This window comes from Cardinium endosymbiont cEper1 of Encarsia pergandiella (assembly GCF_000304455.1).
GTDB lineage: Bacteria > Bacteroidota > Bacteroidia > Cytophagales > Amoebophilaceae > Cardinium.
In genome coordinates, this window is the sequence record NC_018605.1 from 115,343 (window position 1) to 173,013 (window position 57,671).

General features: G+C 36.9%; 58 protein-coding genes, 1 tRNA gene and 1 other RNA gene (1 of these 60 cut by a window edge). 10 read left to right on the forward strand and 50 right to left on the reverse strand.

All coding sequences use genetic code 11. The features are described 5' to 3' along the window. Positions 1-24: 24 nt before the first annotated feature. The 5 genes from pnp to dapF form a co-directional block, all read right to left on the reverse strand. On the reverse strand, positions 25-2,178 hold the full coding sequence (pnp, locus tag AL022_RS00520; protein ID WP_014934268.1) for a polyribonucleotide nucleotidyltransferase: 2,154 nt from the start codon (positions 2,176-2,178) through the stop codon (positions 25-27). Between the two features lie 171 nt (positions 2,179-2,349). Beyond that, positions 2,350-2,676 (reverse strand): 30S ribosomal protein S15, encoded by a 327-nt coding sequence (gene rpsO / locus AL022_RS00525; RefSeq protein ID WP_014934269.1) that lies wholly within the window; start codon positions 2,674-2,676, stop codon positions 2,350-2,352. A 138-nt stretch (positions 2,677-2,814) separates the two neighbouring features. Further along, on the reverse strand, positions 2,815-4,155 hold the full coding sequence (gene ffh, locus AL022_RS00530) for a signal recognition particle protein (protein WP_014934270.1): 1,341 nt from the start codon (positions 4,153-4,155) through the stop codon (positions 2,815-2,817). A 6-nt stretch (positions 4,156-4,161) separates the two neighbouring features. Beyond that, complete coding sequence (locus AL022_RS00535) at positions 4,162-5,400, reverse strand: M16 family metallopeptidase (RefSeq protein ID WP_014934271.1); 1,239 nt, start codon at positions 5,398-5,400, stop codon at positions 4,162-4,164. Positions 5,401-5,432: 32 nt separating this feature from the next. Beyond that, positions 5,433-6,251 carry a diaminopimelate epimerase gene (gene dapF / locus AL022_RS00540; RefSeq protein WP_014934272.1) on the reverse strand — a complete coding sequence of 273 codons (819 nt, stop codon included), beginning with the start codon at positions 6,249-6,251 and terminating at the stop codon, positions 5,433-5,435. A 753-nt stretch (positions 6,252-7,004) separates the two neighbouring features. On the opposite strand from dapF, the gene AL022_RS00545 reads away from it, so the two are divergent. The 4 genes from AL022_RS00545 (at position 7,005) to AL022_RS04205 (ending at position 16,449) form a co-directional block, all read left to right on the forward strand. Further along, positions 7,005-8,963 (forward strand): HD domain-containing protein, encoded by a 1,959-nt coding sequence (locus AL022_RS00545; RefSeq protein ID WP_158309901.1) that lies wholly within the window; start codon positions 7,005-7,007, stop codon positions 8,961-8,963. Positions 8,964-9,048: 85 nt separating this feature from the next. Next, positions 9,049-14,157 (forward strand): contractile injection system tape measure protein, encoded by a 5,109-nt coding sequence (locus AL022_RS00550; RefSeq protein ID WP_014934274.1) that lies wholly within the window; start codon positions 9,049-9,051, stop codon positions 14,155-14,157. A gap of 124 nt (positions 14,158-14,281) precedes the next feature. After that, complete coding sequence (locus tag AL022_RS00555) at positions 14,282-16,216, forward strand: hypothetical protein (RefSeq protein ID WP_014934275.1); 1,935 nt, start codon at positions 14,282-14,284, stop codon at positions 16,214-16,216. Positions 16,217-16,320: 104 nt separating this feature from the next. After that, positions 16,321-16,449, forward strand: coding sequence for a CTP synthase (locus AL022_RS04205; RefSeq protein WP_014934276.1), 129 nt, complete (start codon positions 16,321-16,323; stop codon positions 16,447-16,449). 119 nt (positions 16,450-16,568) lie between these two features. Here AL022_RS04205 and rplQ read toward each other — a convergent pair whose 3' ends face one another. The 28 genes from rplQ to rplC form a co-directional block, all read right to left on the reverse strand. Further along, positions 16,569-17,039 (reverse strand): 50S ribosomal protein L17, encoded by a 471-nt coding sequence (gene rplQ, locus AL022_RS00560; RefSeq protein WP_014934277.1) that lies wholly within the window; start codon positions 17,037-17,039, stop codon positions 16,569-16,571. A 60-nt stretch (positions 17,040-17,099) separates the two neighbouring features. After that, positions 17,100-18,083 carry a DNA-directed RNA polymerase subunit alpha gene (locus tag AL022_RS00565; RefSeq protein WP_014934278.1) on the reverse strand — a complete coding sequence of 328 codons (984 nt, stop codon included), beginning with the start codon at positions 18,081-18,083 and terminating at the stop codon, positions 17,100-17,102. Between the two features lie 41 nt (positions 18,084-18,124). Beyond that, complete coding sequence (rpsD, locus tag AL022_RS00570) at positions 18,125-18,733, reverse strand: 30S ribosomal protein S4 (RefSeq protein ID WP_014934279.1); 609 nt, start codon at positions 18,731-18,733, stop codon at positions 18,125-18,127. Between the two features lie 40 nt (positions 18,734-18,773). After that, entirely contained in the window at positions 18,774-19,166 is a 393-nt protein-coding gene (rpsK, locus tag AL022_RS00575) for a 30S ribosomal protein S11 (protein ID WP_014934280.1), read from the reverse strand. A gap of 64 nt (positions 19,167-19,230) precedes the next feature. Then, positions 19,231-19,608: a 30S ribosomal protein S13 gene (rpsM, locus tag AL022_RS00580; protein ID WP_014934281.1), complete on the reverse strand. Its 378-nt coding sequence runs from the start codon at positions 19,606-19,608 to the stop codon at positions 19,231-19,233. 3 nt (positions 19,609-19,611) lie between these two features. Continuing rightward, positions 19,612-19,728, reverse strand: coding sequence for a 50S ribosomal protein L36 (gene rpmJ / locus AL022_RS04210; protein ID WP_014934282.1), 117 nt, complete (start codon positions 19,726-19,728; stop codon positions 19,612-19,614). A 2-nt stretch (positions 19,729-19,730) separates the two neighbouring features. Further along, positions 19,731-19,967: a translation initiation factor IF-1 gene (infA, locus tag AL022_RS00585; RefSeq protein WP_014934283.1), complete on the reverse strand. Its 237-nt coding sequence runs from the start codon at positions 19,965-19,967 to the stop codon at positions 19,731-19,733. A gap of 158 nt (positions 19,968-20,125) precedes the next feature. Next, on the reverse strand, positions 20,126-21,418 hold the full coding sequence (gene secY / locus AL022_RS00590; RefSeq protein ID WP_014934284.1) for a preprotein translocase subunit SecY: 1,293 nt from the start codon (positions 21,416-21,418) through the stop codon (positions 20,126-20,128). Further along, a complete protein-coding gene (gene rplO, locus AL022_RS00595; RefSeq protein WP_014934285.1) occupies positions 21,411-21,869 on the reverse strand; it encodes a 50S ribosomal protein L15 in 459 nt (152 codons plus the stop codon). The genes secY and rplO overlap by 8 nt, the downstream gene beginning before the upstream one ends. 6 nt (positions 21,870-21,875) lie before the next feature. Further along, positions 21,876-22,055: a 50S ribosomal protein L30 gene (rpmD, locus tag AL022_RS00600; protein WP_014934286.1), complete on the reverse strand. Its 180-nt coding sequence runs from the start codon at positions 22,053-22,055 to the stop codon at positions 21,876-21,878. A 6-nt stretch (positions 22,056-22,061) separates the two neighbouring features. Next, positions 22,062-22,577, reverse strand: coding sequence for a 30S ribosomal protein S5 (rpsE, locus tag AL022_RS00605; RefSeq protein ID WP_014934287.1), 516 nt, complete (start codon positions 22,575-22,577; stop codon positions 22,062-22,064). Positions 22,578-22,583: 6 nt separating this feature from the next. Next, entirely contained in the window at positions 22,584-22,931 is a 348-nt protein-coding gene (rplR, locus tag AL022_RS00610) for a 50S ribosomal protein L18 (protein ID WP_101677508.1), read from the reverse strand. Positions 22,932-22,988: 57 nt separating this feature from the next. Next, complete coding sequence (gene rplF, locus AL022_RS00615) at positions 22,989-23,540, reverse strand: 50S ribosomal protein L6 (RefSeq protein ID WP_014934289.1); 552 nt, start codon at positions 23,538-23,540, stop codon at positions 22,989-22,991. An 11-nt stretch (positions 23,541-23,551) separates the two neighbouring features. Next, a complete protein-coding gene (rpsH, locus tag AL022_RS00620) occupies positions 23,552-23,956 on the reverse strand; it encodes a 30S ribosomal protein S8 (RefSeq protein ID WP_014934290.1) in 405 nt (134 codons plus the stop codon). A 57-nt stretch (positions 23,957-24,013) separates the two neighbouring features. Further along, on the reverse strand, positions 24,014-24,283 hold the full coding sequence (gene rpsN, locus AL022_RS00625) for a 30S ribosomal protein S14 (protein ID WP_014934291.1): 270 nt from the start codon (positions 24,281-24,283) through the stop codon (positions 24,014-24,016). A gap of 11 nt (positions 24,284-24,294) precedes the next feature. Further along, positions 24,295-24,849 carry a 50S ribosomal protein L5 gene (gene rplE, locus AL022_RS00630; protein WP_014934292.1) on the reverse strand — a complete coding sequence of 185 codons (555 nt, stop codon included), beginning with the start codon at positions 24,847-24,849 and terminating at the stop codon, positions 24,295-24,297. Then, positions 24,842-25,189, reverse strand: a complete 348-nt coding sequence (gene rplX, locus AL022_RS00635) for a 50S ribosomal protein L24 (RefSeq protein ID WP_014934293.1) — start codon at positions 25,187-25,189, stop codon at positions 24,842-24,844. The genes rplE and rplX overlap by 8 nt, the downstream gene beginning before the upstream one ends. Before the next feature lie 3 nt (positions 25,190-25,192). Continuing rightward, positions 25,193-25,558, reverse strand: a complete 366-nt coding sequence (gene rplN / locus AL022_RS00640; protein WP_014934294.1) for a 50S ribosomal protein L14 — start codon at positions 25,556-25,558, stop codon at positions 25,193-25,195. A gap of 2 nt (positions 25,559-25,560) precedes the next feature. Continuing rightward, on the reverse strand, positions 25,561-25,815 hold the full coding sequence (gene rpsQ / locus AL022_RS00645; RefSeq protein WP_014934295.1) for a 30S ribosomal protein S17: 255 nt from the start codon (positions 25,813-25,815) through the stop codon (positions 25,561-25,563). Beyond that, the gene (gene rpmC, locus AL022_RS00650) at positions 25,802-26,023 is read right to left on the reverse strand and encodes a 50S ribosomal protein L29 (RefSeq protein WP_014934296.1); all 222 of its coding nucleotides are present in this window, start codon (positions 26,021-26,023) and stop codon (positions 25,802-25,804) included. The genes rpsQ and rpmC overlap by 14 nt, the downstream gene beginning before the upstream one ends. Before the next feature lie 84 nt (positions 26,024-26,107). Continuing rightward, positions 26,108-26,536 carry a 50S ribosomal protein L16 gene (rplP, locus tag AL022_RS00655; RefSeq protein ID WP_014934297.1) on the reverse strand — a complete coding sequence of 143 codons (429 nt, stop codon included), beginning with the start codon at positions 26,534-26,536 and terminating at the stop codon, positions 26,108-26,110. A 48-nt stretch (positions 26,537-26,584) separates the two neighbouring features. Beyond that, positions 26,585-27,289 (reverse strand): 30S ribosomal protein S3, encoded by a 705-nt coding sequence (gene rpsC / locus AL022_RS00660; RefSeq protein WP_083851384.1) that lies wholly within the window; start codon positions 27,287-27,289, stop codon positions 26,585-26,587. A gap of 19 nt (positions 27,290-27,308) precedes the next feature. Further along, positions 27,309-27,695 (reverse strand): 50S ribosomal protein L22, encoded by a 387-nt coding sequence (gene rplV, locus AL022_RS00665; RefSeq protein ID WP_014934299.1) that lies wholly within the window; start codon positions 27,693-27,695, stop codon positions 27,309-27,311. A gap of 8 nt (positions 27,696-27,703) precedes the next feature. Further along, positions 27,704-27,970, reverse strand: coding sequence for a 30S ribosomal protein S19 (gene rpsS / locus AL022_RS00670; RefSeq protein WP_014934300.1), 267 nt, complete (start codon positions 27,968-27,970; stop codon positions 27,704-27,706). Beyond that, a complete protein-coding gene (gene rplB, locus AL022_RS00675) occupies positions 27,970-28,797 on the reverse strand; it encodes a 50S ribosomal protein L2 (RefSeq protein ID WP_014934301.1) in 828 nt (275 codons plus the stop codon). The genes rpsS and rplB overlap by 1 nt, the downstream gene beginning before the upstream one ends. Before the next feature lie 39 nt (positions 28,798-28,836). Continuing rightward, a complete protein-coding gene (gene rplW / locus AL022_RS00680; protein ID WP_014934302.1) occupies positions 28,837-29,124 on the reverse strand; it encodes a 50S ribosomal protein L23 in 288 nt (95 codons plus the stop codon). A 3-nt stretch (positions 29,125-29,127) separates the two neighbouring features. Continuing rightward, complete coding sequence (rplD, locus tag AL022_RS00685; RefSeq protein WP_014934303.1) at positions 29,128-29,757, reverse strand: 50S ribosomal protein L4; 630 nt, start codon at positions 29,755-29,757, stop codon at positions 29,128-29,130. A 1-nt stretch (position 29,758) separates the two neighbouring features. Next, the gene (gene rplC / locus AL022_RS00690; protein ID WP_014934304.1) at positions 29,759-30,391 is read right to left on the reverse strand and encodes a 50S ribosomal protein L3; all 633 of its coding nucleotides are present in this window, start codon (positions 30,389-30,391) and stop codon (positions 29,759-29,761) included. Positions 30,392-30,894: 503 nt separating this feature from the next. Between rplC and AL022_RS00695 the strand changes: the two genes are divergently transcribed. Next, positions 30,895-32,334 carry a hypothetical protein gene (locus AL022_RS00695; RefSeq protein WP_014934305.1) on the forward strand — a complete coding sequence of 480 codons (1,440 nt, stop codon included), beginning with the start codon at positions 30,895-30,897 and terminating at the stop codon, positions 32,332-32,334. Positions 32,335-32,567: 233 nt separating this feature from the next. Here the strand turns inward: AL022_RS00695 and AL022_RS00700 are convergent, their stop codons facing one another. From AL022_RS00700 to AL022_RS00765, 14 genes are all read right to left on the reverse strand, one after another. Then, on the reverse strand, positions 32,568-33,122 hold the full coding sequence (locus AL022_RS00700; protein ID WP_014934306.1) for a ribosome maturation factor RimM: 555 nt from the start codon (positions 33,120-33,122) through the stop codon (positions 32,568-32,570). A 380-nt stretch (positions 33,123-33,502) separates the two neighbouring features. Next, positions 33,503-33,937: a transfer-messenger RNA gene (gene ssrA, locus AL022_RS04185) on the reverse strand. Between the two features lie 178 nt (positions 33,938-34,115). Then, entirely contained in the window at positions 34,116-35,549 is a 1,434-nt protein-coding gene (ftsZ, locus tag AL022_RS00710; RefSeq protein WP_050999953.1) for a cell division protein FtsZ, read from the reverse strand. Positions 35,550-35,615: 66 nt separating this feature from the next. Continuing rightward, positions 35,616-36,920 carry a cell division protein FtsA gene (ftsA, locus tag AL022_RS00715; protein WP_014934310.1) on the reverse strand — a complete coding sequence of 435 codons (1,305 nt, stop codon included), beginning with the start codon at positions 36,918-36,920 and terminating at the stop codon, positions 35,616-35,618. A gap of 687 nt (positions 36,921-37,607) precedes the next feature. Beyond that, complete coding sequence (locus AL022_RS00720; RefSeq protein WP_014934314.1) at positions 37,608-39,107, reverse strand: Npt1/Npt2 family nucleotide transporter; 1,500 nt, start codon at positions 39,105-39,107, stop codon at positions 37,608-37,610. Positions 39,108-39,263: 156 nt separating this feature from the next. Next, positions 39,264-39,635 carry a hypothetical protein gene (locus AL022_RS00725; RefSeq protein WP_041546041.1) on the reverse strand — a complete coding sequence of 124 codons (372 nt, stop codon included), beginning with the start codon at positions 39,633-39,635 and terminating at the stop codon, positions 39,264-39,266. 341 nt (positions 39,636-39,976) lie between these two features. After that, on the reverse strand, positions 39,977-41,476 hold the full coding sequence (locus AL022_RS00730; RefSeq protein ID WP_014934316.1) for an Npt1/Npt2 family nucleotide transporter: 1,500 nt from the start codon (positions 41,474-41,476) through the stop codon (positions 39,977-39,979). Positions 41,477-41,584: 108 nt separating this feature from the next. After that, entirely contained in the window at positions 41,585-42,223 is a 639-nt protein-coding gene (locus AL022_RS00735; protein WP_014934317.1) for a peroxiredoxin, read from the reverse strand. 398 nt (positions 42,224-42,621) lie between these two features. Continuing rightward, positions 42,622-42,966: a DUF3127 domain-containing protein gene (locus AL022_RS00740; protein WP_014934318.1), complete on the reverse strand. Its 345-nt coding sequence runs from the start codon at positions 42,964-42,966 to the stop codon at positions 42,622-42,624. Positions 42,967-43,040: 74 nt separating this feature from the next. Beyond that, complete coding sequence (locus tag AL022_RS00745) at positions 43,041-43,877, reverse strand: metal ABC transporter permease (protein WP_041546191.1); 837 nt, start codon at positions 43,875-43,877, stop codon at positions 43,041-43,043. A 2-nt stretch (positions 43,878-43,879) separates the two neighbouring features. Beyond that, entirely contained in the window at positions 43,880-45,253 is a 1,374-nt protein-coding gene (hisS, locus tag AL022_RS00750; protein WP_014934320.1) for a histidine--tRNA ligase, read from the reverse strand. 284 nt (positions 45,254-45,537) lie between these two features. Next, positions 45,538-46,644, reverse strand: coding sequence for an undecaprenyldiphospho-muramoylpentapeptide beta-N-acetylglucosaminyltransferase (murG, locus tag AL022_RS00755; RefSeq protein ID WP_014934321.1), 1,107 nt, complete (start codon positions 46,642-46,644; stop codon positions 45,538-45,540). Positions 46,645-46,659: 15 nt separating this feature from the next. Next, positions 46,660-47,259: an LPS export ABC transporter periplasmic protein LptC gene (lptC, locus tag AL022_RS00760; RefSeq protein WP_014934322.1), complete on the reverse strand. Its 600-nt coding sequence runs from the start codon at positions 47,257-47,259 to the stop codon at positions 46,660-46,662. 44 nt (positions 47,260-47,303) lie between these two features. Then, entirely contained in the window at positions 47,304-48,932 is a 1,629-nt protein-coding gene (locus tag AL022_RS00765) for a Do family serine endopeptidase (protein ID WP_014934323.1), read from the reverse strand. A gap of 40 nt (positions 48,933-48,972) precedes the next feature. Between AL022_RS00765 and cysS the strand changes: the two genes are divergently transcribed. After that, positions 48,973-50,460: a cysteine--tRNA ligase gene (gene cysS, locus AL022_RS00770; RefSeq protein ID WP_014934324.1), complete on the forward strand. Its 1,488-nt coding sequence runs from the start codon at positions 48,973-48,975 to the stop codon at positions 50,458-50,460. Positions 50,461-50,612: 152 nt separating this feature from the next. Here cysS and AL022_RS00775 read toward each other — a convergent pair whose 3' ends face one another. Both AL022_RS00775 and mgtE read right to left on the reverse strand, forming a co-directional pair. Further along, positions 50,613-51,881: a dihydrolipoamide acetyltransferase family protein gene (locus AL022_RS00775; RefSeq protein WP_014934325.1), complete on the reverse strand. Its 1,269-nt coding sequence runs from the start codon at positions 51,879-51,881 to the stop codon at positions 50,613-50,615. Between the two features lie 145 nt (positions 51,882-52,026). Beyond that, positions 52,027-53,418, reverse strand: a complete 1,392-nt coding sequence (gene mgtE, locus AL022_RS00780; RefSeq protein WP_041546195.1) for a magnesium transporter — start codon at positions 53,416-53,418, stop codon at positions 52,027-52,029. Between the two features lie 331 nt (positions 53,419-53,749). Between mgtE and yidD the strand changes: the two genes are divergently transcribed. Then, positions 53,750-54,001 (forward strand): membrane protein insertion efficiency factor YidD, encoded by a 252-nt coding sequence (yidD, locus tag AL022_RS00785; RefSeq protein ID WP_014934328.1) that lies wholly within the window; start codon positions 53,750-53,752, stop codon positions 53,999-54,001. Here the strand turns inward: yidD and era are convergent. Then, complete coding sequence (gene era, locus AL022_RS00790) at positions 53,998-54,894, reverse strand: GTPase Era (RefSeq protein ID WP_014934329.1); 897 nt, start codon at positions 54,892-54,894, stop codon at positions 53,998-54,000. The genes yidD and era overlap by 4 nt on opposite strands. A 109-nt stretch (positions 54,895-55,003) precedes the next feature. On the opposite strand from era, the gene AL022_RS00795 reads away from it, so the two are divergent. The 3 genes from AL022_RS00795 to dnaG all read left to right on the forward strand — a co-directional run. Then, positions 55,004-55,076, forward strand: a tRNA-Met gene (locus AL022_RS00795). A gap of 196 nt (positions 55,077-55,272) precedes the next feature. Further along, complete coding sequence (gene rlmB, locus AL022_RS00800) at positions 55,273-56,040, forward strand: 23S rRNA (guanosine(2251)-2'-O)-methyltransferase RlmB (protein WP_014934331.1); 768 nt, start codon at positions 55,273-55,275, stop codon at positions 56,038-56,040. A gap of 490 nt (positions 56,041-56,530) precedes the next feature. Then, positions 56,531-57,671, forward strand: partial view of a DNA primase gene (gene dnaG, locus AL022_RS00805; protein WP_014934332.1) — the 5' portion only. 791 nt of this gene lie beyond the right edge of the window; only the first 1,141 of its 1,932 coding nucleotides appear in the window; its start codon is at positions 56,531-56,533; its stop codon lies beyond the right edge, outside the window.

Consider the following 57,671-nt stretch of genomic DNA (forward strand, 5'->3'; position numbering starts at 1 on the left):
GTAAAATTATATTAATGCCATCTACTACCCACCAGCTGCTATCGCATCAGGAGAGAGCAATACCTTACGTGACAATCTATATTTGCCTGTTTTAGGATCTAGCCCAATAAGTTTTACCTGTAGCTCTTCTCCGATTTCTAATACTTTTTCTAAATTTTCAATGCGTTCTAATCGAACTTCTGAAACATGTAAAAATCCATCTTTCCCAGGCATAAATTCTACAAATGCACCGTAGTTTAGCACAGACTTAACCTTACCCACATATACTTCACCAATAGAGGGCTTAGCGGTAATTGTTTTTATTTTACCAACCGCGTTTTGCAACATTTCTTGATTTGTAGCAAATATAGTAACAATTCCTTTATAGCCTTTTTCAACAATATCTATATTGGTATAAGTCTCTTTTTGAATTTCTTGTATGACCTTTCCTCCTGGTCCAATGATGGCACCAATCATCTCTTTTTCAATTTCTATAGTAACAATTTTAGGAGCATGTGGCTTGCTGTTTGGACGCGCTATGGCTATGGTTTCTTCCATTTTTTGCAGGATATACAACCTACCTTCTTTAGCTTGATGGAGCGCTTTTTCTAGCATTTCATATGAAATACCAGCGACTTTTATATCCATTTGGCATGCTGTAATCCCTTGTTGGGTACCTGCTACCTTAAAATCCATATCACCAACGCTATCTTCATCTCCTAGAATATCAGATAAAACAGCAAAACGTCCTGTAGTGGGATCTGTAATCATTCCCATGGCAATCCCTGCAACAGCTGCTTTAGTAGGAATCCCTGCATCCATTAGGGCCAATGAACCGGCACAAACGGTAGCCATAGAAGAAGAGCCATTTGATTCAAGAATATCTGATACCACACGTATAGTATACAAGTTTTCTTTATCAGGAGGTAAAACGGCTTTTAATGCACGCATGGCTAAATTTCCATGGCCTATTTCTCGACGAGAAGGCCCTCTATTCGGCTTAACTTCTCCAGTAGAGAAGCCAGGGAAATTATAATGAAGCATAAAACGATTATAGCCATCTTCCATAGCTCTGTCAATGATTTGCTCATCAAACTTGCTGCCAAGCGTAACGGTAGTCAGGGATTGTGTTTCACCTCTTGTAAAGAGGGCAGAACCATGTGCAGATGGCAAGTAATCTATTTCAGATTCGATCGATCTAATTTGATCCAATCGGCGGCCATCTAAACGTATGCTTTCATTTAAAATAAGTGCTCGAATAGCGTGATTTTGGAGTTCAAGTAGAAAGTCTTTTTGCTGATCAACAGAGGTTTCCTGACCATTTTGGTCCTGCATCAGTGCGGAACTGTAACGATGTGTTACCGCCATAAAAGCCTCTTTACGCAAAGTTTTGGAAGGGATATGTTGTTTGGCAACAGCATACATATCAGCATAAATGGCTTCACGTAACGCAGGTTCACAAACTAGGGTAGTAGGTAGATCGCTGGCCGTATCGGTCTTTTTTTCGATACCAACAGCTGCCATAAGCTCCCGCTGCACTTGACAATGTAGCTTAATGGCATCATGGGCGAAACGCATGGCTGCTATCATATCTGCTTCTTGCACTTCATCCATTTCTCCCTCTACCATAAGTATACTATCATCAGTAGCAGCCACCATAAGGTTCATATCCGCTTTTTCAAGTAAACTAGGTGGTGGATTGATTAAAAAAATACCATCTACACGGGCCACACGTACCTCTGAAATAGGCCCATTGAATGGAATAGAAGAAACAGATAAAGCAGAAGAAGCTGCTAAAGCAGCAAGTGCATCTGGTAAAATAGTTTCATCCGCAGATATTAAGGATATATTTACTTGAATTTCACTGTTAATTTTTTTTGAAAAAAGAGGACGAATGGCACGATCGACCAACCTAGCAATTAAAATTTCATGATCTCCTAGCCTACCTTCCCGTTTTAGAAAGCCTCCAGGTATTTTACCAGAAGCAGCAAATTTTTCCTGGTAATCTACAGAAAGAGGTAAAAAATTATAAGCCTCTTCTTCTGCAGCTGCTTTAGCTACCACAGTAGCTAAAATCAACGCATTACCCATTCGGACCACAACAGAACCGTTGGACTGCATGGCTAATTTTCCCGTTTCTATAGTAATCACCCGATTATCTGGCAATTTGATTGTTTTTGAAATTAATTTTCTGAGCATATAGGTACAATGGAGTGATGATATACAACGGCATCAAATGGATTAGAACACAGGAAAAATATACCACAAAGCTTTTTCTTCAGAATTTTATGAGTAAAAATGTAAATAGAAGCAGCTTTAAAAAAAGCAAATACTATATCTAAACTATATCTGAAAATAGTAGAAAAACAACTACTTTCTTAAGCCAAGGCTGTTAATAATAGCTCTATAGCGGCTTAGGTCTTCTTTTTTAAGATAGGCTAATAATCTTTTTCGCTTACCTACTAACTTCAAAAGACCTAACTTTGCAGCATGATCTTTCTTTTTAACACTTAGATGATCTGTTAAGTGTTTGATTCTATATGTAAATAGTGCAATCTGTGATTCTGAAGAACCACTGTCTTGTTCAGATTTTTTAAATCCAAAGGTTCTAAAAAGATCGCCTTTGCCTGAGTTGTCGAAGGTAAAAGTTTTTAAAATATCTTCTTTGTTTTCTTTATTTTGGTTGGTTAATTTCATAATATTATTGCAATAAATTTAAAGTTAGCCTAACTAAAGTAAATTTAGTTATAAAGTCGTTCATTGGCAAATTTAAACTGGATGTATATCCATTACTGTATGGACTAGTTCTTTCAAAACAAGATAGAAAAATAAGCTTTATAATGAGCCTCTTTTTTTAAGCAAGGATGGCCAGCTACCCAATAAATTGGATCCTTTTGTATGTACTTTTTTCATCATTTTACAGATCATATCAAACTGTTTAAGTAATTGATTAACCTCTTGGATTGTTTTTCCGCTACCACGTGCAATACGTTCACGACGACTTTGATCAATAATATGGGGATTTCTTCTTTCTTTAACAGTCATAGAGGCTATGATTACCTTACAATTTTTAAATAGATCATCCTCTAAAGGTAGAGCTGGCACCGCTTTTCCTAGACCAGGTAACATGGCAACCATTTCTTTGATACTTCCTATTTTTTCAATTTTTTGAATTTGTTTATCTAAATCTTCTAAATTAAACTGATTGGTTTTTATCTTTTGTTGCAAACTACGCTGTTGTGTTTCATTATACACTGCTTCTGCACGTTCTACAAAGGAGATCACATCACCCATGCCCAGAATACGACTGGCCATACGATCTGGATGAAAAAGATCTAAGTCTTGCATTTTTTCACCTGTACTGATAAACTTAATAGGTTTATGTACTACACTACGAATAGATAGTGCAGCACCTCCACGGGCATCTCCATCTAATTTGGTGAGTACTACTCCATCAAAATTAAGTTTTTCATTAAAAACTTGTGCAGTGGTAACAGCGTCTTGACCGGCCATAGCGTCTACTACAAAAAGTGTCTCAGAAGGGGTCAAGCGTTCTTTAAGCATACAGATCTCTTGCATCATTTCTTCATCAGTAGTCAAGCGACCTGCGGTATCTACAATCACTAGATCAAGTGCTTTACTTTTGGCTTCTTTAATAGCATTTTGGGCAACCGTATAGGGGTTTCGTTCTAATGGCTCTGTATAAACGCTTATATTAAGTTGTACACCTAATGTTTTAAGTTGGTCAACTGCTGCCGGTCTATAGAGATCGCAAGCTACTAAGAGGGGGTTTTTATTTTTTTTTTGGTAGTAATATCCCAACTTACCTACCAAAGTTGTTTTGCCGGCTCCTTGCAGTCCGGCTACAAGTATAACAGCTGGATGGCCCGTGAGGCGAACTTCAGTATGTATACCTCCCATTAAATCTGTTAAAGCATCTTGGACCAGTTTTGTAAAGAGCTGACCTGGTGAAACAGATGTAATGACATTGGTTCCAATTGCTTTTTGCTTAATAGCATCTGTGACTTGCTTGGCTACTTTGTAATGCACATCTGCTTGAACCAAGCTTCTACGGATTTCTTTTATAGTAGCAGCAATGTTTATTTCTGTAATACGACCTTGTCCTTTTAAGGACTTAATCGCCTTTTCTAGATTTGCACTAAGACTCTGAAACATATTATTTTAGAATTGGGTCATGGTTTGGTAGTGGAGCGTAGTACAATTTTGCTCTTGTAAAATCGTTTCAGCAATTGCTTGAATGGTTTCTAAGTCAACCTGTTGAATATAATCAATATGGCTGTTTACTAGGTTGGTATCACCTTGTAAAGTAGCTATGGCTAATTCCTGTGCACGATCTACTAGATTTACTTGACCAAAAACGAGCTGTGCCTCTATCTGATTTTTTGCTTTTTCTAATGCAACAGGGGTAATAGCTTTGATTTGATTGAATAGGGATACTAAAGCACTTTCTGCTTCTTCGAATGCAACTTTTGGGACCAAGCTTCCGCTAATGACAAATAGACCAGGGTCTAATGACTCAGTCATATAGGCATTTATTCTGGTGTAAAGGGGTTGTTTTTCTACTAGATTATCATATAGTAAAGCAGACTTTCCTTCACTAAGTAGATTGCATAACACGGTTGCTGCATAGTAACCAGCCATACCTTTTGCTGGCATATGGTAGGCTTTATACAAAACAGGAAAGGGAACATCACCCTGCACTACCTTTCGTCTAGATTGTACTTGATCTGGTTCTTGGGGCAACAATCTATGATAAGAAGGGCCAGCAGGAATGGGTTCAAACCATTTTTTGCATAAAGCTGCTACTTGTTGTTGGGTCACTTTTCCTGCAACTACTAAAATAGCGTTATTGGGTCTATAAAATTTGTAAAAAAAGGTTTTAACGTCCTCCATAGTCGCATTTTCTATGTGGCTTAATGACTGGCCAATAGTAGGCCATTTATAGGGATGTGTTGTATAGGCCATGTTGGTCAAATGGTGCCATGCATCACCATAGGGTTGGTTTAGATAACGCTCTTTAAACTCTTCTACTACTACTTTTCGTTGTACCTCGAGTGACTTTTCATTAAATGCGAGTCCAAGCATTCGATCAGATTCAAGCCAAAAAGCTGTTTCTAAGTTAACAGCAGGTAGCGCGCAATAATAATTGGTTACATCTGTGGTTGTGTATGCATTGTTGTCACCGCCTACTTGCTGCAAGGGGGTATCATATGCAGGAATGTTAGAAGATCCACCGAACATTAGATGTTCAAATAAATGGGCAAAACCTGTTTTTAAAGGATATTCATCTCGAGACCCTACATCATACATAAGATTCATTACTGCAATATGCGTAGTTGCATCTTCATGCACAATAACCCGTAAGCCATTGGATAAAGTAAATTTTTGAAAATGAATCATTTTATTTATGGGATCAAATAAACATGAAATAACTATAGTGGATTATAGGCGATAATAGGTGGTAGGCTAGTTGGATGAACTGTTCCACAAAAAGATTGATAAACAGGCCCAACCAAATGAATATCGATAAAACGACCATCTGATAGGCGTGTAAAGGTTACTTGCAGTTTACCACCTTTAGTGCTTACCTTTACAGGGCTATTTAAGCCATAATAGGCACTGGCAACCAATGCACTAGCAACAGCTCCTGTACCACACGACAATGGTTCTGAGTCTAATCCACATTCACATGTTCGAATTTGTATCGCATCTGGTTCAATCAATTGCGCAAAATTGATATTAATGCCCTCTTTTTCAAACGGGTACATGTTCCGTTTTGGAAAACCAATTACTTCCATAAGGATTAGATCAATCGCATCCACCATTTCTACATAATGGCGCGTCCCATTGTTTAAAAAATAACCGCTAGCTAGTGGCTGAATCGACGTTACATCTTGTAAGGTTAAGTCAACCAGTTCATTACGTATACAACCTATGTGTGCACCATCTATAGCATTAAAATAGGCTTTTTGATCTATAATGCCTAACATTTGTGCATAGTGAAGCGCTGACCGACTGCCATTGCCACACAGCCCATCACCTTGACTGCCATCTGCATTGTAGTGTAGCAGCGCAAAATCATAACCTGCTTTTTTTTCAATGGAAATAATACCATCTGCACCAATACCAAATTGCCGATGACACAGTTGCTTGGTTAAAACAGGACTATATGTATAATGTTGATCTTGAAAATTATCAATGATGATAAAATCATTTCCGGCAGCTTGGTACTTAGCAAAGTTAAGTTGCATGAAACTATTAAAATAAATTAAAAATTAGCATATAAAACGTTTCCTACGGTATAAAAATATCCTTATACCCTTGTGCCTATTGTTATAGGCTGAATAGCTTGATATACAAATTAAGAAGTAAAAACATTACAATCTACAAATAATTTTTTAGAAGTTTTAGGGAATGATATTTGAAAAGATAGTAAAATGTATAACCATTTATTTTTTAAGTAAAAAAATAGAGTGGACATCGTAACCATGTTTGTTGGTCCTATAAAGTTTTATTGTATAGCAAGTGTAATAAATTTTTACTGACGACGTACGTTATGGACCAGATTATTTTTTGATTTAAAAATCAATTATAAAAAATTAATAAAATTTATTTTATATAGTTGTATAAAAAATATCTGTAGATAAATTATTCTGGTCATCAGATTCTGATGTCAAGAAATTACTTGATACAAACAAGTAATTTTTACTAAAAAAATACCAGTAAAATACAATATTAAAAAAGCTGAAAATCAAGTAGATAAATCCATAATTAACGTTGATAGTCAAATAATATATTATATTGCTGCATATTTGCCAGATGAGTAGATATAAATGTATTATTGGCTTTGATTGTATATATAATATATTTATAATGGTGGGTTTCTATAGATGTCTCATGTAACTTTTATTATTTTTTTAATGTTGCCATTCCAACTTTTGCTACTCATATTCATAATCGGCTCTTTTTGCTTACTCGATGCTTCTTATCTGAAAAAGAAGTTGATGAAACTAGAACCATGTAATACTGTTATAGGCTATACTGGCTGCTATGTTATAATCACTACTGCGATATTAAGTTACGTAGGGCAATGTCTTGTTTACTGGTATATACTGCAAATTGCAGCAGGTATTTGGCTGATAGGTTATTCGGTTGTTTCGCATAACCGAGTCCCATCTTGGCAAATCAGTCGATCTTGGCTGATTGGTGCAATGTTTTGTCTGCCCATAAATGTACTTTGGCATTGGTGGCATGTGACTGACTATTTATTTTTATTAAAGTTATCTCTAGCACATTTGTCTGTAGCTTTATTTGTATTTCCTTTGTCTTTAGGAATGATTGTTCTAGCGGTTACATTTTCAGCCATTGTTTATGTGTCGTGTTATGTTGAAAATTTGATCGAGTTAACGGATGATATAGTGGTTCTATTCGGGTTTAGCACACTGGTTTTTACTATGATCATTTATTGTAAAGTCCAAATAGCTGATTATACCGCACATAAACGCTACTTAAAAGATAAAAAAAAGATAGAAAGAGAGAAAAATTATACATTAAAACTAAAACAAACGATCCATAATTTGCACATCCGTGCTAAGAAACCTTATTCAAAAAGAGATAGCAATTTTTTAGATAAAATAGTAAAAATAGTGATGGAGTCTCCTTTATTTTTAGAAGATGACACCCTGTATAAGGAAGATTTTAACATTATTGTAAATAAATTTTTCACTTGGTCTATATTCTTAAAAGAGCATACTAAATCTAAGTTTCATCTACGATTATTACCGACTGAAATTAGGCTAAAGGAATTGATTCAGGAATTGGAAACTGGATTAAATGATTCTGTGGAATCTGCACCACAGTTAAGTATAGTGCAAGGAGATGTTGATATGACTACTAAGATTGTATGTGATGTCAACCAGATAATCCATTTATTGGTAGCTGTTATTTTACGTATTACGCACCTAGAACAAAGTGCATCTATACGTATTCAACTACATACCACTCGATTAAAATACCAGAAATATAACCCTATTAAAAAACAAAAACCTCCAGAAATAGTCTTTCCAGCTATAGCCTTAGTAGTGAACAGTGGCAATATACCTCTATCCAAATTTGCTTCCATTAAGAGCTATTATCAGGATATCACCGAAGGGATAGAACTAATAGGAGCCCTTAACCAGTCAAGTTCAGAACAAATCAATATACAAAAAGAGCCAATAGAACGAAACATTCGTGCCCATTATGGTTATTTACAATTTTCTCCTTCTAAACAAAAAACTATTCTACTGGTATTGCCTTGTAATGTAAAGGTTGTTCAGGATGCAATGCTTACCAATTTGGCTCCTTCCAATAGTTATGTAAATAAAAGTGAAATTAATACTTCTATGGAAGTATTAATGAAATTCAATGACTATGCTTGCAAGATGTGTAATATCCGTATAGGTGTCATGGATGAAATATTTCTACTGCTAAGGCGTTGTTATGCTTTTAGAAGACATGCATCAGGAAAATTGTTCTATGTCCGTGCAATAGGGATTGCACGTTTGGTAACAGATTGGGTAAATTATGCGCCTGAACCAATCTATGCTGCTTTGTTATATGATTTAGTTGTTTATACCGATCTGCCTATTTCTTATATTAAGGCTAATTATAGCCTAGCTATTTTTTCTTTTGTCCAATCTATTATTTCCATACAGAACCGGAAAGATCTAGAGCCATCTGGGCTCTCTATAGATAATCAACGTAAAAAAATAGTTAACCAAGATCAGCTTTTTATACTTTGCATTAAACTAGCTGAGCGACTTTATGATTTACGACAAGCCTATGGTTATACCCATAAAGTTCATGTATCCAATATGGCGAAAGAGACCCTTACAGTAGATGTTTGTTTGGCCAAAAAATATCTGGATAATGACATAGTAGAAGCGTTGCAAAGAGCAGCGCAAGACGCATTAAGGATTTAAGATTTGATGGATAAAAATAGGAAACTAAATTTATAAAAGTTTGTCTGGTTTTTTCAGGCCAGTATAATATCTAACTTAATTGGTTATGTCTAGAAAAACCCATCATGTTATTCTACGTAGTCGGATCGAGATTACGCTTGATGAGCATAGTAAAAATATACGCCAACATACCCTTGATCAAGTGGTCCATAGGCATATTATGCCTATATTATCAAAATTATTTTCTCAATATGTTCCGAATGATGCAATTATTCATTTAGATAAGCTTGTAATAGATGTAGGTGATTTAAATCTATCTACCCTTGACAAACAACTACCTTATCAGGTGGAACAGATCTTAATGCTTAAGTTAAAAGAAAAGATTGGTAAGGTACTACATAATCCTACTACAGACCAAATAATCCCACTACCTAATGCAAAAATGCAGGCAATAGCACACTATCTATCAGAAGGTAACTTCGCCTGGTGGATGGCCGAGCGTTCTGAAAAACAAATTGAAAAAACATATTTGGAATTGCTCCACCATGCCCCCTTGCTCATAGCACAACTTTGGTCTAATTTAACGAAAAAAGAAAAAGCTGTTCAACGTTGTATGGCACTTTTTTCCCAAACTACTGTGGCCGATACGCTTGCTTATTTATTAAAGCAGCCTATACCGTACTTTACACCTATATTAGCCGAAGTAGGACTACTGTTGCACCAAACGGGGATTTTGACCAATAGACCATATACGCTACAACAGCAACTGCATGGAATGGCTCTACTAGCAATTATTAACCAGCAAAAGTATAAAGTAGACCGAATGTATTTTTTGCAAATACTCCTCCAACAAGCAGCTATTCAAACTTCTACCAGCTATGAAAAAATTCTAGAAAAATTACACGCTTGTTATGAACAAAATGACAAAAAATCTTCATATAACCCAACTATTAAAGCATTGCTGTTTCAGTTACGAGACATGGTTGCAACGCCACCGAAATACTGGTATCAATATCATAACAATCAGCAAAAAGTACTAAAAGAATTGGATAAAATAGGGAATCATACTATGGCTCCCTATCAACTATCCGCGGCTATTGGTACCATTAAGGCAGTAATAGATCAATCGGGTATACGTTCTTTGGTAAAAAGCTGGCTTAAAGAAAAGAAAAACAGGGAAAAATTGATCAAACGCTTACCTGATGGATTATTTGTTGGATTCTTAGAATCTATAAATCCTTATGTAACACTTGATTTTGGTCAGATCGCAACGGCTACTACCTCTACAATCGTGCCTATTGGCACGATTAAAGCCAATGCTTTAGCCTATTGTGCCTTTGAACATTTTAATGATGTTAAAACCCAGGAAAAGGTATTAAAAGTATTAGAAAAAATAAGTAGCCCTACCATGCCCCCTTACGAACTATCCTCGGCTATTGATAAGATTAAGGCAGCAATAGACCAGCCTGGTGTACGTTCTTTAGTAAAGCGTTGGCTTAAAAAGAAGCAGAATAGGACAAATTTGATTAAACGTCTACCTGATGGACTATTTATTAGATTCTTGGAATCTATAGATCCTTATATCGTAACGCTATGCGCTGATTTTAGCGAGATCATGACAGCTATTACTGCCACTACCGCATCTACTTACGCCGTTAAAGCCAATACTTTATCCTATTGTGCCTTTGAACATCCTAAAGCAGTTTATCTTAAAGCGATTCAATCGTTATTTAGGCAATATATTTCGAATAATCTTATCAACAACCAACGTTTGTCGATATTGTGCACGACGCATACCTATCATCCAGCAGTAGCAGCTATAATGGAACCATTGGTATCCATAGCACAAGCCTCCGTTGTATCAGATGGTCGAAAAATAACCATGTATTCAGATGGCAGAGATACCAAGCCTCAACTGGCCTCTACCGAGCCAGCTTACTTAAATAGAGCTGAAATTTCAGAAGGTGGATCATCTAATCTCTTAAAAGCGTTAGAAAGGATCATCCATCCTACTATAGCAGCCGATGAACGATCCGGAGCTATTGGTGAAATTAAGGTAGCAATAGACCAACCTGGTGTACGTTCTTTAGTAAAAAGCTGGCTTAAACAAAAAGAAAACAGGAAAAAACTGATTAAACGCTTACCTGATGCACTGTTTATTAAATTTTTACAATCTATAGATCCTTATATAGTAACGCTATACGCTGATTTTGCAGCGCTTGCAACAGCTACTGCTGCTACTATCGCACCTATCTGCGCTGTTAAAGGGAATAGTTTGGCCTATTGTGCCTTTGAACATTCTAAAATAGCCTATCTTAAAGCAATGCAATCGTTATTTAGGCAATATATTTCGAATGGCCTCATCAACAAGCAACAGCTATCCATACTGTGTACCAGGCATACCTACCATCCAGCAATAGGAGTCATCATGGGACCTTTGGTATCTATGTCACAAACGTCCATTCTATCAAATGGTCTAATAAGGGTGGACCAGGATAATAGCCTACATACGGATCGGAAACTGATTAACTACTTAAATAGGGATTCTATTTCGGGCTTAGAAAGTAACTTATCTGATGTAGTAGATTTCTTGCTTTATAATGCATTGCCGAAAGATCAGTTGGTACCAGCTTATGTAATAGCCAAACGATTGGGAGATGCAACATGCCAACAAATACGAGATCAACTTACATCTTTATGCCAAGAAGCAACTATCTTAAGAAAGTTAATACAACATGCGACAGCACCAATATTAAACAAACTGTTACAGACCTTTATACCTTTTTCCGACCAGCTGTTAGACAGACTAGAGGAGGTCATTACCCAATCAAAAGTACTGCAATCGACAGAACAGCTGACCAATATCCGGTTAATAAAAGAAATTTTTATTAAAGCAGCGATTATTCATATACCACCTACTACTGAAAAACAATATATAGAACGGATATTATGCCATCTTGGCATACAAACTTCGTGTAGTCCAACTATCTTATGTGATCAGTTGATTGATGCTGCCAAACAGACAACGGATTACCATCTAGCAGAGGCCTTTTCTTTACTCAAAAAAAATCTAGCACCCCTGAACCTAAATAAGATAGATGAAGTAGACCTTATGTTTCTATTTACACATGAAACATTTTCTTTAGACCAAACCTTGCTTCCGCTGTATTATAGTAAGCTGCTGCCAGCTATTAAACACAGAGTCCGAGGGTCTGATGGAGCTGATGTATCCCAATCGATAATTGACCAACTGGTTGCGCAACACTTGTCAACTATTGATAAGCGATTACAGGCAATCATTGGCACAGCGCTCTACAAACAAATTACCGATTCCTTACAAGGCAAGCAACAACGCATTGCAAAAAGATGGACCCTTTTTCTACATACCGGTCAACTAGAACAATATACAGATGTTACCGCTTTATTGAATGATGTGATAGATCATTTGCCTACTTTTTCCTTAGCACAAGATAAAATACATGTACGACGACGCCTTATTGCAAATTTTACGTCTAGCCAACTTATATTATTGGTTCGAAACCATAATGATATAGGGAAAGGATTGGCAAACTTTATACAAGGAAGCTACCAATTATGGTGTGCTACAGAAGGCTCACTAGATCAACAAAATATTACTAGAGGCCTATTTTGGGATAGTGTATTGAAAACACTACCTGAAACATTAATCGCCAAAGAAGATTGGCTTGCAGCACTCATTACCGAATGGAGTAATGTTTTACAAATCACACCCACTACACTACTGGAAACTTTTCAAATCTTTATTCAGGATACCAAAGGGATACCAGAAGTAGAAAAATTAACCACTTCATTACATAGGCTAGAAGAAAAATATCGAAAAGGGATTCAACAACAAGCCATACAACGTGGCTACAAAACGCCTATTTTAACCAAACTGTATCTATTGCTCAATGGAAGCTTATCTTTTTTTTCCCAACAGTACCCTCTAGCCATGGCTACATTGGGTAATGAACTGATGCAATCCATGGTGGACCAACCATTGGCTTTATCAAAACTATTAAAAGAGCAGGACAACCATGAATTGACAGCCAGACGTATGGTATATTACTTTAGCGAAGAAATTACTACAAAGATGATAGCCTGTTTGGCAAAAGAAAAATCTCTATTTATAATACACTACCTTGATCTATTAAGCAATTCATTGCCATACACTATTATACCAGATGACCATCTATCTAGATGGAAAAAAGAACTCTGTATTTCTATTATGCATTATTTAATGACAAAAAGTCAAATGGAAGAAATGGAGTTTGTACAGCGTACATTACTGACTATCTGTTATCCCAAAGAAACGGTTTATCAAGTTATTACTTCAATCGTAGCGAACGAAGGTACCAATCCTCAAAAAAATAAAATCATAAACTTACTCAAGCCACTGATCAAGCAGATGAATCAAAATAGGATTGACGCATCAATGGTAGTAAATCATCCATTAGAGCAGTTACCAGCAAGCCTAGAAAAAAAAATAGCTAAAAAAAATAGTCTAGCAACAGAAGAGGTACGGGTCTATACCAAAAATACTGGATTGGTTTTTCTATGGCCTTTTTTCTATGATTTTTTTAAGGTCCATAACCTAATGATACGCAATGAATTTGTTTGTGAACAAGCAGCCCATAATGCAGTTTATCTGTTGCAATACTTAGTTACAGGAAAGCTAAAGAGTCCAGAATGGCAACTTACGCTTCCCAAGCTACTTTGTGGATTAGCTTATGATACAGTATTGCTACCCTATAGCCCTATAGATGCAAACGATGATGGCTATGGTCAGCCGCAAACAGAAATGATAGCTCATCTAGAAAAGAAACCCTTACAGGGCAGTACAAAAAACATAGCCGTCAAGAGCTTAATAGCTGCTGACGCATTGGAACCTATAGCCATCCATACCGAACTACTTATTAAAAAAGTAATAAAACGATGGAAAAGCTTAAAAAAACTTAAAGACACCATGCTATATCAAGATGTTACGCTCGAAAATATCTTGAACCATTACTTCCTAAACAGAATAGGCATTTTGACTGGACAGCAGGTTGATAATGGATCAGAAAGCAGGTTTTGGCATCTCACGATGATGCATCAGGACTATGATACAGTGGCGTTACTACCTTCTTGGTCTATGACTCGCCTGAAGCTACCTTGGATGCAAGAAGCCATTGTTTTGTTTTGGATGGTTGAGTAGTACAAAGATCCATGTAGTGATCTTGTAAAGATATACTGCTGATTAAAAATGTATTTTACATTTGTAATTATTAAAATAAGTTATGAACTTATCAATCTATAAACCATATTAATTGATCTTGATCATGTTGTACAACAAAAATAAATTGATGCTGTCGCTATCTTACTATTTTCTCTTCATCTTTTCTAACTGTAAACAGGTACCTATTACATCCATTTCAGACCATAAAGATATACAACAGGATCATACATTAGCGCATAAGACGCCGATTCTTTCTCTTTCTTCTTGCAAGGAGCTAGGCAGCATCAGTTGCATGGGAGGTGCAAAAACAGATTTTTTAGTTCAATGTAAAGGGACCATTTCCAATATAGACCTTCCATTAAAAGGTCAATTGGCTTTTATAGGGATAGTAGATGGTGCTAAGCCGCCTAATAAAGCATCAGCTATAGTAAAAAGTGCAATAGATGCTAAAGACAAAGTTGAAACATTACTATGGCAAGGTGAAGATGGTTTTATCTATTGGCACAAACCTGATACAGGTATAAACGAATGGATTATTAAGATCCAAGAACAGGATTACAAAAAATTAATGTCCAAAACATATGCAGTGCATATGGTATACCTCCCAAATGGTGCCTCTCCACAGGATTATATTATTTCTACTAATTCAGTGCAAATGAATGCCAAAAGTAAAGATGAATGGCTGCCCAATTATAAAAATATTGGTTTAGAAGCTATGTACCCTATTGAAGAACAAATCAATAATACCACAGGTTGGTTCTTAAAAGGTAAGATACAAAATGCATACCTAAAAGATGATACTAAAATGGGTTTTATATTGCTTAGAGAATCAATTAATCCTTATCCATTGGTTCAGCAAATAATCGCTTCTGAAGATGGATGGCCTACGGTACCTACACCTTTTAATGATGAAATGGCTATCATTCCAGGTACATTAAGGGAAATGGATGGCGCTATAGTATTTACTTTATTAAGTGACCATGCGCCTATTCAAGGTGGTAAGTTCAAGATAATTTGTTATTGGATTCAAAATCAACATTGCTACTTGAGTCAAATGGAACATATCATCTCTGATGGTAGATCAAAATCATATTCTAGTGCTCCTCCTACTATCCTCTTTAGGGATGATGGCCATAATCTAAAAGTATTCAATGTAAGCCTTTGCAGTGAGCAAATATCAAAGAGAAGGCAAGCGGTTACCTTATCTGATTTTAAAATCGAATATGCCGTTAATGGTCAAGTAACATCATTACCCCCTTATCTAAAACAATCTTTGCTTTTTTTACAAAAAGGTACGCTTTGGCGAACGGCTACCATTGAATCTTTGTTTAAAAAATTGGATGCATCGAACCAAAAGGCTGGTATAAGCGACGATGGAACCATTTGCCTGGTAACTGATTCGGGTAAACTGCTAGACCAATCTTGTATAAACTTTTTTAACCGTGCAGCAGATTACGAATATTTTGTATGCTTGTTTTCTAAAGAAAACGCCAAGCTTACATTTTGCACACAGAAAGAAAACATAACCATACAAAAAAAAGAAAACCGGCAGCTACCTAAAAAAGATATACCAGAATCGCATGGGCCAATACATATAACCTTAGACAATAACGATGCACATATTACTTTAACTAAATCTGTTTGGTGGAATCCTCTGTCAGGATCCTATATTGACTATAACCTCCCTAAGGTTACATTAACACATAAGCAATTAGATAAAGATCAGGGGCAAAACAGAGGCTTTTTAATCGCTAAAGCGAAAAAGACAAATAGTTCAAAAATGGATGATTATAGTTGTGTAATTAATAAGTTTATTGAAAATAAAAGTAAAAATGAATCGGTGTTTCGTAATGATACATTTTTGATCTTCCAAGAGGAGCTTACTGAAGCAATGAAACAGAAATTAGTAGACAATATGTATGAGGCATATGAAAATGAGTCAACAGGGAACCAAACTTTAGAGATTAGCTATTGGGCAAAATACGAAAATAAGATTGTGTGGAGCAGTCCAGTAAGTATAAAACTTATTATCAATTAATATAGTGGTCTGATTGGCGCTATAGGTAAAGCAATAGAGTAGCATCATGGATTATAAGCAACAAAACATTACTATTCTGCAGTATCTGTTTTGGAATACAGATTATGTGTCAATATATTTTTGTTACAGGGAGAGTCGTTGCTTCGTTAGGAAAAGGGGTATGTGCAGCGAGTATAGCAGCACTATTGCAAGCGCGTGGCTATTGCATTAATTTAAAAAAGCTTGATCCATAGTTTGTAAAAAGGGCCTATCCTAAAAAGAACATTTCTATACCTAGGACAACTTTTTACAAAGCTTTTAGGTGTTTTACCTACTTTTTGATATAGGAAAGACAAAAATAAAATATAAATTTTTACCCTTGACCAGAAACTGTTTCAGCAACTACTTCGTCTACAAGAGGAGTAGTTTTTTTCTTTTTCCTACGCCGAGGCGTTTTAACGACTTTGGCTTCTTTTGTATAGATATCATTGTAGTCTACTAATTCAATCATACACATAGCAGCATTATCTCCAGCACGATTGGCTAACTTAATGATGCGTGTATAACCACCTGGACGTTGTTCAATTTTCTCAACAATATGATTGAAAAGCTCTTTTACGGGGACTTTATCTTGAAAGTGAGAAAAAACCATTCTTCTAGCATGCGTAGTATCTTGCTTTGCTCTAGTAAGAATAGGCTCAATAAACGAACGCAATACTTTTCCCTTGGCCAAAGTGGTCACAATACGCTTATGCATAATAAGCGACTTAGATAAATTCATAAGCAATGCTTTCCTATGACCTGCAGGCCTACCCAGCCGATTAATTTTATTTCTGTGCCTCATTGATTTATACTAATACGATTTTTAATTAAAATGTACTATAGAATTAACTTTAAATAAAAACTACCCATCTAATTTATACCTAGAGAGATCCATACCAATCTTTAGATGCTTTTCTGCCAAAAGTTGATCAATTTCATCACGTGACTTACGACCAAAGTTTCTAAACTTCATAGTATCAAAATCTTTTACGGTTACAAGATCTTCTAAAGTTTCAATACCTGCTGATTTAAGACAATTTAATACACGAGAAGAACATTGCAGCTCACTAATATGGGTTCTAAGATTTTTTTGCAGAGCTACTGTTTCTTCATCTAATATTTGAACGGTTTCATCCTCTAGTGATTGCACAACAATTTCCTGACCAGATAACAAGTTAAGGTGTTGAATCATTAACTTAGCTGCTTGTCTAACGCTTTCTTCTGGAGTTATAGAACCATCTGTTTTTACTTCAAATGTCAATTGCTCATAATCGGTACGTTGCTCCACACGCATATTCTCAACACGATACTGTACACTGATAATAGGAGAAAAGATAGCATCAATAGGAATAAGATCTAAGATTGGTTCTTTAGGTTTATGCTCCTCAGCTGAAAGATAGCCCCTATACTTCATTATATGAAGTTCTATGTCAAAACTGGCCGATGCATCAAGCCTACAAATCAATAGATCTGGATTTAAAACTTCAAAAAAAGAAGTAGCTTCTACAATATCACCTGCACGAAACTCAGGTTTATTAACCCGAACAGAAATAATATCATTACCACCTTCTAATTTTTTTTTTAAGCGGACCTGCTTAAGATTTAAAATGATTTGTACAAGATCTTCTCGTACCCCTTCAATCGTAGAAAATTCGTGACGGATACCAGGAATTTTAATCGCAACAATAGCATACCCTTCTAAAGAAGATAATAATACACGTCTAAGTGCATTACCAATAGTAGTACCATATCCCTTTTCAAGTGGACGAAAACTAAAAATACCATGAAAAGCATCAACTTGCTCCACAAATATCTTCTTTGGCATTTGAAAGGCTAATAACGACATATAGGATCTTTATTTGATTTAAAAAGGAAACAATAGAAAAACTATTTAGAATGGAGCTCCACAATGCTTCGTTCATTAATTTCTTCTGGTATTTCAGAACGCTGTGGAAAGGCAAGAAACTTACCTACCATCAATGATGGATCCCACTCCAACCAACTATATTTATTGGATGGACTATTTGCTATATTATAAACAATCAAAGCTATTTTTTCTGCCTTCTTTGCTATGCCTATTATTTGGCCAGGCTTCAAAGTATAAGAAGGAATATTTACTATTTTAGTATTTACTGTAATATGCCTATGAGATACCATCTGCCTTGCTTCGCCTCGTGTAGCGGCAATGCCTAGCCTATAAACCGTATTGTCTAAACGAGCCTCTAGCCGCTGAAGGATTAGCTCACCGGTAATACCTTTACTTTTAGTAGCTTTTTCACAAAGATTTTTAAACTGACGTTGTAATAATCCATAGGTATACTTTGCTTTTTGTTGCTCCATTAATTGAAGCCCAAATTGAGAACGCCTTTTACGTCTTCTACCATGTTGCCCTGGTGGATAATTTTTTTTCTGTAATACCTTACCAACAGATGAACCAAATATCGGACTGTTATATCTTCTCGCAACCTTGGCTTTTGGACCACGATATCTTGCCATACGCTATATTTCTTATAGTATAAATAGTAAATTGTATCATTTATGGACGCCTACGCTTAGGTGGCCTGCAACCATTGTGAGGAAGAGGCGTAACATCTCTTATAGAAATCACCTCTACAGAATGATCTTGAAGGGCACGAATGGCTGATTCACGTCCAATGCCTGGCCCCTTTACAAATACATTCACCCGCCGTAAACCTAACGCATAAGCAGCTTTTGCACAGTCTGCCGATGCCATTTGGGCAGCATAGGGTGTGTTTTTTTTAGATCCCTTAAAGCCCATCTTACCAGAAGAAGACCAAGCAATCACTTGACCAACTTCATTTGTAATTGAAATAATAAGGTTATTAAAAGTAGCTTGGATATGTGCTTGCCCCTCTTTACCAACTTTTACAACTTTTTTTTTAACTTTATTTTTTCCTATATTTTTCATAGTAATGCTCTATAAACTTTCTTTAAAGAGAAGAAGGGATAGTACCTAATGACACCATTAGACTTTACTTGGTAGCTTTCTTTTTATTCGCAATTGTTTTAGGCTTTCCTTTACGTGTTCTGGCATTGGTTTTGGTTCGCTGCCCACGAACGGGCAAACCCATTTGATGTCTATGGCCTCTATAACACTTAATCTCAACTAATCGTTTAATATTCAATCGAATTTCGGACTTTAAGTCGCCTTCTATCTTATATACACCACGAATAGCTGTTCTAATAGCTTTTAGCTCATCATCTGTCCAAGTAGAAACACGTCGGTCTTTATCCATTTGAACTGCTTGAAGAATCTTATTTGCAGAACTTCTGCCAATTCCATATATATATGTAAGCGCAATCTCGCCACGCTTGTTATCTGGAATGTCTACACCTAATACCCTAGCCATACCTTATCCTTGTCTTTGTTTAAATTTAGGCTGCTTTTTATTAATCACATATAATACACCCTTCCGACGTACAATTTTGCAATCTACACTTCTTTTTCTAACAGATGTTTTAACTTTCATAACTAGTGTAACTGTTCAGTTGCTTTGTATCTATGCACTATCCTGGCTTGTGTCAAATCATAAGGAGTTAACTCCATTCTAACAGAATCCCCAGGAAGAATTTTAATATAATTTTTACGCATCTTCCCAGAAATATGGGCTCTAACAATATGACCATTTTTAAGCGCAACCTTGAATACTGCATTGGGTAATGCTTCTTGCACTATTCCACCTTGTTCAATAGGAGGTATTTTAGCCATATTATTTTATGCAATCTTATTTTACTTTGCTTATATACTTGTATTTGTAAGTTTTTACAAAGAGAACCATCATATAATCAACAAGAACCTTCCTGGGACTAATATACTAAATTTATAGCAAATAGCTGTAAAAATATGGAAACTTTATTAAAAACTTACTACTGCAATCTAGCACCTTTATTAATAATTACTTCATATCGACGCATTAACAAATAGCTTTCAACTTGCTGAATGGTTTCAAGCATCGAACTGACCATAATCAATAAAGAAGTCCCACCAAAGAATCTATAAAAAGGAAAACTTAATCCAACTATACGGGCAAAAGCAGGCAAAATAGCAATAATTGCCAAGAACATAGCGCCTGGCAAGGTAATTCTGTCTAATACACCATCCAAAAAGCGGGCCGTTGCATTGCCAGAGGTAATACCAGGAATAAAGCTATTGGCACGCTTCATATCTTCTGCTATTTGCACAGGGTTGACGGTAATAGCGGTATAAAAAAAGGTAAAGACAATAATCAAAAAAGCAAACAGAAAATTAAATAGCCAACTGGTATCATCGCGCAACATACCACTAATGAGGTCCAACCAAGCAAATTTATCTTTCCAAAAACCTAAAAGACATGAAATGCAAAAAATCAAAAGATTGGCAAAGATAATAGGCATTACACCTGCACTATTTAACTTAAATGGTATATATTGACGCTGCCCTCCATATATGGTACTGGTGCTCAATTGCCTTGCATACTGAATAGGAACCCTGCGTGTAGCTTGTGTAAAAGCAACTAACACAAGCACAATTAAAAACAATACGAATAACTCTAATACAAATAGAAACATACCCTTGCTGCCACGATATACCGCTTCTTGGTATAAAGCAGCAGGAAAAGAGGATACAATACCCACCATCATTAACATGGTTACACCATTGCCAATTCCTTTATCGGTAATCTTTTCACCTAGCCACATACAAAATATGGCACCTGCGGTTAAAATAATAATAGAAATAAAAATAAAAAAAGTACGACTTATAGAAACATTTCCACTACCTGTAGCAATAAATAAATATTGAAAAGATTGAAAAATAGCGATAAAAATAGTAAGGATACGAGAAATTTGCGCAATTTTACGTTTCCCCATTTCTCCATCACGTTGTATTTTTTGAATTTTTGGCCAGGCAATCGACAAAAGTTGCATAACAATAGAGGCCGAGATATAAGGGGTAACGCCTACTGAAAAGATGGAAACTTGGCTAAGTGAACCACCTAAAAAACTATCGAGTAAGCCAAAAACGCGCTTTGCATGACCAGAAATTTGGGTTACATCTATACCAGGCAAAACAATGATACTACCTATACGGAAAAGCAATAGAAAGAATAATGTATTCCTTATACGAATGCGTAGTTCTTTTATTAAAAATATATCCTTAATAACTTTAAATAACTTATTCATATGTTGACAACATGATAACTTCTCCACCAAGATTTTGAATGGCTTGTAAAGCAGTAGCTGAGCAACGATGTGCGGCAACTGAAAGTTTAAGGTTTAACTGGCCATTTCCTAATATTTTATATTTTTCATACTTCCCGATTACATTATGCTTTCTCAAGAAAATATGATCTATAGAAGAAACATGATGCTTCTCTGCCAAGGCTTGCAAAGTAGAAAGATTTAAAGGTGTAAACTCGATTCTACTCGGACATTTAAATCCATACATAGGAATACGCCTCTGGAGTGGTTGTTGACCTCCTTCAAAACCAATCTTTCTTTTATAACCAGATCTAGATTGTGCACCATTGTAACCACGTGTAGCCGTTCCACCTTTACCGGAACCTTGGCCTCTACCTACGCGCTTTTTACCCTTTAAAGCACCTACTGCTGGTTTAAGTGTATGTAATTCCATAAGCTATTATATCTTTTCTGTAACCACTAAGTGGTTGACTTTACGTACCATACCCCATATTTGGGGGGTAGCTTCAACGACAACACCTTTATTAACCCGCCCTAATCCAAGTGCTTGAATGGTTGCTTTTTGGGATTTAGGACGTTTGATTAAACTTCGTACCTGTGTAATTCTAATTTGTTCCATAAAATTTTATCCATTAAAAAGCTTATCTAAAGTGATGCCACGTTGCTTGGCAATAGTTATGGGATCACGCAATTGCAACAATGCTTTAAAAGTTGCTTTGACTACATTATGCGGATTAGAAGAACCCTGGGACTTAGACAAAACGTTTTTAATGCCTACGCTTTCTAAGACGATACGGACACCGCCACCTGCAATTACGCCAGTACCAGAAGCTGCTGGTTGAATCAAAACATTGCCACCACCATATTTGCCAACTGAACTATGTGGAATGGTATCACGTAAAATAGGGACTTTGATTAGGTTGCGCTTAGCTGCCTCTACACCTTTAGCAATGGCATCGGTTAACTCTTTTGCTTTGCCAAGGCCATATCCTACAATACCATCACCATTTCCAACTACTACAACTGCAGAAGAACTAAATCTGCGGCCACCTTCTACTACTTTGGTAACGCGCTTAATGGCTACTACTTTCTCCTCAAGATTATAATTACTGGCTCTGAGTTTTTTACCACTTAATATCATTTTTAACTAAAATTTAAGACCATTTGCTCGAGCACCTTCAGCCAATGCTTTGACTTTACCATGATAAGTATACCCAGAACGATCAAAGACAATATGGGTAATACCTTTAGCCAACGCTTGTTGCGCAATTGCTTTTCCTAATGTTAATGCTCCAGCAACGTTATTTTTACTAATTTTTAATTTATACAACGAAGCAGAAAGTAGCGTTTCGCCTGTTTCATCATTAATAAGCTGGGCATATATACAAGTATTACTCTTGAAAAGCGAAAGACGCGGCTGGGCGAATGTTCCCTGCAAACGCTTTCTAATGCTTTTCCTAACTTTAAGTCTTCTTGCTACTTTGTTATCCTTTATTTTCATTTTTTTACTATGTAGGAATATAAAATAGGCCAACATTGAAAAATATAGATGCTACTTTTTAGTAGACTTTCCAACTTTACGCCGCACTACCTCACCTAAACGCCTGACACCTTTGCCTTTATAAGGCTCAACTTTTCTTAAGGAACGAATTTTTGCAGCTACTTGACCCAAAAGCTGCTTATCTAGACATTCTAAATGGACCAGTGGATTTTTTCCTTTAGGCAATTCAGCTGTAGCCATTACTTCTTCTGGCAAGACCAAAGCAATATCATGAGAATAACCTAAACTTAATTCTAATAGACTACCTTGGACATTGGCTTTGTAACCAACCCCTACCAACTCTAAGGTAACCTTAAAGCCAACGCTAACCCCTACTACCATATTATAAATCAAAGCTCTATAAAGACCATAAAGGGCTTTAGATTTTTTAGCATCAACGGGTATCAACTTAACGAACCCTTCGGAAATCTCAACCATAATGGTTGAATCAATTTGCTGCTGCAGTAGACCTTTAGGACCTTTAACCTGTATGATTCCACCATCTAGGGCAGATACGGTAACACCTAGCGGTATATTAATGGGCTGCTTCCCTATTCTTGACATTTTTCTTTATTTTAGTAAATATAACAAAGTACTTCACCACCAACATGAACTTTACGCGCTTCTTTATCAGTCATAATACCCTTGGAGGTGGACAATATGGCTATGCCCAATCCATTAATAACAGTAGGTATAGCAGCAGCAGTAGAATATTTACGCAACCCTGGCTTACTCACACGTTTTAAATGTACAATAGCAGATTGCTTTGTAAAAGCATCATATTTAAGAGCAATTTTGATAACTGGCTGAACACTATCTGGCTTAGAGACCAGCTTATACCCTCGTATATACCCTTTTTCTTGTAAGACTTCTGTAAGCTTTGTTTTTGTTTTTGAAGCAGGAATTTCTACTACCCTATGATTGGCACTAATGGCGTTTCTAATCCTAGTAAGATAATCAGCTATTGGATCTGTAGTCATGGTGATTATATATTAACAAATAATAAAGACAGGTATATAGACTTATATGTTAGCTGACTACCAACTTGCTTTCCGTATACCTGGTAATTTCCCTTCTAAAGCCCATTTTCTAAAAACTAGCCGGGAAATACCAAATCTTCTGATATATCCACGGGCTCTACCGGTTATATTACACCTATTACGCAATCTAACTGGAGAGCTGTTTTTGGGAAGTTTATCGAGTGCCATATAGTTACCTTGCTCTTTTAATGCAGCTCTTTTAGCGGCATATTTGGCTACTAAATGTCTTCTTTTCTTATCTCTTGCTTTGACTGATTCTTTTGCCATAACCTTTTAATTTAATCTTGCACCATATTAAAGGGCATTCCTAAGGCTTTTAAAAGTTGAAATGCGGTTTCATTGTTTTGGGCAGTTGTAACAAAAGTTATGTTCATACCGTTGATCTTAATTACTTTATCAATGCTAATTTCTGGAAATATGATTTGTTCTTGAATGCCTACATTGTAGTTGCCTTTTCCATCAAATCCGTTGGCCTTCAATCCCCAAAAATTTCTAATCCTAGGCAGTGCAATGGATATAAAACGATCAAGAAATTCATACATAAGCCTGCCGCGTAAGGTAACTTTTACACCAATAGGCATACCTTCCCTAAGCTTGAAATTAGAAACTGATTTTTTAGCACGGGTAGCCACGGCACACTGTCCAGCAATAGCAGTTAATTCTTCTAAACCAAGCTGAATTAATTTTTTATTGGATGCACCATCACCTAATCCTTGATTGATACATATTTTATGTAACCTGGGGACTTGCATAACCGATTTGTATCCGAATAAATCTTTAAGCGAAGGAATAACTTCTGCAAAATATTTTTCTTGTAATCTAGGCTTAACCATTTTTTATAAAATTTCCTGTTTTTTTAGCATACCGCTGGAGATTGCCGGCTTCATTATACTTTCTTCCTACACGAGTAGCAGATCCGCTTACTGCATCTATTAACATCAGATTACTAATATGAATAGAAGATGGTAGCCTTTGGATGGTTCCTTTAGGATGCTCAGTAGAAGGCTTTAAATGCCTAACTACTATATTCATACCTTCAACAACAGCTCGATATTTTTTAGGGAATACCTTTAAAACAGTTCCTTGCTGGTTTCTGTGTTTACCAGTCAAAATTTTTACACGATCTCCTGTTCGAATATGAATCTTAAAACTTTTTTTTATTGTTTGCTTCATGCTTTATAGTTCGTCAGCTAAAGAGGCTATTTTCATAAATTTATTATCTCGAACTTCTCGAGCTACTGGCCCAAAAACACCAGTTCCTTTGGGCTCATTGTTATTTTCAATTAAAACAATGGCATTGTCCTCGAAGCGAATATAAGAACCATCTTTACGCCTTACTTCTTTTCGGGTACGGACCACAACGGCTTTGGAAATAGTGCCCTTTTTAAGGGAACCAGAAGGATTAGCTGTTTTTACGGTTACTACAATTTTATCACCAACTTGCGCATAGCGCTTACGGGTTCCACCCAAAACGCGAATGCAAAGAGCTGTTTTTGCGCCGCTATTATCAGCTACTTTTAGTATTGATTCCTGTTGTATCATTTTTACTTAGCTCTTTCTATGATTTGAACCAATCGCCATCTCTTTTTTTTACTTAAAGGGCGGGTTTCCATAATTTTTACGAGATCACCAATACTACAGCTGTTTTCTTTATCATGTGCCATAAATTTGGTAGATGTTTTTACAAACTTACCATATACAGGATGTATAGCTTTGGTATCTGTTACAACGGTTATGGTCTTATGGGCTTTATTACTAGTAACCCTTCCTACCTTTTCTTTTCTTCTATTTCTCACCATGGTGGTTACAATTCTGATGGTTGCTTCGACAACTGTTCTGAGCTGTTTTTAGCCTTGCAATGGATTTTTTTGCCGCCCTAATTTTCATCGGATGCTCAATTGGAGAAACCGAATGAGCAAGCTTTAGTTTGACTAAATAATTTAAGGCTTCTTTTAATTTATCGTTGCATTCTTTAGAAGAAAATAACTGAATTTCTTTGTACTTCATTTTAAAAACTTATTACTTATTGAATAGCACGTTAAAGTAATAGCCTAACCATAGGCAAAAAAAACCTCTAAATGGCTCCACAACCTACCCTACTGAATGAACATAGTCCCTACGGACTACAAAATGTGCCTTAATAGGTAACTTATGCATGGCAAGACGCATCGCACGCTCTGCAACTTCTTTAGCTACACCATCTAACTCAAAGAGAATTCTACCAGGCTTCACAATGGCTACAAAAGAATCTGGCGCACCTTTACCTTTACCCATCCTTACTTCAGCTGGCTTTTTAGTCAAAGACTTATCTGGAAAGATTCTATTCCAAACTTGCCCTTGCCGTTTCATTTCTCTTGTAATGGCAATACGCATGGCCTCAATTTGCCTAGCAGTAATATATGAGGGTTCTAATGCCTTCAGCCCAAAGGTACCAAATTCTAATGAATTTCCTTTCATTGATAAGCCTTTTATCCTCCCTTTCTGGGTTTTTCTATAACGTACTCGTTTTGGTTGTAACATTTTTATTATGGAATGCAAAAATTAATATTGTTGTAATGCAGGGCATAACTACTTCCGCACTTTGGAAGAGAGAAACCCTTTCTCTCCTACTTTAGGAGGCCGACCGGCTGAACGTTGGAGATGATTAACTGCAACATCGCCCCTAGAAATCCAAACTTTAATACCTATTCTTCCATAAATGGTATGGGCTTCGACCGCTATATAGTCTATATCATTACGAAGGGTATGGAGTGGAACAGATCCCTCTTTAAATTCATCTGACCTAGCCATTTCAGCACCATCTAACCTACCCGAAACCTTAATTTTAACACCTTGTGCACCAGAACGGGTCACAGCAGCTATAGCTTGCTTTACTACACGCTTATAAGGCATACGACCTCTAATCTGTTGCGCAATTTGCAAAGCGACCAACTTAGCTTCTAGATCTGGTTTTTTTACCTCAACAATATTAAGTTCAACTTCCTTTCTAGTTAGCTTTTTCAACTCTTCTTTTACCTTATCAACTTCTGCACCCGATTTCCCAATAACAATACCTGGGCGAGCAGTTCGAATGGTAATGGTAATTTTTTTACCAGCACGTTCTATAAGTATTCTAGCAACACTAGCTTTGGCCATTCGCGCATCTAGATAGGTACGTATTTTTTCGTCCTCCATTAATTTTTCTACATAGGAGGATTTTGATGCAAACCAACTGGAATCTGACTTACGAATAAACCCAACTCTAAAACCGACGGGATTAACTTTTTGACCCATTATAGTATGATTAGTGTGGTTACGTTGTTGTACTTGAAACAATCTGATGTGACACAGGAATAGCATTCCGTAAAGTATCTACCACCATAACAACATGACTAGATCGTTTTCTAATTCTATGTGCCACACCTCTTGGCGCGGGCATAACTCTTTTTACCATACCGGCTCTATCTACTGTTATTTTCTTCACAAAAATTGCGCCATCCTCGAAGGCAGCTGCATGATTATTTTGCCAATTTGAAATAGCAGAAAGTAAAAGCTTTCTCAACTGAAGCGCAGCTTGTTGTGGCTTACTTTGTAAAATAGCTAATGCAGTAGCCACGCTTTTTCCTCTAATAAGTGCCGCTAAGCGCCCAACCTTACGTTCAGATATAGGCAGCTTTCTTAATTTTGCTATTGCCTCCATAGTTTAAATTATCTTTTTTTAGAGGTATGTCCTTTAAAGGTTCTTGTTAAGGCAAACTCACCAACTTTATGGCTTACCATTGACTCTGTAATAAAAACAGGGATAAATTTATGCCCATTGTGTACTGCAAGGGTATGTCCCACAAAATCTGGTGTAATGGTTGACCGCCTAGACCAAGTTTTAACTACTGTTTTTTTACCGGACTGATTCAGCATGTCTATCTTACGTTGTAGATGATGCGCCACATAAGGTCCTTTTTTTATAGATCTACCCATTATTTTTTCTTTTTACTAATGATCAGTCTAGTAGAATATTTATTGCGATTGCGTGTTTTTTTACCTTTTGCATATAACCCTTTAAAAGATCTAGGATGTCCTCCAGAAGCTTTTCCTTCACCACCACCCATTGGATGATCCACAGGGTTCATTACAACAGCGCGTACACGAGGTCTTTTACCCATCCAGCGACTTCTACCTGCTTTGGCAATGGTAACATTACCATGGTCACTATTGGAAACAGAGCCAATAGTAGCCATACAATGGTCTAATACCAATCGCCTTTCACCAGAAGGCAACTTAATGGTCACATACTTACCACTTTTGGAAAGCAACTGTGCATATGCGCCGGCACTTCTTGCCAATGCTGCACCACGTCCAGGGGATAGTTCAATGTTATGGATGATCGTTCCCAATGGTATATCTTTCATTTCCATAGCATTACCTAGCTCTATTGGTGCATTTGGGCCTGCTACAACCTTAGCGCCTACTTTAAGTCCTTCTGGTGCTATAATATAGCTTTTCTCACCATCTACATAATGGAGTAGGGCTATGTATGCAGTGCGCATAGGATCATACTGAATAGAATGGACAAATGCAGGGACAGCTATTTTTTTCCTTTTAAAATCAATAAGGCGGGCACGCCGCTTATGTCCACCCCCTCTATGGGGCACAGTAATCCTACCACGATTATTCCGACCAGCTGCGCGCTTGGTTTTTACTAAGAGGGACTTCTCTGGCTTATGAGCAGTAATAACCGTAGAGAAATCTGGTGCTATTCTAAAACGCTGACCGGGCGTGGTTGGGTTAAGTTTTTTTAATGGCATAACTAGATCAACTAACAGCTTAAAATTCAATGCAAAAGGCTAGAAATTGCCATAAAAATCTATGACATCCCCTGCCTTAAGCGTTACAAGTACTTTCTTATAGGAAGGCCGTCTCCCTGTTATTACACACGACTTAGTATGGCGCGTTATTGGTTTACCTGCATAACGCATGGTATTAATTTTATGGACTGTAACACCATAAAAGCGTTCAATTTCTTTTTGTATTTGGTGCTTATCGGCACGATCATCTACGATTAAACCATATATGCCACGCTTATTAAGTGCTGACATTTTTTCTGTTACCAAAGGCTTCTTTAGGATACTCATCTGTTATTGTGTTAATTTTTCTACTATAGGGGTTATAGCTGTTTCCATAATTAACAATTTTTTAGCATGCAAAAGATCATAGGTATTCACGTGGTCGACACAAACTACTTTTGCTTGCTTTATATTCCTACTAGATAGCACAATATTTTTATCTACACTAGGTATAATCAATAGTGTTTTCTCATCTAGAAAAGACAAATTTTGGAGCATACCTAAATAGCTTTTTGTTTTTGGTGCTTCAAAAGAAAAAGGCTCTAAGATAGAGATATGGTTTGCCTTAGCCTTGTAGGTTAAGGCAGACTTTCTGGCTAATTTTTTTACCTTACGGTTTAATTTAAAACTATAATCCCTTGGTCTTGGACCAAAAATACGCCCGCCTCCTCTGAATAAAGGAGACTTAATATCACCCGCTCTAGCTGTTCCTCTTCCTTTTTGTCTTTTAATTTTTCTTCTAGAACCACTGACTGCATTACGCTCCTTTGCTTGGTGGGTACCTTGACGCTTACCGGCTAAGATAGCCTTTACATCCAAATAAATGGCATGATCATTGGGCTCAATACCAAATACTTCTTTTGGCAATTGAACAGAACGGCCTACTTCTTCCCCTGTATATTTTAATACTGATAGGTTCATTTTATTTCTCCAAAATTACGTAACCATTATTTGCACCAGGGACTGCTCCATGGAGTACAATTAGATTTTTCTCTGGCAAAACTTTTATCACCTGAAGGTTGGTCACCTTAACTCTATTGCCACCTGTTCTTCCAGCCATACGCATTCCTTTGAATACACGTGAGGGAAAAGAAGCTGAACCAACAGAACCAGGTGCTCTTTCTCGATTGTGCTGACCATGAGAACGGCTACCAACGCCACTAAAGCCATGTCGCTTTACAACGCCTTGGAAGCCCTTACCTTTGGAGGTACCAACTACGTCTATAAACTGACCTTCGACAAAAACATCGTCTATGCGAATCACTTGACCCAATGTAATTTGCTGCCATACCGCATCATCATCACATCTAAACTCCACTTGCTTGGACTTAGGTGTAGTAGAAGCTTTAGCAAAATGGCCTATAAGAGGCTTAGAGGTATTTTTTTCTTTTTTATCGCCATATGACAATTGAACAGCCTGATATCCATCTATAGACTTTGTTCTAAGCTGTGTCACCACACAGGGACCGCCCTGAATGATGGTACATGCTTTTTTGTGACCCTTACCATCATAAAGACTGGTCATTCCAATTTTTTTTCCTATGATTCCAATCATAAACTTAAATACTAATCATACCCACTTAATCGCTCTAAAACCAGCCAAAAAACTAGGAAAGATATAACAGCGAAAGCACAAATTTAAACAAAATTTAGGCTAAATCAAATGGTTTACCTCAAACCGCTACTACATCTAGGATGCGCGTGACCCAAAGATATAAAAATTAACGCATAAAGAAAAAAGGGTAGATAATAATTACTATGTGAACACTTCATCTAAACAGACGTTAACTAGATCTAGTCAAACTATAAATAGTATAGCCATAGTGTGGCTTTAGAAGCACAAAAAAAGATCCACGTCCAATCGCCCTAAATAAAATAAAATGCCTGCTGAGACTACGCTTCACTATGAGCCTGTTATAATGATGTATAATTTTACTACCACGCGCGCTTTAAGTATCAATACCCGCTGTTCGTATAATCATTCAAATATTATTGTATATTTGGGGTACAAGAATTCCAAAAAATTCAAATTCTTAAAAACTAAAAACTACGATACAAATGAAAAAAATATTTCCCTTATTGCTATTAGCAGTATCTACTACCGCACAAAAATGTGACTTTTTTGATAGTTCTATCGGCAACAATTATTCTATCCGTAAGGCTAAAAAGCAAAAACAAAAATTAAGTGATATCATTACCATTAAGGATCTAGGAATGGTTAAGCCAGATTGTTATGACTGCCCTTCATCTGAAAACATTAAAGATATCTTAAAAAAGAAATATCCTGCGTTAAATACAGAACACATTCACGTTTTCCTATATACATATGGCAAAGAATCCCTATGCATTTCTTCAACCTCTTCTGGTAATTATACAGGTGATATACTACTTACCTATACCACTAAACAAAAACAAAAGTTAAGTGATATCATTACCATTAAGGATCTAGGAATGGTTAAGACGGATTGTTATGGCTTAGTTTCACATGAAGACATTAAAGATATCTTAAAAAGAAAATATCCTGCGTTAAATACAGAACACATTCACGTTTTCCTATATACATATGGCAAAGGATCCCTATGCATTTCTTCAACCTCTTCTGGTAATTATACAGGTGATATACTACTTACCTATACCACTAAACAAAAACAAAAGTTAAGTGATATCATTACCATTAAGGATCTAGGAATGGTTAAGGCGGATCGTTATGGCTTCGTTTCAGGTAAAGACATTAAAGATATCTTAAAAAAGAAATATCCTACGTTAAATACGGATGATATAGAAGTTTATCCAGATTATTCTGGCACAGTATCGATTTCTTCAACCGCTTCTGGTAATTATACAGGTAATATACTACTTACCTATACCACTAAACAAAAACAAAAGTTAAGTGATATCATTACCATTAAGGATCTAGGAATGGTTAAGGCGGATCGTTATGGCTTCGTTTCAGGTAAAGACATTAAAGATATCTTAAAAAAGAAATATCCTACGTTAAATACGGATGATATAGAAGTTTATCCAGATTATTCTGGCACAGTATCGATTTCTTCAACCGCTTCTGGTAATTATACAGGTAATATACTACTTACCTACACAACTAAACAAAAAGAACAAAAACAAAATAATTGGGGTAGTCACTTTGATAATTCTGATAAGAATTTTGGCAATTCTTCTTCCAAAAATAACAACTTTAACGATTCAAGGCAAAATAACAAATGTCGTAGTTGTAAGTCCGATAAGGACAAAACAAAAATAAATGAATTTTATAAAACCTTAAACGACTTGCTAAATGAGAACAAGATTACAGATTTAAGAAAAATTAATGACCATTCGTCAATTAAAGAGCTAAATAAGGTTGTTCGTAAACTATGTGGAATATATCATCCAGATTCAACAAAATCAAAGCAAAAAAAAGATAATAATAAAACCAAAGCTATAACCGAAAGCCGGACCCTCATAGAGGAACATTTTAGGCAATGTCAAGGTAAAACTTAATCAGACCCTTCACAAGAAAAGTAACAATCATCAGGGTTAGGGCCTACCGGTTTCCAAACTATCTTTAGAAACTATTGCCCAATCTACTTTAGGCAAGTCAGTAGGTAAAAATATAAGTTGACATTTTTACCTACTGACTTCAATTACTAAAAGGGTCTAATGTACCTCTCGCATATTACCCTCCTACCCTAAACACAACACGTACCTGATACAGATAAAAGCAATTACAGCTGTTATAGCATGGCCTCTAAGTAACCCGCTGGGAGTGCTACGGTAACTTTTTTTGCTGCTGTATTAACGTTTATTAGAAATGGTGTAGAATAGGGGATCAATAACTCTTTTTTAGGATGGTCAACGCCCATCATATATTGATCCCGCATGCGATAGATAGATTGTATGCTGCCCAGCGGACCTAAGGCAATATCTTCTACTACCGCCCCTACCAAACTATAAGGCAGCATAGCCTGCTGCCATTTCGGTTGAAGCGCTATCGGAAGAAACAGGGATAGATTGCGAAGTGCATAGGCCTCCGTTTTAGATGAGATAAGATCCAAGTGTATAATCGCTTTACCCGCTTTATAGGTAATATTTTTAATGGTATAAGGTACCTTTTCGTTATCCATCTCTACAAAAAGAGCGGGTAGTTTAGCTAGTTCAGCTGGGTTATGGGCAACAAAATAGGCTACTAAACCGCCATCCTTTCCAATGGGCTTTTTAAAGGTCCCAATTTGGAAATACTCTTCTTTTTGAATGGCTTCATAAAACAGCTCTATAGGGTATAAGGACATATCTATCAGCTACTGACTTAGTTAAGAGAAAAGTATCATATGATATATCATGCATATTTGATCTAACTTAGTATAGCCATAGAGGACTTTATGGACCCTTTTGCTTATTTGCTTGCCTAATTCCTGAAGATTCTTTTTAAAGGTATACGGGATAGTATAGTAGATACAGAAAGTAAAAAGACGGTACAAATGTTTGATGCTTTTTGCCATCTTAAGTTAAAATTTAAAAATGATATGGTATAGCTATTATAGCTTTTCTAACCATAGAAGAAGCAAAAACAAGTTTCTTGTCTTACCATTTAGGAAGCCCTATGTGGGGATGGCCATGGGGCTCTATTTAAAGTTTAATAGCTAACGCAGCATAAAGGCGCTACCTGATTAAGTGGAGCTGGAGGGAATCGAACCCTCGTCCGAACAAGGAAACCACAACGCTTTCTACATGCTTAGCAACTGTTTATTGTCGGCGCAACCAAGGTCAGCCACTCACCTGATGTTACGCTTATGCCCGGTTATGATTTATGCGGCCATCACGCACCTGACCACACTAGTGCTATCCATCGATGCCCCTATGCTGATCCGATAACACAAAAACCAGCGGGACAAATTCCCCTTAATCTATCGATTAAGCAGCCATACGCAATTCATCGTCCTCTTCTTCTTCTTTTCGAAGCGCAACAAATTTGCAACGGCGGGAATTATTGATTACAGCTAAGTTGCCGTTTACGGATTGTGTAAGTTTTATACTAGAGGTAATACTTACAACACCTCGCATGCTTACATTGGATTTAATCTTCCCGTCAATTCCAGTCAGCCCCAATGCGTTCTACTTTAACTGATATAGAGATAACAGCCTAATACAATTTAAATTTAATACTTTTTATGGGCCGAACCAAATCTACTTTTTAGACATCCTATAAAAAGATCTTGTCCCGTTGGTGTGCTCCTATCTATAGTTAATTTTTTCAATCCACTATAGCGTTTGCATAACTATTATTACTGTACATCACCTCCTTTCAAATCAGGATGGTCTAATGCATCATCTAAGCGATAGCGGACCCATTCTATGGTTGCATCCGCCGTATCAAGCACTATTTTTTTTCTTAAATAGGTAGGTATGGCCAACTCTTCTTTTACATAGCGGTCATCCCAGCTTATCGGTACAACACCCCGTTTGGAGGTTACAGTGGATACATGGCCATATGAAGCGCTTTTTTCCATGACTACTCCCTGAGGCGCACCAAAAGGTAGGGGTAACTGTATAGCAGATTCTTCTGCTGTTGCAGACTGCTTGGGAGTTGCTTTAGTTGTTTTTAAAACAGGCTCCACTATTATCTTTTCTGTGGACGCATCTAAGATTTCCGTATTGGACGCTGGATGGTGCAATATTTTAGGCTCTGTATACGCCACTTCCTGCTTAGACGGAGCGAGCAGCTCTTGATTTGCATGGTCTGCTTCTCTATTAAATCCAGTAGCAATAACCGTAACCCTAATGCTTTCTTCCATTTCCGAATCAGAACCATGACCAAAAATCATTTCAGCATCGTTGCCGGTCTGCTCCTGTATATAATTGGTAATAATGGTTAATTCATCCATTTGTAGCTCAGCTGCTTGCCCGGAAACAATGGATAAGAGTATTTTTTTAGCACCCCGTATATCTGTATAGTCTAATAAAGGAGAAGCAAGTGCCGTCTCAGCAGCCTGTAATGCCCTGCCTTCACCTCTGGCTTCGCCAGAACCCATCACTGCTGCACCTGCATTTTTCATTACCGTCTTAACATCTTCAAAATCTACATTGACATAACCGGGTACCGTAATAATCTCAGCAATGCTTTTAGCAGCAGTGGTTAACACATTATCGGCCTCTATAAAAGCTTCACTAATCGACAGCCCTCCTAATATGGTTTGAATTTTATCATTTAAGATGATAAGAACGGTATCACAATGTTTCCGTAATTCATTAATGCCTTCTTGCGCCTGTAAATGCTTTTTTTTGCCCTCAAATGAAAAAGGTAGTGTAACAATACCAACCGTCAAGATACTTTGCTGACGGGCAATACTAGCAATAATAGGGGCAGCGCCTGTACCGGTTCCACCACCCATTCCAGCGGTAACAAAAAGCATTTTTGTATCATTATCTAATAATTCTCGAATGCTTTCTTTACTTTCTAATGCAGCATTACGTCCTACTTCTGGATTGGCACCAGCCCCTAGCCCACTTGTAAGTGCTGCACCAATTTGGAGCTTAATGGGTATAGGACTATTTTGTAGCGCTTGGACATCTGTATTGCAAACAATAAAGGACACATCTCTAATACCACGCTTATACATGTTGTTCACTGCATTGCTGCCACCCCCACCTACTCCTATCACTTTTATAATAGATTTATGGTGTGTAGGTAAATCAAATTTATAGGTAATATCCTTCATCATTCACACAATAAGGTGCTTTAATTACAACAAGTTATATTAGGCAGTATGATACTATTTTGTCGACTAGTTTTCATCGTAATCGTCTACTAAAAAAGCTTTTGTTTTGGTAAGAATGCGTGCAAAAGAAAAGTTGCTTTTTTTTCCTTTTTTAACATTTTTTTTCGTAGCATTCAAGTCGGCAGACTTTGCTGCTCTATAGTAGGCTTCTCTATAATCCAATGCTTTAAATCCAGCTAGGGTTAATCCAATGGCAGTGGCATAGCTAGGGTCGCGTAATTTTTTGCTACTGCCTGCTTCTAGATACTCATCTGGAAAGCCCAACCGTGTATCCAATCCAGTTACCTGCTGCAGTATGGCTGGTATGGCTGGTAAATTAGCACTTCCACCTGTTACAACGATACCAGCTACCAACTTATCGTAAAAACCAGAATGCAAAATTTCTTCATGGATAAATGTTGCTATTTCTTCTACACGGGCCTCTATGATTTTAACTAAATTAGTAGTAATGATCTCTTTGGGTCTACGATTGCGCAATCCTGGAATCGTTACTACTGATTGGGTAGTCAAAACATTGGATCCAATGCTACCAAATTTTACTTTTAATAACTCTGCTTGCCGTTCCATAACCATACAACTTTGTTGTATATCTGAAGTAATCATATGTCCTCCTAATGGAATGGTAGCGGTATACCGAATGATGGCATCAAAAAAGATTACGATGCTAATCATACTGCTTCCGAAATCAATCAAACAAACGCCTGCTTCTTTTTCTTCATCACTCAATATAGCCAAACTAGCGGCTAGGACAGAAGCCATAACTATTTCTGCTTCTACACCTGCTTTTTTAATACATTTATGTATGTTTTGAATGGCGTGGGTCTTAGCTGTAATAATATGGAAATTTGCCTCTAATTTTACGCCTGACATACCTACTGGATCTTGGGTTACAATTTCATAGTCTATGGTATACTCCTGCGGCATAGCATGAACAATTTCTGTACCTAAAGGGGGGACAATACGGTACATATCATTGGTAAGCTTTTTGATGTCCTCTACCATAATTTCTTCTTCTATGGTATCTCTTGTAATGCTACCATGGTGGCAAGATCCTGTTACATGTTTTCCAGAAATATTTACATGTACGATATTAATATTTATACCAGAGTCCTCTTCAGCAGCTTCCAGAGCCTGCTTAACGGCAATAGCTGCCTTATCAATGTTCACAATCATACCGCGCACAATCCCATCTGCGACAGCACTTCCGATACCTAATACCTCAAGTTTATTAGGATCATATTGGCTTTGTGCTCCTATAACTACACAAACTTTACTAGTACCTATGTCAAGACTAGCGATAATTTCTGACATAACTAAAAGGATATATGGCGATAATGCTACTTAAAAAGCGTATGCATGAAACGGTTTACCTGAATCTACCCCATGCTGGTCGATTATCACATGGTTTGGATAAACTACAACAATTTATTAAAATTTATTTAAAATAAATCGATAGCGCCGAACGAGCGCTACCTGCTTACTTTCATAAAAAGGAGCACGCACTTTCGTCCAACGCATGAGGTGGGTTAGACGTTATTGGACGTTATTTACATTTCTGTACAGGTGGGCAGTGGCGTAAAGCCAACACACATCTTACATAAATGTCTATAGTTACATGATCCAGATACTTTTTTTGTGTGCTTGTGTGTATATGCCTTGCCACACATAGCACAAGGATGTTTATGGATTGCTTTTGCTCCTAATTTCATAGATTCATGACCATGCGTGTCTGGGAGCATCATTAAGCTTGAGTTTTGCTCTGGCTGCTTGAATCTGTATCAATAATTGACTATTGTTATTGCCACTCATCGCATCATTTCCTTGATGGTTGCATCCTGCTATGCTTATTGCATAAATAGATACTAATTTTTTAAAAATATTCATATTCAATAAATAAAATAGTAAAATAGATTTTATCTATTTAGGCGTTACAGGCCAAATAGAGGGTAGCAAATAGCTAGAAAGCTACCAAATATCAACTTTTTTCCATAACACCAATTACTTACTTACTGGCACCTTTTTGACACCTAGAAATTCCGCTTCATATTTTTCTTCAGTTGCTACTTTTAATTTTCCTAAAGCACGGACCGCTACCAACCAAACTATAATCACCATTATAATGATCAACACAATGGGCGTACGAATATTGGCAATATCTCCACCACCAAATAATGTAGACATACTGGAAATCAGTACAGATGCTAAACTCTTTCCCAAACGGGCGCCTACACCATCTACCGCTGCTTTACCACGTACTTTAGTTTCTTCATCTAGTGGAATATAGATCGCTTCTTTAGTTGGATCAAAAAGGACATACTTAACTGATTTAATCAAAACGACATTGTAAAGTCCTATTTGGACAGAGAGATACAAGGCATTGAGATGAAAACTTGCAAAACAATCATCTAAAACAGTGCCAAAGCGCAAGAAGGTAAAAAATAAAACCGTCATCACCAGTGCAATCAGGGGCGTAACAGATGCAGCAAAACGCCATCCTCTTTTTAGTATAGGTGTAGCAAAGAACAAATTTACTAAAATAGAAATTACACCTACTGCAATTTCTCGGTTAGAATATATACTTGCTAAAATGGTATCATCTCCAATCATTACCAAATATTTTTTAACTTGGGCTTTTTCTACAGCCTCAAAAAGAGCAATCACTAATCCATAACTGATTACCAATACGGAAAGCAACATTAAGTACTTAGACCGTGCTAGAAACTTCATAGAGTCTACAAAGGACATTTTTACTTTTACTTTTTTAGGTTTTTCTTCTATCTGATAGTAGGCTGGATGTGCTTTTATATCTGCGGTAAAATAGTTGTAAATGATCAGAATCAAAACAATAGCTATAATCACAAATTTTAAGCTTTGATCAAAATTGGTACGCACATTATCCAACTTAAGAATAAATCCAGCTAAGATGCTACCAATGGTACCAAAAGTGCCTAAAAAGCTATAAAACCGTTCAGCTTGCTTTATAGTAGTAATTTCATTGATAAAAGTCCAAAATGATACACTTAATGCAAAAGTTCCCCAAGCCTCAGCATGAATATAGAACAAAGAAATAGGCCAATTGCAAATAGCTTCCCATAGTCCTATAAAGCTGGGAAATTTTGCTTCAAGCATTTTAGAAAAATTACTTAACTGCAATATTTGTTTGTGCGGCAGTAAAAAGAATAATGAAAAGGTAAAAAAAGTAAGAAAATAAATCATAACTGCATTAAACCTACCATCTTTTCCTGTAGAACGACTCACTTTTCCATAAAGAATGGTAAAAACAATCATACTAGGTGTAGTGGCTACTGCTTTTAACCAGTAAATGGCCGTAGTATGCGTTTGCTTAAGCATATTCATATCTTTAAGGGAACGTGTAAGAGCATAACAGAAAGATATAAGCATAAATATACAGACCATTGGTAAAAATTTACGCAGTTCACTTTTGTGAATGGGAAACATCATTTGACGTATGGTACTATTCTTTTTTTGTGTCTGCATTTTGTTTTTAATTTAGTTAAAACATATGGTATCCAATACAATTGACGCTTTCATCCATACGATATTTTATGGTATTTTAGAAATAGAGATTATATAGTTTGCATATATTTAGGATTAAATAATTGGATACTTGCCCAAGCGTAGTGGCATAGGGGTCTATAACATGGTCTGTTTGGATCTCATAATTAGCAACAATAGTCTTTCTGATATCCTCCCCATTATTAATGGATCGTTACGTTGGTAATACTTTTTTGTGCTTTTGATATATAAAACCAAGCAGCATGGATTGCTTATGGGCCGATGGCGCAAACCCACGAGCGCTATATTGGATTTTATAGATTGGGGTAAATATTGCTGGAAGGACAATAACTTAGTAGGCGAGGGGAAAATCAGATCTTTTGTGTAAAAGAGCAAAACAATTTTTTTCTTTTCTACAAACGATTTTACTAAAAAGTCAGTTGCAACGGGCCCATTACCTGCAATAGCGGGCTCTTTAAAAATAGGTACTTTTTTCCCTAAAAAATCCACGGTATGTAGTAAAAATTAAAAAATACAACTAAATTTTCGCTGCTTTTATCCTTTTAGACTTAAAGGAAGGATCATGCGAACAAAAAGGATAAAATAGGATGATCTAATGCTTTAAGATTTTTGGCGCCATACAACTTATGTTGTATCAGCGATGCAAACTGCAACGGAACCTCTGTACAGACCACCAACCTTTTTATTAAAACCGGTACAATACAGCTATCCTGAAAAAAAGATCAAGCAAAAAGTATAAGATATCTTTTTCCCCAAAGGGTATAACAAAAAAGACTGGCATTTGATTGAAACGCCAGCCTTTCCGATCCATTCATTAGGGCTTTATCCACCTAGTTGGTTACGACTACTTTATTAATCTCTTCAAGTTCTGCTTTATGTTTTTCCTCAGCTGCTACTTTTAATTTTCCTAAAGTACGAAGAGCTAGCAACCAAAGTATAATCACAGCTATGATAATCAGTACAATAGGTGTACGAATATTCTCAATTCCCCCCCCACCAAATAATGTAGACATAGCGGTAATCAATACAGATGCCAAGCTTTTTCCCAAACGAGCACCTACACCATCTACAGCTGCTTTACCACGGACCTTGGTTTCTTCATCTAGTGGAATATAGACCGCTTCTTTAGTTGGATCAAAAAGAACATATTTGACAGACTTAATTAAAACGACGTTATAAATGCCTATCTGAACAGACATATACAAAGCGGTTACGTGGATACTTTTCAAAAATTCATCTAAAGCACTACCAAAACGAAGAAAGGCAAAAAATAAAAGTGTCATCACCAATGCAGTAATTGGTGTAACAGATGCGGCAAACCTCCATCCTTTTTTTAGTATAGGTGTAGCAAGAAACAGTGCTACTACAATTGCAATAATACCTACTGCAGTTTGCTGTTGCGCATATATTGCTGCATAAATGGTATCGTCACCAATTATTTGTACATATTTTTGAACTTGGGCTTTTTGTACCGCTTCAAAAAGCGCAATCATTAACCCGTAACCGATTACCAATATCGAAATCAATGTCAGATACCTGGACTTCGCTAAGAAGCTTATAGACTCCATAAAGGACATTTTTACCTTTATTTTTTTAGGTTTTTTTTCAATTTGGTAATAGGTTGGATTAGCTTTTATATCTGAAGTAAAATAGTTGTATACGATCAAAATCAAAACAATAGCTATAATTACAAATTGTAAACTTTGATCGAAATTGGTACGAACACTATCCAGTTTAAGAATCGATCCAGCTAGGATACTACCAATAGCACCAGATATACTTAAAAGACTATAAAAACGTTTAGCTTGATTTACACCAGTAATCTCATTTACAAAAGTCCAAAATACTACACTTAGTGCAAAAGTTCCCCAAGCCTCAGCATGAATATAAAACAAAGAAATGGGCCAATGGCAAATGGCTCCCCATAACCCTATAAGGTTTGGCCATTTTGCTTCCATCATTTTAGAGAAAGTATTGAGTTGCAAAGTCTCTTTTTGTGGAAGTAAAAAAAGCAGTGAAAAGGTAAAAAAACTAAAAAAATAGATCATAACTGCATTAAACCTACCATCCCTTCCTGTAGAACGGCTAACTGTTCCATAAAGAACAGTAAAAAAAATCATACTAGGGGTAATGGCTACTGCTTTTAGCCAGTAAATAGCGGTAGTATTGGCTTCTTTCATCATATTCATATCCTTAAGGGAGCGGGTAAGCGAATAACAAAAAGATATAAGAATAAACATAAAGGCCATTGGCAAAAATTTACGTAGCTCACTTTTATGAATGGGAAACATAGTCCCACGTATATTACCAAATTCTTTTTTTGTGGTCATTGTGTTTTTAATTTAATTAAAATATAAAATATACATAAAACTACTTTAGTCCATTAGATACTTTATGCTGTTTTAAAATGCTTTTAGAAAATATTTATCATACTGTTTTCATAGCTCTGTATTTAGGGTTAAATAGTTAGACACGCTTTCAGGAGTAGCCTGTATGGCTATATTGCCTTTTGCCCAATTGGCTGGGCAAATTTCACCAAATTGAATGACATGTTGCCACATATCAATAACACGTAGTATTTCATTGATATTTCTACCTAACGGCAAATCATGAATGGCCATATAACGTATGATACCTTCTTTATCAATTAAAAAAGTTCCTCTATAGGCTATAGGAATACCTGTGAAAGTTAATTGGTTATCTTCATTATAGCTCCAGTCACCTCCTAAGACACCGTAGTTGGCAGCAATCGTCTTACTGGTATCTGCAACCAATGGATAGGTTACGCCCACAATACCTCCTTGTGTCTTAGGGGTACGCAACCAAGCAGTATGGGTTTCTTCTGTGTCAGTGGAGCAACCTACCAGCGCTACATTGCGTTCTATAAATTGGGGTAAATGGCGTTGAAAGGACAATAATTCAGTTGGACAAACGAAAGTAAAATCTTTGGGATAAAAGAAAAACAGCACTTCTTTTTTTCCTAAAAACTGCTCCAGTGAAAAGTTAGCTGTAACATTTTTACCATCTATAACAGCAGGCGCCTTAAAAACAGGGGCCTTTTTTCCTAGTAAATGCACGATATATATAGTACGAATATGTAAAAATTATATTTAACCTTTTATGCTTTATAAGCCTATTCATTAAGCAACCTAATATAGAGTATAGGCTTACATTGCAAATTTATACTTTTTTTAATAAATAATCTTATTACAGGACTATTAACTTTAAAAATTAACCATACCATTATAGTTTCAGCACATCGTCGACAGAAAAGTTGTTTTAACAAACAAGTGCATAGGTTAAAATAATGTAATTATCTAACCCATTTCCTACTAACAGGCATGACGAATATTACATTTTATATTTAAAATCACATTAATAAATTATTTTAATTAAACCGGTACTTGACTAGCTTTTTGTTAAAATAAAGCACGTAAATGGTAAAAAAATAGCGAAAAAATAGCGAAAAAATAGCCTAAAACGGTAGATCATCTTCTAAATCAGAAGGAGATAGATTAGATGCAGCAGCATCATTTGACTTATTGCTTTTTTCTAAACGCCATGCTTGTAAAGCGTTAAAATATTTTACAACCCCTTCGGGATTGGTCCATTTTCTGCCGCGTAGATTAAAATGAACGGTTATTTCTTCTTTCTCTGTGAATCCATCTAATAGATCACATTTGTCTTGAATTAATTCAAAAGAGATATATTCAGGATATTGTGGGTTTTCTATATATTCTACTACAAAGTTTCTTTTTTTAAATGATTCAGACACTTGCTGTGGCGGACCAATTTCAAATAATTTTCCAGTTATATGCATGGTATTTATAGGTTTAATAATTAAAAATTAGTACTTCTCTCAACGCTACATCGTACATTCTACTTGTGATTGTCTTAATTATATTTGGAATATACAAAAGCAACTAAGAATAATAGCCCTGCTATGGTCACCATTGTAGGCGCCATAGCACTGTTCAACCAGAAACTGATATAATATCCACTAACAGAGGTTATTATAGCAAAGAGTATATTGTAAAACAACAAACGTTTAAGACATTTTGTAACCAAATACATGCTTGCAGCTGGAACAATTAAAAGCGCAACTACTAAAATGGCTCCTGCTACTTCAAATGTGGCAACGGTGGTCAATGAAGTAATACCCATTAAACAATAGTGCCAACGGGTCGTGTGGATCCCAATGCTTTGGGCAAATTGGGGATCAAAGGTACTTACAAATAGGTACTTATAACCAATGATGAGAAAAGTTAAATTAACTAGTAATGCTATTAATAAGATGTAAAATGGTTTAGGCCCTAAATTTATACCACTACTGGTGCGCCAGATATCCAGTGACACTGTTGCCAGTTCTCCATATAGACTGCATTCTGGATCTAAGTCTATTTTTCTACTAAAAAAAGAGATTAAAACAACACCTAAAGCAAAAAGAAAGGTAAAATTAATCCCTATAGCAGCGTCTGCCTGTATATTTATTTTTTTTTCTAAAAATGCTATAAGAAAGGTAACCAGGATACCGGTTATACCGGCTCCAGCAACCAGTATAGGGGAGTTTTTAGATCCAGTGATTAGAAGTGCCAATACAATCCCTGGTAAGGTTGAATGGGCAATCGCATCTCCCATCATGGCTATTTTTCTTAATATCAAATAGCTGCCTACTAAGGCACAATTTATACTGGCTAACGCCGCAATCATAATAGTCCAGAGTATATCCATCGCTAACATGTTGCTACTAAAGCGGTTCTTAATGCATCAAAAAGTTCAGACCAACTATACCTATTTTGTACGCCTGTTTGCATATTTTTTAGTATATAACAGTGGGGAACAGATGCGGCTTCTTCTGGTATAATCACAAAAGGGATGTTTTTTTTATGGGCATAGGTCAATTGTTTTTTAATTTTTACTTTTTGAGGATATAGTTCTGACTTAAATCCATGTACACGCAATTGACGCAATAGATGAAGGAGTTGTGTGGTTCCATTTTTTTCTATGTTGGTCAACAATACCTCCGTACTACAACTAGGAATGCTTTGAAAGAGATTGTGTGCTTCCATAATATCATAAAGCCTATCTATGCCAAAGGAAAATCCTACTCCAACCAATCCAGTCGCCCCAAACAGATCGCCAAGATTGGCATATCTACCTCCTCCACCTAGGCTTCCTACAAACTTATTTGCCATAGTTAATTCCATAACGAGCCCGGTGTAATAATGCAATCCTCTTGCTAAGGTTGGTTCAATAGCGCAAACCCCATCTGGCAGACCAAGCGTATGGATGTGTGCTAGTATATCAGTCAATGTCTCAATCGCCTTGGACCCTTGGTCAGTGTGGCCAATAGCGTCCTGCAATTGGATCAACCGTTCAACATTGTTCCCTTTACAATTTTGTAATAAAGAAAGTGATGCAATGGTTGCGCTACTAAAATCTGCTGCTTGCAATACCGTCACCACTTGTTGAAAACCAATTTTTTCTAATTTATCTACAATAGTGCAAAATAGGGTTTCTCTTTCTGGATCAGTAATAGCGGATAGTACACCTCTATGGTTTATTTTGATGGAAAAATTTTGTAGGCCCAACTGGCTACTTACATCATAGATTAGTTTTAAAATCTCGGCTTCACACAATAAAGAGGGGCTCCCAATAATATCGGCATCACACTGTAAAAACTCTCTATAACGGCCCTTTTGCGGTCTGTCTGCCCTCCATACTGGTTGTACTTGGTAGCGTCTAAAAGGAAAGCATATCTGATGCTGATGGGCTGCTACATAACGCATCAAAGGAACGGTTAAATCATACCGGAGCGCTTTATCGCTGATTAACGGTTTTAATTTTCTATAGTCTGTAGGGCTTATGGGTGCAGCCATTTCTCCTAAGAAATTACCAGATTTGAGGACATTAAAAATCAATTGTTCTCCTTCTTGACCATATTTTCCTGTAAGCGTAGCACGGGTTTCCAAAGCAGGCGTCTCGAGCGGTTCAAATCCATACAAGGCATAAATAGACCGAATGATAGAAAGAATATAATTGCGACGATACACCTGAAGAGGGCTGTAGTCGCGCATACCTTTTACAAGACTGGGTAATATAGCCATCTATTTTTTTTGCCAACGGGTGAACAATGTATTGCTAAGTTATAAAAAGATGGCGCAGCCTAATGGATAGGTCCTCACTATCGTTTCCCTGTTATAGAAGTTTTAATAGCACAGATAGCCTAAAGGATCAAAACTGCGACAAATACTAAGTTACATGATGATTAGATTATTCACAACAGTTTATAGAGCGCTGTCGCATTTGTTTAAAAAAAAGATTATTTTGGTGGTTGAATTTAAAAATTAATGACCATGTTTGCTATTACGCTAAGATCATTTCCCTATTTTTAACGGTTCAGTTTAACCAAATCAAGTGCTATTGCAGCTACTTTATCTTGAGCGCTGGCATGCGATGCCGTAAAAGGTTGCATTTGCTTGACTAATTTTAATTGCTGCGCTTCGTCATTAAATAATTCTACTATCTTAGGTATGAGTAGAAAAGGACATTCTTGATCTGTAATAAGTATAACAGCTCCCTGATGGGCCAATGGCAAACTGTTCTTAGTTTGGTGATCTTTTACCACATTGGATGATGGCACCAAAATGGTCGGCTTTCTCCATACACAAAGCTCTGCAATCGATAATGCGCCAGCTCTAGAAACAACAATATCTGCTGCTGCATAAGCCATTTCCATATTGCTTAAATAGGGATAACATTTTACATAAGCATAATTATGCATCGCTTTGTTAATGGGCTCAAAGTAACGCTTACCTGTAATCCATATAATTTGTATATCCAAGTTAGATAAATGATCTTTCCATGCCAGCATCGTTGTATTCAATATCTTTGCACCTCCACTGCCACCAACCACAAGCAGACACTTTTTATTTTGATAGGAAGAAAAACTAAAATACTCAAGTGCATCCATTCGGTCTTCTTGGAAGGTACAGAGGGAGGAACGTATGGGGTTACCTGTATATACTATTTTTTCCTTTTCACAAGGGAAAATAACATGTGAATAACCTGTACAAACTTTGTCTACCCATTTAGCAAGGAATCTATTCGTTAAACCAGCTATACTGTTTTGTTCTTGGATAAGGGTAGGAATTTTTTGCATAGAAGCTACAAACAATGTAGGGAAAGAGGCATATCCTCCAGTTCCAATAACTAAATCAGGTTTAAACGATTTAATAATACGCCTTACTTGGTATAAACTTTTTAAAAGCAAAAAGGGGATCAATAGGTTTTTAATGAGGCTATTCCTTTTCAATCCTTTTATACTGATCCGCACAATGGGATAACCAGCAGCAACTACCAAGCCCACTTCACTACTTTTTTTTGTCCCTACAAATAAAAAAGTTGCATCTGGAACTTGCTTCTTAATGCCATCGGCAATAGCTATAGCAGGATAAATATGTCCGCCTGTACCTCCACAACCGACCAAAATACGCATAAATAGTATAATGAATTAATCCTTTAGGACAGCTGCTTGATCGATCTCTACTGTGCCATTAGGTGTTGTAATCGTATACTGGGTTAAATTCCTTGTAGCACGTAAACCAATCCCTTTTAACTCATGGGATTTGTGTGCTATTACAATAGGTAGATCTGTAAATATTATTTCTTGCTTCATATCGTATGACAACTGTTCCGTTCGGATGGTCAATTGTTTTTCTGGAACAGTAACGAGAACGTTTCCTGTTATGATACACAGGCTTTGTTCTTTATTGTAAAGAAGCTTATTGGCTTGAATATAAATAGGACCTGCTTCTTGATCTACTTTATTGTTTAATACAACGATTTTTATATCATCTGTTAGGGTTATATTTCCATTTTGGGATTGGCACATCTCATATGCTTTAACGGTCACCTGTAACCTACCACTACAATCTGTACCCAACAACTCAAATTGAATAGTTTCCAATAAAGGGACCTCATCTAGTAGATCATTGTCAGCATAGGCTGGCGCGGATAAGGCGACTACGCTAAGGCATAATCGTACGATCAAATAATTAGATCGATAAACCAAATTAGCAAAAAAGCTTTTTTGATCATTGCACTCAACCATAACCTAAAATATAACAGAACTTTATTACGCCCGATGAGCGGATCCTATTTGGCCCATTCAACTGCTAAATAACTGACCTCTCCTGTATGAACGTCCAAGACCTGTATGAGTACAGCTTCTGCTCTTGTATTTCGAATCATTTCAGCAAGATCCACTACACCTTTAACTGGTTGTTTGTCAAAAGCAAGTACAATATAGCCTTTTTTAAGGCCAGCAGCTTTAAATTTCCCCTTGGTAACTTCTTGGACGAGCACGCCACCTGTAAGCTTACATTTGGCTTTTGTCTTTTCATCTATATTCTGAAAAGTAGCACCTTCCGCTTTTAATATATTATTTTTTAGTATTATTTGTATGACATCAGGTGCTTTTTCTAACAATAGATTGACGCGCTTTTCTTTACCCTTACGATATAAGACAACGGTGAGTTGATCACCTGGTTTGGAACAACCTATAATTTCTTGTAAATCTGCACAGTTATAAACTGGGCGGCTATTGATTTGTATAATCACATCTTCTTTTTGCAATAACTTTGTACAAGGACTATGGCTTTGAACGGTATCAATATAGACCCCAGTGGTTGCTTTTAAGCCCAATTTTTCGGCCCGTTCAGCATTCATATCCCGAATAGCTACACCCAATAGTACACGTTGTACGGCACCATACTGAATGAAATCATCAGCTACTTTTTTTACCAAAGAAGAAGGTATAGCAAAGCCATATCCTACAAAAGAAGCTGATCTATTCCCATAAATAGCTGTATTAATACCTACTAATTCCCCGTATAGATTGACCAATGCACCACCACTATTACCTGGATTGATGGCTGCATCGGTTTGAATAAAAGATTGGATGCCTAATTTACCACTATCTTCTAAATGTCTAGATTTGGCACTTACAATTCCTTTGGTAACAGTAGAATATAAATTAAATGGATTACCGACTGCTAAAACCCACTCTCCTACCTCTAGCTTATCGGAATTACCTAATACCAAAGTAGAGAGATTAGATGCCTCAATTTTTAAAAGTGCTAAATCTGTAGCAGGATCTGCACCAACTAATTTTGCTTTATAACATCTATTATCATGTAAAGTCACTTCTATTTGGTCTGCTCCCTCCACTACATGATTATTGGTAATAATGTATCCATTACTGGTATAAATCACCCCAGAACCCTTAGAGACTTGAGGTTGCTGTTCATATTCCTTAGGAATCAACAATCCTTCCCCAAAAAATTGTTTAAAAAATTGCTCTAATGGTGTAATAGCTTCTCGTTTTAGGATTTTAGAATCCTGAGAGGCGTGGATGTAGACGACGGCTGGTGTGGCTACTTTAGCGGCATAGGTAAAATCAGGTAAAGCGGGTAGTGCAGATTTACCTTCTGGTAGAGATAGCCTATCTTGTAATGGTTGAGCAGGCTCTAGAATATTAACCTGCTGGAGACACGTAACCGGCGCTAAGCTTTTTTTTCCTGCATAAAGAGCAACCAACGATAACCCTATTATAATTATAACTATAACAGCAGTACCCAATAATTTTTTAACTGCAGTATGCTTATTAAGCCGTTCGTACATAGCAATTTTAATTTTTGTATTTTTACAATTATTATTTTCTTGTACCCTTAGAGGGGGATGGGTATACTCGTGCAACTGGCCTACTAAAAAGACCAGACGCATATGCTAACAAAAATCTAAAATATTTTTGGCCTATACAAAGATGCATCAAATATTACATATCTACAACAGCCTAACTAGACAAAAAGAAGTGTTTGAGCCACTTAAGCCGCCTTTTGTGGGCATGTATCTATGTGGTCCCACTGTCTATGGGAACCCACATCTAGGTCATGCACGTGCAGCTATTACCTTTGATGTCATCTTTCGTTATCTCCAACATTTGAAATATAAAGTGCGGTATGTACGCAACATTACAGATGTGGGCCATTTAGAAAGAGATTTGGATGAAGGGAAAGACAAAATACAACAGCAAGCCGAGCTAGAGGCAGTAAGCCCTATGGAAGTAGCGCAACACTACAGCAATAATTATCGTAGCAATATGCAACAGCTTAATGTATTACCTCCCAGCATTGAGCCCTGTGCAAGTGGACATATTCCAGAGCAAATTGCGATGATTGAAAAGATTATCAAACATGGATTTGCGTATATCGTAGATGGATCGGTTTATTTTGACGTAGCCAAATACAACCAAATGGAGCATTATGGCAAACTTTCAGGAAGGATTATAGAAGCGGCTCGCTCAGGAACGCGTGCATTGGCCAATCAAATAGATAAAAAACAACCAGTAGACTTTGCTTTATGGAAAAAAGCAACCCCTATGCATATTATGCGTTGGTCTTCTCCATGGGGAGAGGGTTTCCCTGGATGGCATATAGAATGCTCTGCGATGTCGGCAAAATATTTAGGTAAACAATTTGACATACACGGAGGTGGAATGGATTTGCTTTTTCCACACCATGAGTGTGAAATAGTCCAAGCACAGGCTGCCTTAAAAACGAATTTGGCAACCTATTGGCTCCATAATAATTTAGTTACGATTGACGGAGTCAAAATGGGTAAATCATTGGGTAATTTTATTACATTAGATGCGTTTTTCACGGGCAAACATCTGGCTATAGATCAACCCTATAGCCCTATGACATTACGATTTTTCATACTACAGGCCCATTACAGAAGCACACTTTCTGTTACGGTAGAGGGACTAAAAGCCGCTTATCAGGGATATCGTAAATTAATAAATGGCTGGTATTTTCTTGCTCAGCTCGATCACGAAAGAGTTGCTTTGTCTACCGAAAGTGGTGGATTAGATGACGGAATCTATGAAGATTGTGCCGCTTGCTATAGGGCTATAAATGATGACTTCAATACGGCAAAAATTTTAGCGAGTTTATTTAATTTATTAAAAAAGATACATGGGTGGCATAATGGGACACTACGTGATGCATCTGTTTCAAGAACGGCATTCAACCAATTGCGTAGTACCTATGCTACCTTTATGATAGACCTATTAGGGTTAAAAGAAGAACGTGAAGCCACTACTGATCAAATGATGGAAATGATACAAACCATTTACCAAGAGGCCAAAGCAGAAAAGCGCTACCATCAAATTGATTTTATACGCCATTCGCTGCATAAAATGGGGATTGCGATACAAGACCACCCCAATGGCATACGCTGGGCATACAAATAGGTTATATAGCTGTCATGGCCTCAATTAAAATACCAGTGGGCCATTTTAAGAAATAGGCTATTGAAAGTAAAGCCTATTGGTTTGCCTCCTTAAGGGTTCCCCCCAAAAGCATCCGGGCAAAAAATAGAAAAAGCGGCGGCATTTGGGTTATATCATATAAATGGATAGGTGTCTATCTCGGCTACAAAAGAGGCCAATGCTTTCGCCAAATATTTTAAAAATCCTCCTCCTATCGCGCCATCTATAATTCGATGATCATAGGTATGGGATAGAAACAGTTCATCGCGAATCGCTATGGTTTCGTTTCCCTTAACATGGACCACAGCAGGACGTTTTTCAATAAGACCCAATGCAAGAATGGCTACCTGTGGTTGCACGATGATAGGGGTTCCCATGAGATTATCAAAGGAACCAATATTAGAAATAGTGTAACTGGCACCCGTTAATGCATCTGGCATAATGGTACCGTTGCGTGCTTGATCAATCAACCCATCGATTTGTTGTGCCAATGCAACCAAACCAAGCTGTTCTACTTGCTTGACTACAGGAACCAATAGATTTCCATCTGAGCGGGCTACAGCAAAACCTATATTAATATGTTTGCGTTTAATAATATGATCGTTCACGACTACCGCATTCAGAAGTGGAAATAGTTGGAGCGCACGTGCAATTACGGCTATAAAAATAGGATTATAGGTCAATCTAGCACCATATTTTGCTTCAAAAGAAATTTTATGCTGCTGCCTCCAGGCAACAAGTTCGGTTACATCAGCACGTATAAAGGAGGTAACATGGGGGGCAATTTTCTTAGATTGCACCATACGATCTGCAATTAGCTTTCTAACACGATCCATTTGTACCACTTCATCACCTGCTAGAGGGATAAGCGCTTCACAAAATAGAGGGCGCTCCGAACTACTAGTATGGATGGGTAGGCGTTTGCTTATATAGTTCAGAAGGGCTTCTTTAGTAACCCGATGATCCCGAGTATATCCGGCTAACTTTGCTAGTTCATCTGCTTGAATGGCATTTGCTTGAGCAATATGACTGGCCAAAGGACTTAATTTTACCTTTTTAAAAGGATGGATAGCCAACACACTAGGCTCTAAATGGCGGGGGATAGCTACTAACGAAGGCTTGGCATTTTCAGGTTGATGTAGAACAGGTGGCACATCTAAATGGTCTACTTCTAATAAAGCGATAGGTGCGCCAATGGCCAATACGTCTCCTTTTTTTACCAATAATTTTTTAATTGTACCTGTGTAAGTAGCAGGAATCTCTGCATCTACCTTATCCGTAGCAACCCCTAAAAGAGGTGCACCTTCCACAACGGCTTCTCCCTCTTGTATACACCAATCCAATACTACAACTTCTATGACACTTTCCCCCATCTTAGGTAAGTAAAGCGTTATTAAAGACATATAAACCGTTCTTAAAAAGTTTAAACCTAACTCTGTTTACTTTTAAGGCTATGATCGATAGTAGATCTTTATTACACACTTTTTGTAGCCATTCAAACTATATGGTAACCTTAAAAAGCACTAGACAACTGTTTTTTACATAAGACTACATACTACCAACCGGATGAATCAGCCAATAGATTATAACATAATAAATCATGATACCCAATATGTCCACTGTGATATTAATCATAGGATTAGCTGCTACAGAAGGATCTCCATTAAAGTATTTAGCAGCCAATGGAAAGGCCGCTCCTATAAAAGCAGAACAAATAATTTGCACAACAATGCTTAAGGCCACTACAAATATCACCTGGAAAGACCTATTCGCATCGAACCCTAGAGTAGAAGCTAAAAATAACTTAACACAGGTAAGAAAAAATAATAGAGAAGCCAATGTGATGGCAATTCTTAATTCCTTTAAAATAATCTTAACCCAGTCAGATAGTGACACTTGGCCACGATTTAAGGCTTGTAGTACTACGGAAGCAACTTGACTCGCTACGTTTCCTCCAGTTTCTGTAATCATAGCCAAGTAGAAAATTAAATTAAATTGGGAAAAGAAAGAACTGTTAGCCTGCGTAAAAGCATGGCCAATCATACTGGCTATAAATACCAATACAATCCATTTGATTCTTTTTTTAAGGTGTTGTAACGTGGAAACCTTTAGATAACCGGGGGTATCTTCCTCTGAAGTAATACCCATAAATCGATCCATATCCTCAACTTGCTCTGCTCTAATAATAGCTATGGCATCGTCATAACTTACAATACCTACGATTTGTCCTTCTTGATTTAGAATAGGGATGGCGACTAAATCATATTGTTCAATTTTTTTAGCCACTACCTCTTGATCTTCATCAACTGTAGCATATACAAAATTTACCTTAAGAATGGTCTCTATCTTTTCTTTTGGAGTGTGCATCACCAAATCTTTTAAAGAAACAAAACCCACTAGGCACATCTTTTCATCTACTACATAGATGTAATAAAGCATTTTTTTAGAAGGTGCATCCTCACGGATTTTATCGATAGCTTCTTCTACAGTCATTGAATTTAAGACTGTAGCAAAATCTGTATTCATTATACCTCCTGCCGTATCTGGTAAATAGGCATTTAGCATAATCACATCCTCCCTAATCTTTCTACTTAAATAAGGAAGTAAATGGGCATGCTCTTTATTGCTCAATCGTTGATAAAAATCAACGCGCAAGTCAGAAGGCATACAGGAGAAAATTTTTGCAAAAGTGCTTTTAGGAATACTATAGTAGAGTTGCATCTGCAACGCATTATCGTTAAATAACGCAAATACTTCTCCCTGTCGTGGAATAGACAAATTGCTAAAAACTGTCCGGACCAAATCAAAAGCTTGTTTTTCTAAGAACTCAGCTACCTCTATAGGCGATGCATGTTCCAAACAATAGACCAGACGCTTCTCTTGCTGCTGTTTGAGTAAACGCATCCACTTAAAAAACTTATTTTCTCCTTTTAGTTTCATAATCTCATTTTTTGTTCCATATGGTACAACCATGTTTAACAATCCTAGATGAGAAAATAGATTGCTAAAACCCTTACAAGCAGGAGAACAGCCAAAGACTTTATATCATAAACCAAAAGATATAAACCTTAAACTAACACATAGGCTCCAAATTTTAACCACAAGTAGCATCAAAAAGCAAATTATAACGAGAGGTAAAGTTAAGAGAATCTGAAGTAAATTGCCAATAAGTAGACTACAAATCTATAAAGGTCTTTTAAAAAGATTGTGTAAATAATATGGCTAATTGAACTTTTGCATTCAAAGGTATTTTTATTTATACTTATTCATTATGAAACAATTTTCCAAATGGCTAGATCTGTTTTCTAAATTTCCTAGGCGGCTTTGTTGCTTGCTTATTGGTATGTATCAGTATTGCATTGCCCCTTTGTTGCCTCCTATGTGCCGCTTTTACCCTAGTTGTTCTTGTTATGCAAAAGCGGCATTTGCTAAATATGGCCTTCGAAAAGGGGCCTTGCTTACCCTACGTAGGCTCTTATCTTGTCATCCCTGGGGAAGTAGTGGCTACGATCCATTAGATTAATTTTTTTTGGCTGGATAACCAAATTTTTTTAGCAACCATCGACTTTTACCCCAGTTTGGCGTAACTTTGATATGCAGTGCTAGAAATATTTGCTTCTGAAAGAATCTTTCTAGTGCTTCTCTGGCTGCTATGCCTAGCTTTGTTAATGCATCTCCCTTTTGGCCTATTATAATCCCCTTTTGAGTAGGCCGTTCTACATGTATAATAGATCGAATTTTAATCAAGTGATCGGTTTCTTTAAAATGGTCTATTACTACTTCTACACTGTAGGGTATTTCTTGACGGTATTGGTCTAGAATTTTTTCACGTATGATTTCTTGTACAAAAAAGCGCTCAGGTTTATCTGTGAGGGTTTCTTCTGGATAATAAGGAGGATGGTTGGGTAATTGTTCAATGATTTGTTGCAGAAGCAGGTCTATGTTTTCTTTTTTTAGCGCTGATATAGGTACAATGGCTACGCCTGGTTTATGGTTGCGCCAATAAGCTATCGCCACATTCAACTGGTTGGCTGTAACCAAATCAACTTTATTCAGTACCAATATAATTGGTTTTTTAGTATAGTGTTCATCAACCCATGGAAGAAGGACTAGATCTTTTACATCTACCACCCAGATGATCAAGTCAGCATCTGCACGCGCAACTTTTACAGCCTCCATCATGGCAGTTTGCAGGGGATAGGCAGGTGTAATAATGCCTGGCGTATCTATATAAATAATTTGAAATTTTTTTTCAGAAACGATGCCATAGAGTTTATGACGCGTTGTTTGTGCTTTTGAATGGGTAACCGCCAAACGTTCACCTACTAGTAAGTTCATTAAGGTAGATTTTCCAGCATTAGGCTTCCCCATAATGGCTACAAAACCAGATTTATAATCACTTTTGTCTGCATGCATAAGAATAATATATTTGCAATGTTACAAAAAAATATATAAACTTGTACTGATTCAAGCAAGGTAAGATAGATTAGATCATTTTTATTCCTTAAATCCATAAAACTTTTATCGCGGGGTGGAGCAGTCGGTAGCTCGTCGGGCTCATAACCCGAAGGTCATAGGTTCGAGTCCTATCCCCGCTACTTTCCTTTCTTTAGTTGTTTTTCTTTATTGTATGGGTGCTGGTTGGCAGCCATTTTTAATCCAGTTAAATGCTTGCTGCCATAGTGGGGCGTACTGATAAGCTGATATGACCATCAAAGCTTGATCTAAACGCATTAAAGTGTTATATGGCGCCTATGGGTAGGCTATTAGCTGCGCTTTAAAATTACGGTTATTATGTCTTCCTTTGCTAAAAATAAAAAAGCATCTGCCACTCCATTAAGCCTTATTTTTGGCTGTAGGGCTGTTATAGAGACCATACTTGCGGGTCAAACGATTGAAAAAATTTTTTTCCAAAAAAATAAAATCGCACCTGGAAAGGAGGTATACAACCTTGTATGCAAATATGAAATTCCTTTTAGCTATGTGCCTATTCAAAAGTTAGAGCGGATGACCCGGGGCAATCATCAAGGTGTTGTAGCGGTTTTATCACCTATTGGGTTCACCCCTTTAAATCAAGTGGTGCAGGCCACTTTTGAAAAAGGTAAAGCGCCTTTAATCGTTGTACTCGATGGGGTAACAGATGTCCATAATATAGGTGCCATTGCCCGTACGGCACTTTGTATGGGAGTCGATGGCTTAGTTTTACCTACGAAAGGTAGTGCTATGTTAGCAGGTGCAGCTATGAAAACCTCAGCAGGTGCCCTGGCCACATTGCCCATCTGTCGCGTAACTGATTTGCAAAAGGCCCTCCATTATTTACAAGAAAGTGGCTTAAATATATTGGCTTGTGATGCCCAAGCCAAGGAAGTACTGCATACAGTGGACTGTAAACTGCCTATTGCACTTATTTTAGGTGGAGAAGAGGTAGGTATAGCTGTAAAACATTTAAGTGTAGCCACCCAGCATATTTGTATTCCTATGCAAGGCCCTATTGCTTCTTTTAATGTCTCGGTAGCAGCTGGTATAATCCTTTACGAAGTATTTCGGCAGCGATTTTTATAATATATTGTGCACAGGTATCTGTTGATTCAATTAATTTTAAAAATTTTTCGTTTAGCCATCTGATGATACTACCGCTCTAAAAAGAGAAAAATTAAATTTGTATTATATATTTAGCAGATTTACAGTAATCTGATATAAATTAATGCATTGGGTTTTATTTAAACAAGGGACATTAGACCCTCTGCGAAACTTAATACGCATTTAGATACCCAAGAAACATATGCTTTCTATGCTATTTTTAAGTCATTTTTTGAGCTTATAAGTTTATATGTCTTATAGCAACCATGCGTAACGCACACATTCTTTCGCAGAAGGTCTATTGTTTTACAATAACCTTCGTAAGTTGATCCTATTAGGCGTTCCTTCCTCTGTAGGATCATAAGGTTTTCATCTCTATTTTGACACGTAACATTTTGGCTAAGCTAGCAGCTAAAAAGTATCATCCGGTTGCTTTAGTTTATCTTGTACATGCGTTTATTCGAAATCTACTATGATGATTAGTCCATCAACCATTCAACTGATCCAGCGTACCGCTTGTATCGAAGAAATAATTGGTGATTTTATCCCCCTTAAAAAAAAGGGACAAAATTTTTGGGCGTGTTGTCCTTTTCACCACGAACAGACGCCTTCTTTTTCAGTATCGCCCATAAAAGGATTTTATAAATGTTTTGGATGTGATGCTGCAGGAGATGTTATAACTTTTATACAAGAGATAGAAGGCGTCTCTTTTGTAGAAGCCCTTACTTATCTTGCCCAAAGGTATGGCATACCCGTCACACCAGCTGCAGATGATACAGATGATTTGCAAGATTATCGAGCCAAAGAAAGTCTCTATATCTTATTGAATTTGGCTAGAGATTATTACACAGATTTGCTTTGGAACCATACAGAAGCTGCTAAAGTAGCCTTGCCCTATTTGGAACAACGGGCCATTCCATCTGTGGTAGCAAAAAAGTTTGCATTAGGCTACAGCCTTGATCGATGGGACGGATTCTATACTTTTGCTATAGAGAAAGGGATTAGCCTAACGCTATTGATTGCAGCAGGATTGGTGATCAAAAATGGAGACAAAGTTTATGACCGTTTTCGGGGGAGATTGATGTTCCCGATTCACAATGGTTCGGGGCAAGTGGTGGCATTTGGTGCACGGCATATGGCTACTGCTGTAGATGGTCCTAAATATATCAATTCATCTGAAACTCCTGTATACCAAAAGGGTAGTTTATTATATGGTCTTTCTTTTGCGAAGCGCTCCATTAAACAAACCAACCACTGTTACCTAGCAGAAGGGTATACCGACGTATTGGCTTTTCATAAAGCAGGTGTAGAAGAGGTAGTCGCTTCTGCTGGTACGGCCCTTACCGAAGCCCAGATAGAGGCCTTGCGTCGCTTGACGAATAAGGTTACACTGATTTTTGATGGCGATCAAGCCGGTATTCAAGCTGCTTTTCGTGGCATAGATAAATTATTGGCGGAGGGGCTGGAAGTAAAAGTGATCTTGTTACCTGCAGGAGAAGATCCAGATAGTTACCTCCGAAAAGTAGGCACAGATGGCTTTAAGCATTATATCCATTGCACTGCTCAAGACTTTGTGACTTTTAAAGCTAATGTCCTACTGAACCAGTCTACTG

Excerpts from the sequence above, each read along its gene's own strand:
- lptC (WP_014934322.1), bottom strand. The coding sequence starts at position 47,259 with ATGGTTGAGTGCAATGATCAAAAAAGCTTTTTTGCTAATTTGGTTTAT.
- AL022_RS00545 (WP_158309901.1), top strand. The coding sequence starts at position 7,005 with ATGAAACTAGAACCATGTAATACTGTTATAGGCTATACTGGCTGCTAT.
- rpsE (WP_014934287.1), bottom strand. The coding sequence starts at position 22,577 with ATGATATTAAGTGGTAAAAAACTCAGAGCCAGTAATTATAATCTTGAG.
- AL022_RS00555 (WP_014934275.1), top strand. The coding sequence starts at position 14,282 with ATGTTGTACAACAAAAATAAATTGATGCTGTCGCTATCTTACTATTTT.
- rpsH (WP_014934290.1), bottom strand. The coding sequence starts at position 23,956 with ATGACTACAGATCCAATAGCTGATTATCTTACTAGGATTAGAAACGCC.
- rplN (WP_014934294.1), bottom strand. The coding sequence starts at position 25,558 with ATGATACAACAGGAATCAATACTAAAAGTAGCTGATAATAGCGGCGCA.
- rpmJ (WP_014934282.1), bottom strand. The coding sequence starts at position 19,728 with ATGAAAGTTAAAACATCTGTTAGAAAAAGAAGTGTAGATTGCAAAATT.
- secY (WP_014934284.1), bottom strand. The coding sequence starts at position 21,418 with ATGAATAAGTTATTTAAAGTTATTAAGGATATATTTTTAATAAAAGAA.
- mgtE (WP_041546195.1), bottom strand. The coding sequence starts at position 53,418 with ATGAAACTAAAAGGAGAAAATAAGTTTTTTAAGTGGATGCGTTTACTC.
- era (WP_014934329.1), bottom strand. The coding sequence starts at position 54,894 with ATGCATGCAGACAAAAGTGATTATAAATCTGGTTTTGTAGCCATTATG.
- rplF (WP_014934289.1), bottom strand. The coding sequence starts at position 23,540 with ATGTCAAGAATAGGGAAGCAGCCCATTAATATACCGCTAGGTGTTACC.
- rlmB (WP_014934331.1), top strand. The coding sequence starts at position 55,273 with ATGTCTTCCTTTGCTAAAAATAAAAAAGCATCTGCCACTCCATTAAGC.
- rpsK (WP_014934280.1), bottom strand. The coding sequence starts at position 19,166 with ATGAAAAATATAGGAAAAAATAAAGTTAAAAAAAAAGTTGTAAAAGTT.
- rplP (WP_014934297.1), bottom strand. The coding sequence starts at position 26,536 with ATGTTACAACCAAAACGAGTACGTTATAGAAAAACCCAGAAAGGGAGG.
- rpmD (WP_014934286.1), bottom strand. The coding sequence starts at position 22,055 with ATGGAACAAATTAGAATTACACAGGTACGAAGTTTAATCAAACGTCCT.
- rplB (WP_014934301.1), bottom strand. The coding sequence starts at position 28,797 with ATGCCATTAAAAAAACTTAACCCAACCACGCCCGGTCAGCGTTTTAGA.
- rpsO (WP_014934269.1), bottom strand. The coding sequence starts at position 2,676 with ATGAAATTAACCAACCAAAATAAAGAAAACAAAGAAGATATTTTAAAA.
- rpsQ (WP_014934295.1), bottom strand. The coding sequence starts at position 25,815 with ATGGTGAGAAATAGAAGAAAAGAAAAGGTAGGAAGGGTTACTAGTAAT.
- rplE (WP_014934292.1), bottom strand. The coding sequence starts at position 24,849 with ATGGTTAAGCCTAGATTACAAGAAAAATATTTTGCAGAAGTTATTCCT.
- rpsN (WP_014934291.1), bottom strand. The coding sequence starts at position 24,283 with ATGGCAAAAGAATCAGTCAAAGCAAGAGATAAGAAAAGAAGACATTTA.
- AL022_RS00695 (WP_014934305.1), top strand. The coding sequence starts at position 30,895 with ATGAAAAAAATATTTCCCTTATTGCTATTAGCAGTATCTACTACCGCA.
- AL022_RS00700 (WP_014934306.1), bottom strand. The coding sequence starts at position 33,122 with ATGTCCTTATACCCTATAGAGCTGTTTTATGAAGCCATTCAAAAAGAA.
- dapF (WP_014934272.1), bottom strand. The coding sequence starts at position 6,251 with ATGCAACTTAACTTTGCTAAGTACCAAGCTGCCGGAAATGATTTTATC.
- rplX (WP_014934293.1), bottom strand. The coding sequence starts at position 25,189 with ATGAAGCAAACAATAAAAAAAAGTTTTAAGATTCATATTCGAACAGGA.
- AL022_RS00565 (WP_014934278.1), bottom strand. The coding sequence starts at position 18,083 with ATGTCGTTATTAGCCTTTCAAATGCCAAAGAAGATATTTGTGGAGCAA.
- AL022_RS04205 (WP_014934276.1), top strand. The coding sequence starts at position 16,321 with ATGTGTCAATATATTTTTGTTACAGGGAGAGTCGTTGCTTCGTTAGGA.
- rplQ (WP_014934277.1), bottom strand. The coding sequence starts at position 17,039 with ATGAGGCACAGAAATAAAATTAATCGGCTGGGTAGGCCTGCAGGTCAT.
- AL022_RS00550 (WP_014934274.1), top strand. The coding sequence starts at position 9,049 with ATGTCTAGAAAAACCCATCATGTTATTCTACGTAGTCGGATCGAGATT.
- AL022_RS00720 (WP_014934314.1), bottom strand. The coding sequence starts at position 39,107 with ATGCAGACACAAAAAAAGAATAGTACCATACGTCAAATGATGTTTCCC.
- rpsS (WP_014934300.1), bottom strand. The coding sequence starts at position 27,970 with ATGGGTAGATCTATAAAAAAAGGACCTTATGTGGCGCATCATCTACAA.
- AL022_RS00740 (WP_014934318.1), bottom strand. The coding sequence starts at position 42,966 with ATGCATATAACTGGAAAATTATTTGAAATTGGTCCGCCACAGCAAGTG.
- rpsM (WP_014934281.1), bottom strand. The coding sequence starts at position 19,608 with ATGGCTAGGGTATTAGGTGTAGACATTCCAGATAACAAGCGTGGCGAG.
- ftsZ (WP_050999953.1), bottom strand. The coding sequence starts at position 35,549 with ATGAAGGATATTACCTATAAATTTGATTTACCTACACACCATAAATCT.
- AL022_RS00745 (WP_041546191.1), bottom strand. The coding sequence starts at position 43,877 with ATGGATATACTCTGGACTATTATGATTGCGGCGTTAGCCAGTATAAAT.
- ffh (WP_014934270.1), bottom strand. The coding sequence starts at position 4,155 with ATGTTTCAGAGTCTTAGTGCAAATCTAGAAAAGGCGATTAAGTCCTTA.
- infA (WP_014934283.1), bottom strand. The coding sequence starts at position 19,967 with ATGGCTAAAATACCTCCTATTGAACAAGGTGGAATAGTGCAAGAAGCA.
- rpmC (WP_014934296.1), bottom strand. The coding sequence starts at position 26,023 with ATGAAGTACAAAGAAATTCAGTTATTTTCTTCTAAAGAATGCAACGAT.
- AL022_RS00775 (WP_014934325.1), bottom strand. The coding sequence starts at position 51,881 with ATGTCTTTAATAACGCTTTACTTACCTAAGATGGGGGAAAGTGTCATA.
- rplV (WP_014934299.1), bottom strand. The coding sequence starts at position 27,695 with ATGGAGGCAATAGCAAAATTAAGAAAGCTGCCTATATCTGAACGTAAG.
- murG (WP_014934321.1), bottom strand. The coding sequence starts at position 46,644 with ATGCGTATTTTGGTCGGTTGTGGAGGTACAGGCGGACATATTTATCCT.
- rplD (WP_014934303.1), bottom strand. The coding sequence starts at position 29,757 with ATGAACCTATCAGTATTAAAATATACAGGGGAAGAAGTAGGCCGTTCT.
- pnp (WP_014934268.1), bottom strand. The coding sequence starts at position 2,178 with ATGCTCAGAAAATTAATTTCAAAAACAATCAAATTGCCAGATAATCGG.
- AL022_RS00730 (WP_014934316.1), bottom strand. The coding sequence starts at position 41,476 with ATGACCACAAAAAAAGAATTTGGTAATATACGTGGGACTATGTTTCCC.
- AL022_RS00765 (WP_014934323.1), bottom strand. The coding sequence starts at position 48,932 with ATGCGTCTGGTCTTTTTAGTAGGCCAGTTGCACGAGTATACCCATCCC.
- rpsD (WP_014934279.1), bottom strand. The coding sequence starts at position 18,733 with ATGGCAAGATATCGTGGTCCAAAAGCCAAGGTTGCGAGAAGATATAAC.
- rpsC (WP_083851384.1), bottom strand. The coding sequence starts at position 27,289 with ATGGGTCAAAAAGTTAATCCCGTCGGTTTTAGAGTTGGGTTTATTCGT.
- rplC (WP_014934304.1), bottom strand. The coding sequence starts at position 30,391 with ATGATTGGAATCATAGGAAAAAAAATTGGAATGACCAGTCTTTATGAT.
- rplO (WP_014934285.1), bottom strand. The coding sequence starts at position 21,869 with ATGGAATTACATACACTTAAACCAGCAGTAGGTGCTTTAAAGGGTAAA.
- cysS (WP_014934324.1), top strand. The coding sequence starts at position 48,973 with ATGCATCAAATATTACATATCTACAACAGCCTAACTAGACAAAAAGAA.
- hisS (WP_014934320.1), bottom strand. The coding sequence starts at position 45,253 with ATGGCTATATTACCCAGTCTTGTAAAAGGTATGCGCGACTACAGCCCT.
- rplW (WP_014934302.1), bottom strand. The coding sequence starts at position 29,124 with ATGAGTATCCTAAAGAAGCCTTTGGTAACAGAAAAAATGTCAGCACTT.
- AL022_RS00535 (WP_014934271.1), bottom strand. The coding sequence starts at position 5,400 with ATGATTCATTTTCAAAAATTTACTTTATCCAATGGCTTACGGGTTATT.
- yidD (WP_014934328.1), top strand. The coding sequence starts at position 53,750 with ATGAAACAATTTTCCAAATGGCTAGATCTGTTTTCTAAATTTCCTAGG.
- ftsA (WP_014934310.1), bottom strand. The coding sequence starts at position 36,920 with ATGTCAGAAATTATCGCTAGTCTTGACATAGGTACTAGTAAAGTTTGT.